Genomic DNA, 57,671 nt, shown 5'->3' with positions numbered 1-57,671 from the left:
ATCCGCGCCTGACTTCCAGGTCGGCGGGACCACATTCAGTGTCTCCGTGCTGATCGCGTACAGCGTGCCGGTGCGCGAGTTGACGTAGACCCTGCCTTCGTGGATGAGCGGTGCGCCGGCGGGGCTGGGGACGGCCACGCGGGTGAGGAGATCGGTGGTGGCCGCGTCGAGGACGCAAAGGACGTCGGCCGTGAAGTAGATGCGGCCGTCGGCGGCGGAGACGTGCAGGCCGTTGTACCAGCCGTTGCGCGCGCGATGTGCACGGCCTGGCACGCCGACAGCGGTGGCGCGTCCCTGTCGGCGACCAACTCCGCCGACCCCTTGGGGAGTTCGGCGGCCGTGGGCCGGTCGGCGAGGGGCGGCCTGCCCAACCGGGAGGGTCAGGACGAAACAATCAGGACGCCCGTGGGACTTGCGCGGATTATGGGGATGTTTTGTAAAGTACGCGACTACCCCGTGGCGTGTGTCCGGGTGTCCGTCATGGGGGGATCGTCGCGTGAGCCAGTACCAGCCCGGGCCGTGGGCCGTTCGTCCACCTGAGCCTGTCCGCATGCCTGACATCCGCCCGCTGCACAAGCGCAAGCGCGTGTGGGTCGGCGGTTTCACGCTGCTCGCGGTCGGTGCCGCGTTCGCTGGTGGTACATCCAGCGCGGCCAGTCCCGCGCCGCGCCCTACGGTCACCGTCACCGCGACCGCCACGAAGTCGGCAGCGCCGGCCCCGACGGTCACCATGACGAAGTCGGCGGCGCCGGCTCCCACGGTCACGGTGACCAAGACGGCCAAGCCGGCGTCGGTGGCCACGCACAAGTCGAGTTCCGGCTCCTCGGGTGGCGGCAGTGGTGGCTCGTCCTCGGGTGGCTCGTCATCGGGAGGCTCGTCGAGTTCCGGCGGCACGGGGGATGCGTCAGGAGCTACCGCCTTGTGCAACGACGGCACCTACAGCTACGCCGCTCATCACCAGGGAGCGTGTTCCCATCACGGCGGTGTCGCCGTCTTCTACAGGTAGCGGGCGCCTCGCGGCTGCGGCCGCTTTCGGGCGAACGGCACAGCCCCGGGGTAGACCCGTCGGCTCGCCAGGCCTCATGGGTGCTGCCGACCAGAGCGCGGCCGAGTCATGCGGGGCGGCCGCCGGGGTGCCATCCGGCAGTGGAGTGGTCACGGCGCGGGCAGTGTGCCTTGTGTGTGGAAGGCAGGAACGGAGAGGAACCATGGCTTTCGGCTTTCGTGTGGGCGTGCCGGGGATGAGTGTGCGGGTCTCGACCCGGGGTGTACGCACCTCCGTGGGGCCCCGCGCCGCGCGCATCAGCATGGGCAGCGGCGGAACGCGACTCTCTTCGGGAGTGGGCCCGCTCTATGCCTCCGGTTCCCTGGGCGGAGGGCGCCGCCGTACGGGTACGGCCCGCTCACGGGCCGTCGCCCCGTCCGCAGCGCAGCTGGAGCGTGCCCGTCGGCAGGCCGAGCGGGCCCAGCAGGAGGCGGAACGGGACGCGGCGATCGCCCAGTTGCAGGAACTGCGGCAGCAGACGACCAGTGTCCACCTGCAGTCCTTCACGCCGGCCCGGCCGCCGGTGGTGCCCGGACCTCAGCAGCTGAGCCTGGCCTGGGCCCTGGCAGAGGCCCAGGCCCATCACCTTGCGGGGCTGGGGGTCTTCGCCCGCGCCGAGCGGGCCGCGGCCAAGCGGAGGGCCGAGGAAGACGCCCCGGCCTACCTCGCGGCCGAGGAGGCGCGCCTGCACGCCGTCCACAGCGAGTTGACCGCCGAGGCCGGTCAGTGGTGGCAGGCCTTGGCCGGCAACGACGAGGAGACCGTGTGCGAGGCGGTCAACTACGCCTTCTCCGACAACGCCGCCGCGGGCTGCGCGGTGGGCGTCGACGGGGCTGTCCTGTCTGTGGTGATGCGGCAGCAGGACATCGACTCGCTGCCCGCTCAGATGCCGGGAGTCACCCCCGGCGGACGCCCCACTCTCAAGACCCTGAGCAAGCGGGACCGCACCATGTGGTGGCTCACCTCGATGGGGTCGAACGTCGTTGCCACGCTGAAGGAAGCGTTCGCTGTCGCGCCGGGGATCACCGCCGTCGACCTGGCCGTGCTCACGCGCCTGCCGGACAGCCAGCGTCTGGGGTTCGTGGCCTACGGCCGCTGGACGCGCCAGGCCATCGAAGCCGGCCCTTGGCGGGAGACGGCCGACTCGCTGCGGTTCCTCGACATCGGCCAGGACGTCGCCTGCTCGGTCACCACTACCGCTTCCGGGAATCTGTCCAGCGCCATCAAGCCCCTGGACACCAGCCGGCTGCCCGGCCTGCAGAACCTTCTCGACCACGCCCAGGACGACGCCGGATCCGGCGAGGGATCCCTGGCCGGCCTCGATGGGGACCTGCGCGCCAACGTCCCTGACGCCTACGCGGCTCCCCTGCCGGACCGCTACCGGATCCGCCCCTTCGCCGAGTGGAAAGCCCAGGCCGCCCCTCCGACGCCGCCGCCCACTCCCCCGGCGCCGACCCACGCTCCTGCCCTGCCGAGCCGCGCCCCCGCGACCGCGCTCACGCCGGGACAGAACCTGATGCTGCCAGAGGAGGCCTGGCAAGGGCTGCTCATCGCCTTCAGCTTCGCCGGCGCCGGCGCCGACCTCACCCTCTTCCTGACCGGGACCAACGGCCAGGTCACCTGTGACGAGGACTTCGTCTTCTACAACCAGCCCGCTGCCGCACAGGGCGCGGCCCGCCTGCTGGGCAAGCAGCCCGAAGGCCCGCACGTCGTCGAACGCGCGGCCCTTCACCTCGCCGCCCTGCCCGCGCACGTCGAGCGCGTCACGGTCGCCATCAACATGGACGTCGACACCGGTACCACCTGCGGCGCCCTCAGCCACTCAGCCCTCTACATGGACTGTGCCACCGGGGCCGCCTGGACCTTCCAACCGCCCCGCGACCCCGAGGTCCGCGCCATGGCCATCGCCGAGTTCTACCGGCACACCGCCAACGGCCGGCAGGTCTGGAAACTCCGCGCCATCGGTCAAGGCTGGGCCGACGGCCTCGACGGACTCGCCCGGGCCTACGGCGTCAACGTCACATAGCCAGTCAGCAGAGCAGGAAGCGACCCGTGCCACAACAGGTGGGAACGCCGCGCCGGATGGAGAGAGGGGATATCCCTGTTGAACCACCCTCGGCAACGACCGGTCTGGCCCTTCGTGCTGATCGGGTCGGTACTCGGCCTGGCGTTCCTCGCCGCTGCCGGCACATGGGTGTACGGCGTCTACAGCATGTCCGATCCGGCGACGACCATCCTGGCGGGCGTGCGGATCGACGGCTCGCGCATCTCGGTCAAGATGCCGACCTGCCCCACGGACACGGTGGGAACGGTCGAGGTCTACGACAGCGACTCCGAAAAGCTGCTGTGGCGGGCAAGCGGCCCGAAGACCCCGGAAGGAAAGCGGGGCGTGGTCACCTTGTGGAACGCGGACGATTTCCTGAAAGCGTCTTCAGGAACACAGCCGAAGGCCCTGCCGGCGAACCTCGACATCTCCGTCACGTTCGCCGGAACCGAGGACGGCACCGGGGATGTCTTCAACGTCCACAAGGTCCAGGCAGCGCACGTTGCCGACGGACAGTACTGGACCCGCAGTGGCGCCAGAACCGCCGCACAGATCGACGCCCAACTCGGCTGCCGCTGGGACGGAACCGCGCGTGTCTGGGATCTGTCGAGCGGTCTGCGGGGCGAGCTCACAGGTCACAGGCGCGGGCTTCGTACCGTGAGCACGGCGGTCATCGACGGGCGGCCGTCCGCGATCAGTTGCAGTGACGACGGCACAGCACGGGTGTGGAACCTGCTCGACGGATCAGCGCCGCAGGTTCTGCAGCAGGGGAACACACCCGTCACCTGCGCGGCGAGCTACCGGCGGCCCGAGGGGACCTTCGTGGTCTGCACTGTCGGCGGCCGGCCGCACTGCCTGAACCGGCAGCCACGATCACACGGCCAGGCTGTGGGATCTGGCGTGGGGCACCCAGGCCGGAGTCTTCCGCGGGCACACCTCCACGGTGTCGGCGGTCGCTCTCAGGGACGGGACGGTCGCCACCACCGGGTGAGACAGGACGCTCAGGCTCTGGAGTCTGACCTCCACTGAACAGCTAGACATGTACACGTTCACAGGCATCGTGGACGCCGTCACCTTCGGCGACGACGGTTCGCTGGTCGTCGGGGTGGGCTGGGAGGTCGCCATCGTCGAACACCAGTCACTGCCCCGCAGGTGAACATGCCGGCGGCCGGCTGCCCGCGTCCGAGCTGTCCGGCCTGCGCCGGGACGAGGTGCTGTAGGGCCCTGTCCTCGACGAGGCCGAGATGTGCGTCCGCGGCTCGTCCCCGGGCGGCCGGGCGTTCGCCGCCACAACGGAACAGGGGCGCGCCGAACCGCGGCACAGGGCCCCTCAACAGGGAACGCCTCTTCCCGGGCGCCGGGATAGGGTGCAGCCGTGGAACGGATCCTGGTGGTGGGCGTGACCGGCGCGGGCAAATCCACCCTCGCCCGAAACCTGAGCAGCCACTTGGGCCTGCCCTACCACGAAATGGACGCCCTGTACTTCAACGGCCCTGGCTGGGCCACCAACAGCAAGCTGGCCGAGGACGTCTCGGAGCTCACTGCCGGACCTCGCTGGATCATCGACTCCCTCGGATATCCCGAAGTCCGTGACCTGCTGTGGGACCGCGCCGACACCGTGATCTGGCTCGACTACCCCAAACACGTCGTCATGCCCCGCGTTCTGCGCCGGTCCCTGCGCCGTACCGTCACCCGCGAGGTCCTCTTCGGCGGCAACAGGGAGACCTGGACGGGCTGGCTGAGCCGCGAGCACCCGGCCTGGTGGGCCTGGACGCAGCACAGAGCCCGCCACCGTGAAATCGAGCGCCGTCTCCGTGACCCCCGCTTCGGCCCGCTCCACACGGTCCACCTGCGCCGCCCCCATCACACGACGGCCTGGCTGACGACCCTCTGACCCGGCAGACCGGACACCCGGCCGCCCATCACCGACGGATCGACCGTCCGGTCTCGAGAGGACAGGGGGCTGTGCCGGGGCGCCGTCGAGCGCTTCTCCCGTGCTGCCCGGCCCGTCGCGACGGCCTTGCCGGGCCACGCAGGACGCGCGGTTGAACCGAACACCAACTCACCATTTCCGCAAGGGAGTTGCGATACTCTCGCGCTGACCGACATCAGTCACACACGGCCCACATGTCACGCGAGAGACCGGGATTCCCATGTCCGACCCCTATCTCAGCCGGTCCATCGCGCTCGCCTACGCGGCGGCCGGTATGGAACCCCCGCCTCCGACCCCGCTCCGGAAGAACGACCCCGTACGGGTCGGGCCGTACGCGCTCGTGTCGGTGCTCGGCAGTGGCGGGATGGGGCGGGTCTATCTGGGCCGGGACACCGTCGGGGGAACCGGCCTGGCCGCCGTGAAGGTGGTGCGGCCCGAGTACGCGGAGGATCCCCGGTTCCGGAAGCGCTTCGAGCGCGAGGTCGGCGCGTTGGACCGGGTCCAGGGGGCGCACATCGTACGGCTGCTGGACAGCGGCTGCGACGAGGACCTGGTGTGGGTCGCCACCGAGTACGTCCCCGGGCCCACGCTCGCCGAGCTCGTCGAGGACCGCGGGCCGATCGGTGCGACGGCCGCGTGGCGGCTGCTGGCCGACCTGGGGCGCGCGGTCGAGGCCATCTGGCGCGCGGGCATAGTCCACCGTGACCTCAAGCCGTCCAACGTGATCCTGGCAGCCGACGGTGCCCGCGTCATCGACTTCGGCGTCGTCCAGGCCACCGACGGCACCTCGATCACCGCCACGGGCCAGAACGTGGGCACCCCCGCCTACATGTCCCCCGAGCAGGTCAGAGGGAAAGAGGTGACCGCCGCCTCCGACGTCTTCGCGCTGGCCTCGGCCCTCGCCTACGCCGTCACGGGACAGGCGCCGTTCGGCGAGGGCACGGGCGTCGACGTCCTGCACCGGGTGGCCTTCGAGCCGCCGCGGGAGGAGGTCCTCGACAAGGTGACGGCGGTCGATGCGGAACTGGGCGTGTTCATCCGCACCTGTCTGGACAAGGATCCCGAAGGGCGTCCATCGCCGGAGACGGTGTTCCGGACCGCCATCGGGCACCAGTTGCCCGCCCCGGTCGGGCGGCCACCCCGGCCCGCGCCGAAGAGAGCGAAGAGCGCGCCCTTGCGTGATCAGCGATCCGGCGCTGCCCCTGCCTCCCCGCCGCCCGCGGACCCGCCCGTCGGCTCTGTCGCGTCCGGTGCCTCCCCGCATGGGCGGCGAAACCTGGTGGTGGGCGCCGCGACAGCGGGTGTCGTGGTCGCCGCGGCCGTCTCCGTGGCGCTGTTACGGCAGGGCGACGACCGAGCCGCCGCGTCGGCGGGTTCCGGGCCCGCAACGTCGGTGACCGTGACGTACACCCCGGCCTCGACGCCCGGCAGTTCGCACAGCACGCCCGCGCCCCCCTCGTCGAAGACCGGCCAGGCGGCGAAGGAGTCGCCGAGTACCGTCGTCACGGAGGACTCCGTCACCCAAGGACAGGGCTCGGGGACACCGGATCTCCGCGCCGCCACCTGCCCCACCGAGATCGCCTTGGGGGCCTCCGGCGACTGCGTCAAGGCCCTGCAACTCCTTCTCTCCGGTCACGGCCTGCATGTGACGGCCGACGGCAGGTTCGGCAGTGGGACCCTCGCAGCGGTCAGGGCCTTCCAGACCGAGGCGGGGCTCACCGTCGACGGAAAGGCCGACGCGCAGACCAAGAAACTTCTGTACGACCTGCCCCGTGGGCCGGTCCGGAGCGGCTCGCTCACCGTGACCGAGAGCGTCAACGCCGTCTCGGTCGCCCGATGTCTCGACACCCGCGGCGTGCATGTCCAGGTGTGGGGGTGCAAGGGCACGGCGGGTCAGAAATGGGCGCTGTATCGGCTGGCCGGCCGGAACACCCAGTACCGCGTGGTCAATCAGGGCACCCATCTCTGCCTGGACGCCGACGGCGGCACGACCGGCCAGAACGGTCAGAAGGTCCGGGCGCGGAGCTGCGACGGACTCGGCGCCCAGACGTGGCGCCTCGGCGGCGGAACGCTGGTCAGCGTGCCGGACGGATTCTGCCTGGACGCGGAGGCCTCCACCTCCGGGCAGGACGGTCAGGAGGTCCAGGGCTTCGGTTGTGCGGGCAGCAGCAACCAGGTGTGGAACTGGTCCTGACCTACCGTCGCCCTTCTGTCGGGAAACGGTCATGGCACCGCACGAAGCCGTGCGGTCTCGTGGCGGAGCGCCTCCACGGTGGCCGTCACCTCGGGAGAGCGGTCGCGGGCCGTGACGGCGACCGTGGCCCGGCCGAGCCAGGCGGGGTCGTCGACGCGGACGGTGCGGACGCCGGTGGGGACCGCCGCGGCGGCGAGTTCGGGCAGTACGGCGATGCCGAGACCGGCGGCGACCAGACCCAGGCGAGTGGGCCATTCACGGGCGGCGTAGGCGATCCGTGGGTGGCCCATGACGGCCACACCAGCGGCTCACAGTCCGGTGCCCGTTGCCGCCCCGGGCCCGTCCACCGGAGTGGACGGGCCCGGGGTGGGGCGCTGTGTGCGTCACTTCACGCGGATCGTCACCGTGACGGTCTTGAGCACGGCCGGCAGCTTGGTGGTGTCGACCTTCAGGATCTCGCCGTTGTCCGTCTGACCCGTCGGCGGCAGCACCTTCTGGTGGACGGTCCACTTCCCGTCGGGGTCGACGGCGAGGGTGTCGATGCCGAAGTCGTCGTCGTTGGACAGGTACAGCGTCTTGCCGGCGTCCGTGGTGGCGACGCCCTCGACCTTGTCGTGCGCGAAGAACTTCCCGCTGGGGTCGAGCTGGCTCACCAGCGTCCCGACGTTGAGGTACGGCTGCTTCTGCGCGACCTGGACGCCGGCACCGGTGAGCGCCGTGAGCGCGGCGTTGGTGCCGACCTTGCCGACGAACGCCTCGGGCGACTTGCCGCCGATCGTCAGCCCGCTGACGTCGGTCGCGCCGTTGATGTCGACCTCGTAGAGGGACTTCTGGGCGAACGGCTCGAAGTTGCCGTCCCGTTCGTCGATGACGAACTTCGTGTCGGACAGCGCCGTGATCTCGCTGTTGGCGTCACCCGTGGTGGCCGGGTCGTCCAGCAGGTACAGGTACTGCTTGGTCTGGAACGTGCGCAGGTCGATCGTGACGATGCGGGTGGGCGAGAGGTTGGACGCCTTGGTGCTGCCCAGATCCGGCTGCTGCAGCGCGGCCTGCATGACGCCCACCAGCGTCGAGCCGTCCGGCGTGACCGTCAGGCCCTCCATGCCCTTGTTCTTCAGGCGGTTGGCCAGCTCGGCCGGCAGGTAGCCGACGATCTTGTGGTACTGGTTGTCCTGGCTGTCCTTGTACGGGGTCAGCCGGCCCAGCTCGTAGCCGTTCGCGTCGAAGTGTGTGACGTACGGACCGTACTCGTCCGAGACCCAGAACGTGCCGTCGGGCAGCGCCACCAGGCCCTCGGAGTCGTAGCCGTAGGGATCCCGGGCGACGGGCGTGGGAGTGCCGCCGTTGGCGTTCGTCGCGGCGACGTCGTCGATCACCTCGCTCGTGTCGTGCGGCGGGCGGCCGCTGTACTGCACGCCGCCAAGGCTCTTCGGCCCCTTCAGGGTGACCTTCCTGACCAGCTCGGCCTTGCCCTTGACGAGCTTGAACTCGCCGATCTGCGGCGTGAAGTCGGTGAGCATCTCGGACTTGTTGCCGTCCGGGGCGTCGGCGTTGGGGCCGCGGTCGGTGAGGCCGTAGAAGTAGCCCGACCTGCCCGGCACCGGGGCGAGCGAGGAGCCGTAGCCCTCGCCGGAGATCCGGGTGGTGGTGCCGCCCGGGCCGGCGACCGTCGCGAGCGAGGGCAGCGGGGCGCCGTTCGGCTGGGTGTCCTTGAACAGCTGTACGGCGTCGGTCGCCGTGTACGTGAAGGTGTCGGTGCCCTTGAAGCCGGAGCTCGGTGTGTACGTGAACGTGCCGTCCGCGTTGACCGTCGCCGTGCCGTGGGACGGGTCGGTGTGCCGCACGACGGCGGTCGCGCCGGAGTCGTTGCGCAGCACGTTGCCCGTCACCGTCTCGTGGCCGGAGAAGGAGTCGGCGGCCGCGTCGAAGTCGTGCGTCGGGGCGGACAGCCAGCCGTGGGCCTGGGCCACGACGGTGCCGGTGCCCGCCACGGCGACGGTGACAGCGATCGCTATGCCGATCCGGGTGCGCTTGCGCAAGCGAGGTCTTGAGGTCATGCCCATGAACTTGTAGGTCAGTGATGAACTCTGAGTCGTCTTTGGGTGAACCGTCAGTTCAAAACGGGCCTGTTTTCGTTCTTGGGTTTCAGTGCGTCAGAGGGTCGCCGTCGTCTGCTCCCCCGAGGCGCTGCCCGCGAGCCACTGGTCCCATCCCAGGTTGAAGTCGGCGTAGCCGTTGTCGGCCGGGGCCTTGGCGCGGGGCGAGCCGGTGATGGTCACGGGGTCGCCCTGCTTGACCTGGCCGTAGAACCACTTGGCGTCCGACATGGACAGGTGGACGCAGCCGTGCGAGCCGCGGGCGCTGCCGCTGCCCGGGTTCGGGTCGCCGGTCGAGTAGTGCACGTAGGTGCCCGACTGGGTCAGGTGGACGTCCCAGGGCAGTGTCAGGTCGTAGTAGTTGGGGCTGCCCTTGTCGCAGCTGATGCCGACGCTGCAGGAGGTCATGTGGACCTTCTCCTGCTTGTCGATGACGGCCATCGTGCCGTTCCACGTCGGATACTCGGCGCTGCCGGCGTTGATCGACAGGGTGCGTACGGTCTGGCCGTTCCGGGTCACCTTCATGGTGTGGTTGGTCACCGAGACGTCCGCGCGTACATCGTCGCCGATCTTGAAGGTGTGCGTGTAACCGTGCACGCCGTAGCGTCCGTTGCCGTTGCTGACGCCCTTCATGTCGGCGTCGATCTTCACCGTCGTACCCGAGGGCCAGTACGTCTTCGGGCGCCAGTCGGCGCGCCTGTCGCCCATCCAGTGCCAGGCGCCGGCCACCGGCTGTGAGGCGCTCACCTTCATGTGCTTCTCCACCGTGGCCCGGGCCTTGGCCGCCACCGGGTTCGTGAAGATCACCGAGATCGGCATGGCCACACCGACCGTGGTTCCCGTCTGCGGGGTGATCGTGTCCAGCAGCATCGGTGGGCCCGCGGGCTTCGTCGGCGTGGGCGAGGCACTCGCACTCGGCTTCACCGACGCCTTCGCGTCGTCACCGCTCGCCTTGTCACTGCCGCCCCCGCCACAGGCGCTCGCACCCACCACCATCACGCCCGTGACGAGTGCGATCCCTATGCCGCCCTTGCGCCGCCTCACGGTCTGCCCCACTCTCTCGTTCTTCGGCCCTTACGGGCCCGACCCCCGACTAATTGTCAGACAGTCAGGGCATGGCCCACGGTTGCCCCTCTCGCGTAAAGCATGCCCCAAGATTCGGTGCGCACCGCAGGAGGTGCGGGTCGGGCGGGAGGTCATCAGCGCCCACGCCCGGCACGACACCGCGGACGCGGCGGCTCCGGACGGCTCACCGGTTCATTTCGAATAACGTTATCGCGCATGCAATCCAGTGGCCCCGGCACCGCTCCGCATGCGCCAGGGGGCCCGGACGGCGCCGTCACCCTGGACGTCAGGCGCGTACCTCACCGGAGCCTCGGACCTTCAAGGTGACCGGGACGATCACGGACTGCACCGGGCGGCCGGGGTCGGCGATGCGGGCGCGGAGCAGTTCGACGGCTGTCCGGCCGATCTCGGAGGTCTGCTGGGCGATGACGGTGAGGGCGGGTTGCAGGAGGTCGGCGAGGGGGACTTCGTCGAAGCCGACGAGGGCCAGGCCGGAGGCTGCCTTGGGGCCGAGGTGCCGTAGGACCGTGAGCGTGGTGTCCATGTTGCCGGTGACCAGGGCGGTTGCCGGGTCCGGGCCGTGCAGTGCCGTGTCCAGGGCGGCGGCCACCCGTTCCGGGGTGATCTCGCCGGGGTGCACCAGGCCTTCGACCGCCTCGCCGTGGGCGCGCAGGGCCGCGCGGAAGGCAGCGGCACGCTCCCGGCCGGAGAAGACGCGTTCGCTGTCACCGATGTAGGCGATGCGGCGGTGGCCGTGCTGGTGGAGGTGGTGGAAGGCCATGCCGATGCCGGAGGCGTTGTCGGACATGACGCAGTCCACGGAGATCCCGCTCATCGGGCGGTCCATGGCCACCAGCGGCACGCCCGCGTCCAACTCGGGCTGGAGGTAGGCGTGGTTCTCGCCGAACGGTTCGACGATGATGCCGTCGAGGCGCTGCCGGCACATGGAGATCAGGACGTCGCGTTCCCTGGCCTCGTCGAAGTCCGTGGAGGCGGCGAAGAGTGTCAGGCCCGCGTCCCGGGCCGTTCGCTCGATCGCGGCCAGTTCGGGGTTGACCTCGGCGATCCGGCGGACGGCGGCGCCGATCGTTCCGGTGACGCCGGTGCGCAGTTGGCGGGCCCGGTCGTCCGGGCGGTAGTTCAGCGCGGCGATCGCGGCCTCGACCTTGACGACGTACTCGGGCCCCACCGTGGGGTCGTTGTTGACCACCCGTGAGACGGTGCGCAGGGCCACCCCGGCCTCGCGCGCGACGTCGACCATCGTCGGGCGCTTGGGCCGTCCCCCGCTGTCACGCCGTGCTCGCGTCATCCGGCAACTCCTCCTCGAAACATCGGACCGATATCAGACCGACCCTTGACACATTCCCGCAACGCGCTCCTATCCTCGGGATAACGTTATCTCGAAGGATGACGCGGCGTCGACCCTGTCCCGTCCGCCACCGTCCATCGGGCCGCATCGTCCCTTCAGGAGACTTCCATGAGGCGCAAACGTCCGACCGTTGTCTGCCTTGCCGCAGCGCTCGCCCTCACCGGATGCTCTGCCGCGTCGACCGGAAGCGGGAAGGGCGGCAGCACCCTGACCTACCTCACCTTCGAGACCCCCAGCCTGACCGCGACCTTCTGGGACACCTCGATCGCGGGCGCCGAGAAGAAGGTCCCGGGCGTCACGGTGAAGAAGATCGTCGCGCCGAGCACGGACCGGGACGCGTACGCCAAGCAGTTGCAGGCCTCCGGGCAGTTCCCGGATCTGCTCCAGTCGATCACCCCGTCGACGTTCGCGACGGCCGGGCTGCTCAAGCCGTACGACCAGAAGTGGGTGGACGCCAACTTCCTGCTGCCCCAGGGCAACGCCTACAAGGGCAAGGTCTACATCCCGCCGACCAACTCGCAGATCATCCCCGAGGTCTTCTACAACAAGAAGCTGTTCGCCAAGGCCCACATCGCCGCGCCTCCGAAGACGTGGTCCGAGTTCATGGGCGCCTGCGCCAAGCTCAAGGCCGCCGGTGTCACCCCGGTCGAGCTGGGCGGCGGCGATCCGTTCTCGGCGTCGATGCCACTGGTCGGCATCCTCTCCGCCGACGTGCTGGGCAAGAACCCGAACTGGCTGAAGGAACGCTACGCGGGCAAGGTCAAGTTCACGGACGCCAACGTCAAGGCGGCCGTGGGCAAGTACCGGACGATGGTCAAGAACGGTTACTTCGAGGACGGCGCCCTGGGCGTCAAGTACGCCGACTCCATCACGAACTTCACGTCCGGCAAGGCCGCGATGTACATGATGGGCAGCTGGTTCCTCGGTGCGGTGCCCAAGGACCACGCCGACGACTTCGGTGCCTTCCTCACCCCGACCGAGGACGGGTCGCTCGTGGTGCCGTTCTCGGTGGGCGGCTCCATGGCGATCAGCGCCAGGACACCGGCCCCGGCCAAGGCGACCGCGTTCGCCGAGGCCTGGTCGCTGGACCCCGCCAACTACAAGGCGCTGATCGAGGGTGACGGCGCGTTCCCGATGCTCAGGGGCAAGACCCTCGACGACTACGGCGTCGATGTCACCAAGGTCTTCAAGGACTCCTACTCCTACGTCACTCAACAGAACACGAAGGTCTCGGCGTTCGGCTGGGCCACCAACGACGACTCCATGCCCTCCGGGCTCAACAACGCCTTCTACGCGGCCAGTCAGGCGCTTTTCTCGTCCGACGACGTCGACGGGCAGCTGGCCAAGCTGGACACCGCCTGGGACTCGGCGACCAAGTAAGCCACGTCACCGGCCCCGGCCGTACCGGCTCCGGCGCCGCAGATCTCCTCCGAGGGAAGAGCCATGACCACCCGAGTCCCACCACGCCGAGGCGACCCCGCGCTGACCTCGATCGCGCTGGTCGCGCTGGGCCTGTACGCCCTGTTCATCGTCGTTCCCGTCGTCATGAGCGCCTGGAAGAGCCTCACCAACGAGAACCCGCTGCTGGCGCGGGCCGACTTCGTCGGCCTCTCCAACTACACGGAGATGGCGCACGACAGCGCCCTGGCCGGAAGTCTCGGCTTCACCCTCCTGCTGGCCGGCGCGGTGACGATCGCGGCCAACGCCGCCGGCATCGGATTCGCGATGCTGCTCAACAGGACGTCGCTGAGCTTCCGGATGATGCGCACCGTAGCGTTTCTGCCGCAGGTGCTGTCCGGCGTCATCGTCGGTTACGTCTGGCGCTACATCCTGGCCCGGGACGGCATCCTCGACAACGTCCTGGTCTCGCTGGGCATCATCGACAAGCCGATCACCTGGCTGGGCAGTCCACACCTGGCCGTGCTGTCCGTGGGCATCGTCGCGGCCTGGGTGCTGACGGGGTTCACCACCGTCGTCCACCTGGCCGCGCTCCAGTCGATCCCCGTCGAGCTGTACCAGGCCGCGATGGTCGACGGAGCCGGCCGCTGGCAGCGGTTCCGCCGGATCACGTTCCCGATGCTGGCCCCGGGGACCACCATCAGCGTCACCATCTCGCTGATCACGATGCTGAAGCTCTACGACATCATCGCGGTGCTCACCTCCGGAGGCCCGGCCAACTCCACGCAGTCCACCGCCCTCTACATCATCCAGCTCGCCTTCACGGACGACCGCTACGGCTACGCCTCGGCCGTCGCGATGCTCCTGCTAGTCGTCTCGATCGTGATCGCGCTGTCCGTGACGGCGCTGCTGCGCCGCCGGGAGGTGGACCTGTGAGCACCTCGACATCGCACCGGCCGACGGCCCAGGGGCGAACAGTGACACCGCGGGCAGTACCGGCGCCGCGCCCGAGCCGCCGTCCCTGGGCCACGCGGGGACACCTCGGGGCAGCCGGTCTGCTCACGCTGGCCTTCGTCAGTCCCGTCTATCTCACGATCGTCAACGCCTTCAAGACGCAGGACCAGATCGTCCGCGATCCGACGGCTCCCCCCGCTCCGCCGACCACGCACAACCTGACCGACGCCCTCGCCCGGCCCGACCGGATCGTCCAGATCGGGCTGACCAACTCCGCGGTCACCGTGGTCGTCTCGGTCCTGCTGATCATCCCGCTGGGCGCGGCCCTGAGCTTCTGGCTGTCCCGCCGCTCGGCCCGGCTGCGCAGAGTCGTCCTGGCGGGCTTCGCGGCCGGCCTGATGATCCCGCCCGCGGTGATCCTGCTGCCCACCATCCGCATCCTGACCTTCCTGCACCTGGACCACACCTATCCGGGGCTCGTCCTGGCCAACGTCGGCGGCGGCTACCTGTCGTTCGCGGTGTTCGTCTACTCCGGCTTCCTGCGGTCGGTCCCCGGCGAGATCATCGAGGCCGCGACCGTGGACGGCGCCGGGAGCCTGCGGGTCTGGTGGACGATCGTCATGCCGCTGCTGCGCCCGGCCACCGCGACCGTCACGATCTTCCTTTCCCTGTGGATCTGGAACGACTTCATGAACCCGCAGTTCATCCTCGGCCCGCTGCACGGCCAGACGATCACCACCGGGCTGTACCTGTCGGTCAGTCAGTTCTCCACCGACTACGCCCAGTTGTTCGGCGTGATGATCCTGGCAGCGGTCATTCCCGTCGCCGGCTACCTCGCGCTGCAGAAGCAGTTCATCGCCGGACTGACCTCGGGAGCCACCAAGTGACCACGAACACCGTCGCCCCGGCCGTGGGCATCGGCAGGACCGGCGTCCCGGACCTGGACGACGTCGCCGGGCACTGGGTCGGCGTGGACGAGATCGCGCACCTGCCCTCCCTGCGCAACCAGCAGGGCCAGGCGCACGTCAACCACGACCTGACCTCCCTGTCCTGGCTGGCCGCCGCACCGTTCACCTTCGGCTACCACACCGGTGAACTGCGCGTGGACGGCCGGGTCCCGGCCACGCAGCGGTTCCTGTGGAAACCATGGGGCGTGCTGCGCGAACACCGCCGCCCCGGCGGTCTGATGCTGACCACCGACACCCGGATGGCGCTGTCCCGGGACCTGCTCCTGTGGCGGATCACGGTCACCAACGAGAGCAACCGAACGCGAGCGGTCGAGCTGGCCCAGGACCTCTTCGCGATGGTCGCCCACTCCGAGGTCGGCTACGGCTGGCTGTACGACGGCCCGTGGAACCACGGCATGCACCACGACTTCATGGCGCTGGAACGCATCCGGGCCACCACGGGCGGAGGCGAGCCGCACTACCTGCTGTCCCCCGCACCGCGACGCCTGCGCCTCGGCAGGCCCCGCGTTCCGGGGATCCAACGCGACGAGGAGCACGGCCCCATGCTCCTGGACGACGCGCTGCCGGCTCACGTCAGCGACGACAAGGAGCCGGAGCCGCGGGTCGGCGTCGCCGGGGCAGTGCGCGGGCTCCGGGTGGCGGGGGTCGACGGCGAGGTGATCCCGCGGGTCGCCGACGAGCCGATCGCGCTGACACCCGACGGCGAGACGGCTCTGGAACCCTTCGCGCTCTCCCCCGGCCTGACGATCGACTTCGCGCTACGGCTCGATACGGCGGAACAGTCCGGGACGGTTCTCACACACGGCAACCACCCCGACTCGCTGCAGATCGGTGTCGAGGACGGCCGGCTGTGGCTCGGCATCACCGGGGAACGGGAGTCCACCGACACCGAACTCACCGTCGGGGACTGGCACGACGTCCACCTGGGTGTCGAAGCCGACCGCGTCGTGCTGCGTCTCGCGGGCTCGGAGATCGCCCGCACCCGGCACTGGACCGAGTCGCGCCGCTGGGTGTCCCGCATCGAGGACGGTACGGTCGCCTTCGCGGACTCCCGCTCGCCGGCACACGCCGTCTACGCCTTCGCCGAGCCGCCCGGCGAGCTGCGGGCCGAGGGGGCCGGCGGGCGGGCGAGCTGGACCTGCCGGATCGAGCCCGGCCGCAGCGTGGAGATCTCGATCGCCTGCGCGTACGGCACCGACGCCGACGCCGTCTCGGCCCGGGCCCGCACCGCCGCCGAGGACTTCGAGTCGACGACGCGTGCCGGGGAGGACGGCTGGCGGCGGCTGTGGGCGAGCATGTTCACCCCGGGCAACGCCGAGTTCTCCGGACACCTGCCGACCTTCACCACCGAGGACGCGGGACTCGCGCGCACCTACTACATGGGGGCCCTGCAGGCGTTGTACCTGCGCAACACTCGCATCCGGCCCGGCGAGCCGGTGTTCCTCACCGGCGGCCCCCGGCTCGGGCCGACCACCACTTATTTCTGGGACCACTGCGAGTGGAGCCGCCTGTACGCCCTGCTGGAGCCGGCCGGACTGCGCTCCTGGCTGCTGCGGGTTCTGGCCGGCCCCTACCGTGACTCCTTCGGTGTCGAGAACCTCGGCGGCGGGCCCCTGGGCAATGCCTACAGCTCCACCGACTACGCCCTGTTCCGGCTCGTCGAGCACTATGTCTGCGTCACCGGCGACCTCGCCCTCCTCGACGAGACGACCGGCGGGGCGACGGTCCTCGCTCACCTGGAGCGGCTCGGGCTCGGGTGGCTCGAGCGACGGAACCCGGCCACCGGGGGCGTGCTCGCCGACTTCGGTGACGATCCATGGCAGTTGCTGGAGTGTGTGCCCACCTACACCGGTGTCGTCGCCTCCTTCAACGGCGCCTACGTCGCCTCGACGCGCTCGTTGGCCGGACTGTACCGGCGGCTCGGCCGCGACGAGGATGCCGACCGTACGGAGGCCGACGCCGGTCAACTGGCCGACGCACTCATGGACTTGTACGCCGGATCGGGCCGCTGGCGAATACTGCGCCCGGACGGGACCGACACGATCGGGCACTGCCTGGACTTCGGCCTGGTCGCGGCGTCCCTCCACCGCGACCTCCCGGAGGGGACACGGCAGGAGATGGCCGACTTCGTCACCGGCCGTCTGCTGGCGGGCGGCTGGATGCGGGCGCTCAGCGCCGACGATCCGATCGCCGCCGCCTCCGACCGTCCCGACCACGGCGCGGCCGGCGCCTTCGCCGCGTGGCCCGGCGTCACCGCACACGGTCTGGCCCGCCTCGGTCACCGTGACCGGGCGATGGCTCTCCTGCGCGGCCTGTCCTCCGCCGCCTCGGGCGGTCTGTGGGGCCAGGCCATGGAGATCGTCACCGGTCCGGACGGGCGGCACCGGGCCCGGGTGGCCGAGCGCGGCACCGCCACCCGCGACAACATCGCGGGCGCGGCCGGAGCGGAGGCGGTGCTCTCGGCCCTGTTCGACGTCAATCCGACGTTCGCGACCGGCGGGCGGGCCCCAGCCCTGCTGCCCGCCACCTTGTCCGTCGAGGGCGTCGGGACGCTCACGCATCTCGGTCCGCTCGCTTGACGGACCCGAACCGCACTTACAGAGAGGCTGACATCGTCATGCCGTCAGTTCGTGGCTACGAAGCCGACCCCTGCCACCGCGTCACGGGCGAGGTCGGTGCCGGATACCGGGACGCGGTCGCCGGGCTCGCTCCCGGGCAGGTCCTCGCCGTCGACGGCCCGGTGGCCGTCGACTGGGAGACGGTCACGAGCGGTATCCGCGACGCGCTGGCCGTCCGCGACATCACCGCGAAGCAGATCGACACGCGCGAGCACTTCGCCCCCTGGCAGGACATCCTCGGCCTCACCGCGTCCGCGGAGCTGGCGGACGACCCGGACTTCGCCCCGCTGTCGCGGGCCGGGCTCGCCGAGTTCTTCACCGGGCTGCCGCGGCCCGAGGCCCCTGCCGACACCGTCACGCTCGTCTTCGGACCGGGGGCGGCCCTGGTGTCGTACGACCGGCTCTGGTACGCGGATCTGCCGAAGCGGTACGCCGAGGCCGGGATCACCGGCGGGACCGGGCGCAATCTAGGGCAGCCGGCCGGTACCGGAGCGGGCACCACGCGGCGGCTGTTCTACATCGACTGGCCCGTCCTTGACCGGCACCGCGACAGCCTCGTCGGCGGCGTCGACCTGTGGCTGGACACCCAGGACCCGCAGGCTCCGGCCTGGCTGGAGGGCCATGCCCTGCGCGAGGCTCTCGCCGACCTGGCCGGACGTCCCTTCCGTACTCGCCCCACCTTCAACACCACCTCCTGGGGCGGCCATTGGGCCCAGGAGCAGCTCGGCTTCAACCGCGAGGCGGCCAACACCGCGCTCGGCTACGACCTCATCGCGCCGGAGAGCGGAATCCTCGTCGGCACGCCGGACGGCCCCCGGGTCGAGGTCCCGCTGCAGGCGCTGGTCGCGGTGCATCCCGAGGAGATCCTCGGAGCGGGCGTGCACGCGGCGTTCGGCACCTCGTTCCCGATCCGCTTCGACTATCTGGACACCGTCGGCGGCGGCAACCTCTCCGTCCACTGCCATCCTCAGTCGGACTACATGCGGCGGGTCTTCGGGTGGCCGTACACCCAGCACGAGACCTACTACATGATGCTCGGCGGACCCCGCCGTCAGGTCTTCCTCGGCCTGCGCGAGGACGCCGACCTCGCCGCCTTCCGGCGCGAGGCGGACCGGGCGGTCCACGACGGCGTGCCGTTCGACATCGAACGCCACGTGCAGACCTTCCCCGCCGACCGGCACCAGCTCTTCCTCATCCCGGCCGGCACCCCGCACGGCAGCGGCGAGGGCAATGTCGTCCTGGAGATCAGCGCGACGCCGTATCTGTACAGCCTTCGCCTCTACGACTGGCTGCGCAGGGACGGCGAAGGGAAGCAGCGGCCGGTCCACGTGGGCCACGCCTTCGAGAACCTCGACCCCGCCCGGTCGGGGGTTGCCGTGGCGCGGGACCTGGTCCAGAAGCCACGGACCCTGCGTTCGGGCGATGGCTGGCGCGAGGAGGTCATCGGCCGGCTCCCGGAGATGTTCTTCGAGGTCCGGCGCCTCGAACTGGCCCCGGACGCCGTCGTGGACGACGACACGGACCACCGCTTCCACGTCGTCAACGTCGTGGCGGGCGACGGGATCCTGCTGGAGACGGGCAGCGGGCACGGCTTCGAACTCGCCTACGCCGAGACGCTGACCGTGCCCGCCTCGGTCGGCGCCTACCGCGTGCGGGCCCTCGGCACGGAACAGGTGCGCTACGTGAAGGCGCTGGTGCGATGAGCCCCGGCGGCGGGAGCGTCGTCTCGGTGCTGGAGGTCGGCGGTACGCACGTGACCGCGGCGCGTGTGGACATCGGGACGCGTAGTCTCCGGGCCGGCCGATCGTTCCGTGAGCCGTTGGACGGTCACGGCAGTGCCGAGGAGATACTGTCCGCCCTCGTCCGCTGTGCGGCCCGTCTCTCCGGCCGGAGCACGGTCCCGTGGGCGGTGGCGCTGCCCGGTCCCTTCGACTACGAGCGTGGGATCGGCCGGTACGAAGGGGTCGGGAAGTTCGACGCCCTGCGGGGGTTCGATCTCCGGGGCGCCCTGACCGCGTCGCTGCCCGGCGCCACCACCGTCAGCTTCTGGAACGACGCGGACGCGTTCGTGCTCGGTGAGTGGTGGGCCGGGGTCGCGCGCGGGCACCGCTCGGTCGCGGGGATCACTCTCGGCACCGGTGTGGGCTCCTGCTTCCTGCGCGACGGGCGCATCCTGCGGCACGGGCCCGGGGTCCCGCCCGGGGGCCGGGTCCACACCTTGCGGTACGCGGACAAGCCGGTCGAGGAGACGGTGTCCAGACGTGCCCTGCGGGGAGCCTATGCGCGGGCCACCGGCGCGTCGCCACCGGACGTCCAGGAGATCGCCCGGCGAGCACGGCAGGGGGATCGTACGGCGGCCGGCGTGTTCGACGCGGCCTTCACCGCCCTGGGACGCGTGCTGGGGCCGCTGCTCGTGGCCTTCGAGCCGACGGTTCTCGTGGTCGGGGGTGCCATCGCGGGGGCCTGGGATCTCGTGGCCGAACCGCTGCGTGCGGGGCTCACCGAGGCCGATCCGGCCCGTAACCGACGCATCGTCATCACCCCGGCGCACCAGCCGGATCGGGCCCCGCTGCTCGGCGCGGCCTATCTGGCCGCGGCCCGCGGTGACCAACGCGGCCGTACCGCGCCGCTCTGAAACGCCCGCTCGGAAACGCCCGCTCTGAGACGCCCGCTACGAGACGCCCGCTCAGGACGAGCGGGATCCCGGATCAAAGATGAGCAGAAAGGTCACACCGCAGTGGCATCCTCACTTCGTCACCGGCGACGCATCAGCACCCTGCTGGCCGCGGCCCTGGTGGCCGTCAGCCTGACAACCGTCCAAGGCGGCACGTCCGCCGCAGCCACCGTACGGACCATCGGCGATCCCACCGCGGCCCAGGCGCTGCGCACTGTGGCGCGGTTCCAGGGCGAGTGGGACTCCCCACCCACCACCCTGACGAACGGCGAGACCGTCGACGCCCCGCTGATGGGCAACGGCGACGTCGGCGTCGCGGTCGGCGGCTCCATCGACGACCAGACCTTCTACCTCGGCAAGAACGACTTCTTCTCCACCGCGACCAACGGCAGCGAGCCGCTGGGCCGGATCGTGCTCGCCGTCCCGGGGCTGGCCGGCGCCGACCACCACGTCGTACAGAACATCGCCCAGGCCCAGGTCGAGGGCACCTACACGCTCGGCGACCAGACACTCTCGTCCAGGAGCTGGGTCGCGGCCACCCAGAACCTCTTCGTCACCACGCTGCGGCTGTCCGGCTCGCGCGCGCAGGACGCGACCGTCACCGTGCAGGACGGCCTCGGAAGGACTCCGGCGACTTCCGGCAACGACGGTGTACTTGACGCCGATGTGCAGGCCGGCACCACCGACGCGCCGGGCAACCCCCACGCTCGTATCGCGACGAGCGTGCGCGGCACGGCCGTGAGACCGTCGGGCGACCGGATCAGCCTCACCCTCAGGCCCGGCGTGACCTACACCCTCGCGGCGGCGATACAGAGCAGCCACGACACGCCTCGCTACCGGTCCGTCGCCCACTCGGCGGCCGCCACGCTGACCGACGGCTCGCTGGCGAAGCTGTACGCGGCCCACGAGTCCTGGTGGCGTGCGTACTGGTCCCGGTCGTTCGTGCAGATCCCCGACCAGGCCGTGGAGAAGAGCTGGTACGGCTCGCTCTACCTGCTCGGCTCGGTCTCACGCGCCGGGAAGTACGCCCCGGGCCTGTGGGGCAACTGGACCACCGGGGCCATGAACTGGTACGGCGACTATCACGCCAACTACAACTACGAAGCGGCGTTCTACCCGACCCTGTCCACCAACCACGTGGCCCAGATGGGCAATTACGACGACCCGATCCTGGACTGGATACCGAGAGGCAAGGCGAAGGCGGCGGCGGCCGGTTACCAGGGCTTGCTCTACCCCGTCGGCATCTCACCCAACGGCACCAGCGCCGCCGACGACCTGTACAACCAGAAGTCCGACGCCGTGAACTTCGCCAGCGACATGGTCATGAAGTACGAGTACACCCGCAGCGCCGCCTACGCGCGCAAGGTCCTCCCCTACCTCCGGCAGGTCGGGCTGTTCTGGCAGGACTACCTGACCTGGGACGCGGCCACGGGCACATACGTCATCGAGAACGACGCTCCGCAGGAGGGCGGCGTCTACCCGCAGACCAACAGCATCCTCTCCCTCGGACTGGTGCACCTGCTGTTCCAGGGGCTGATCGACATGAGCAAGGACCTGCACACCAACGACTCGCTCGTCCGCACCTGGCGGCAGATCGACAGCCACCTCGCGCCGCTGCCCACGATGGAGCGCAACGGCCAGACCGTCTTCCGGCAGACCTCCGAAGGGTCCGGCTGGGTCAGCGACGGCAACGACGTGGCCGTGCAGGCCGTCTACCCCGGCCTGCAAGTGGGCTTGAACAGCTCCGCCGACCTGCTGCGGACCGCGCGCGACACCGTCACGCAGCTGAACAACTGGCACAGCGACAACTCCCCGGCCACCCTGTACGCGGCCGCGGCGATGGTCGGCTACAACCCCAGCACGCTGATGGAGGAGTTGCACGCCGAGGCCACCGCCTACTCGTACCCGAACATGGCCGTGCACCACTACGGCGGCGGCGTCGAGAACCTCAACGTCACCACCTCGGGGCTCGACGAGATGCTGCTGCAGTCCTTCCAGCACGACATCAAGGTCTTCCCGAACTGGCCCGCCGACTCGAACGCCAAGTTCGGCGGCCTGCTCGCCTATGGCAACGTCCTGGTCTCCAGCAGCATCCGCGACAACGCCGTCGAATACCTCCGGATGACCAGCCGGTCGGGCGGCAGTCTCACCTTCACCAACCCCTGGCCCGGCAAGGCCATGGAGTACTACGCGGACGGTGTCCACAAGGGAACTCTCTCGGGCACCACGATCAAGCTGCACACCGGCGTCGGCGAGACCATCGACCTGGCCCCGGCCGGAACCAGCCGGGCCACCATCCGGCACGAGCTGTCCCAGCCGGCCAAGGCCGCGACGACCGGTTCGCTCACCACGGGCTTCGAGACCGGACAGACCCGGCCGACCTGGACCGACACCGTCGACAACGTCGACACCAAGGGCGACGGCAACTACGGCATCACCGGCCTGTGCTGCGGTCTCACGGGGCCCCAGGCAGCGATACGCACCGGCGAACAGGCCCACACCGGCGACTCCTCACTGATGTACTCGGGCTACGCCAACGGCGGTTCCTACGACCACGCCTACATGCAGGTCTACGGCTTCAACGGCGCGCCGCTCACCGTCCGCGGCGACACGACCCTCAGTTACTGGATCTTCCCGCAGTCCGGCGCCACCGCCCCGTGGGTGTCCGCCGGATCCGACGACAGCACCTGCGTCGCCGTCGACCTGGTCTTCACCGACGGCAGTGATCTGCGGGACTCGGGCGCCACCGACCAGTCCGGCAACGGCGTCCATCCGGGCGACCAGTGCGGGCACCTCGCGCTCGACCGGTGGAACCACGTCACCGTGAACCTCGGCGCGGTCAGGGCGGGTCAGGCAATCAGCAAGATCCTCGTCGGTTACGACCGCCCGGGCGCGACGGGGGGCTATCGCGGATACATCGACGACCTGAGCATCGGCTGACACGGGAATCCGGCCGGTCAGCGGCCTCGGGGAAGGCGACGAGACAGTGGAGTGGGGCGCCCGGGCCGGCGGAACGGGCGTCCGGCTCGCGCGCCCGTTCGGTCTCGGCGCGCCCTATGTAACTAACTGGATGGGAACCCTCGTGCAGTTAATTGACATGCGTATATTATCGCGCCGCGAACGGACAGGCCGAAGGCTCTGCACCCTGCCGAGCCCGTTGCCCGCCGTCCGTGACGCGCCGACCGCTCCTGGGGCACCACCGCGCACCGGCCGCCGCCGACGGCACCAGATGAGGAGGCACGCGGGGTGTCCGAACCCAGTGACCCGGGCCGGTTCGGCATCAGCCGACGCCCCTAAGAGGTAGCGCCCGACGCCGAACTCGTCGACCTCATCCGGGGTCGGGCCGCAGGCGCGGCGCCGGCGGCGGAGGTCTTCGGCCGCCGCCACTTCCCCGCTCTCCTCGCCTACGCCCGGCTGTGCGGCCGGCAGCCGGCCGTGGCATCCGATTTGGCCGGCCACGCCCTGACGCTCGCGCTCTCGGAGATACGCCGCGGCGTCCAGCCCCCGGGACCCTGGCGTCACCGGTTGCTGATGCTGGTTCAGCAGTTGGCCGTGACCTGGGCCTCGGACAGCAGACGTGACCGGCTCGCCCCCGGATTCCTCGCCTGCCTCGCCGCCATGGGTGCGCCGGACTCCCGGCGGCGACTGCCCGTCGGCGCACGGCCCCAGGACGGCACCATGCTCGACGCCTTCCACAGCCTGCCGGAACGAACCCAGATCCTGCTGTGGCACGCCGTACTGGAGGCAGAACCCGATGCCGCGGCCGCCTCCCTGCTGAGCACCGAGACGGACGCGATCGGCGTCCTGAAGCTGTCGGCCCAACAGGCCATGCACGGGACGTACTTGCGCACGCACCTGCGACGCAACGGCGACCAGACCTGCGCTCGCTTCCAGCGCCTGATCGAGGCAACCGCCAATCCGGGCGGCCTTCGGCGCAGCCTCGATCTCGAACAGCACATGGACACCTGCGCCTGCTGCACCGTGGCCGTCTCCCAGCTCTTCCACCTCATACAGGATCCCCGGGGCGCGCTGGCGGAGGGTCTGCTGGGATGGGGCAGTTCCGGTTACCTCGCCGACGCGCCGCACACGGAGCGCATCCAGGTGCCGGTGCTGCGGTCCAGGCCCACCGACCGCGCCGACCACCTGTTCCCCGCACCCTCCGGACCCCGTGCCGGGCAGACCCCGACGCCCGGACGGCACCGCGGCCGGCACCCGCGTCGCACCACCGCCGTTGCCGCGATGACGGTCGTCGCCGTCGCCGTCGTGGCCGCCGTCACCGCCGCGGCACTGATGTCGGACGGCCGGGTAGCACACCATCCGGCTTCCCCGACCACACGGCCACCCCTCACCTTGCCCGCCAGTCCGTTCTCCCCTCCCGCGGCCACCCGTACATCCCCGCCCGCGCACGCCGGGGCGGCCGGCGACTCCTCCAGCACCAAGTCCGCAAGGCCGCGCCCGTCCTCCCCCTCACCGACGCCCGCCGCCCACGCGGACGACGACGTGAATCTCGCACTGCACCGCTCGGCGACAGCAGGCAGCTTCACCCAGACGTACGCCCCGTCCAACGCGGTCGACGCAGACACCACGAGCTACTGGGAGAGTGCCGACAACGCCCTCCCGCAGTGGTTCGAAGTGGATCTCGGCCACCCCGCCGACGTCCGCAGGCTCGTCATGCATCTCCCGCCGCTCGCCGACTGGAACACTCGCCGCCAGACGATCGCCGTCGAAGCCGGCACGGACGGCCACCACTGGTACACGGTGGTGTCGCCTGCCTCCTACACCTTCGCCGCCCCGACGGGGAACTCGGTGACGGCAGTACTGCCCGCACACACCCGAGCCCGATACCTGAAGCTGACCTTCACGAGCAACACCGGCTGGCCGGCGGCGCAGTTGTCCGAACTGGAGGTCTTCCGCTCCTGAGTACACCGGCGGCGGGGCCTCCGATCGAGGCTCCGTCCGTCTCCCTGGCAGGCCGTCGTTCGAGTTGTCCGGGGCCCGGTCAGCCGCCGGCGGGGGCGTCCCCGCGGAACGCTCCGGCCACTACGGGGACCAGCTGCCGTTCGATCTGTTCGGCGGGCATGGCGGCCAGTTCGGCACCGATGGGTGCCAGGGCGAGCCAGTTCAGCAGGCCGGCCGCGCAGCGCGTACGGAAGATCAGCTCCTCCTCGCCGACTCCGGGAAGGTTCGCCGTCAGCACCCGGAGGGCCTCCCGGCGGCTCTGGTCGAACTTGCCGTTCAGCCGCTCCCAGGCCTGGGGCGGATCGATGCCGACGCGCGCCACGGTCCGCATCACGGCCAGGTCCTGTCCACCGGCCGCCAGCGCACGCATCATCGGCCGGGCGAACGCTGTCGCCACCTCCTGGAGCGTGGCAGTGGAGGCGAGCGCACCGAGTTCCCGGAGCTGCGCGTCGAGATACTGCTCCAGCGCGTGCTCTATCGCCGATTCGCACAGTGCCTTCAGCGACCCGAAGTGATAACTCACCGCGGCGACGTTGGCTCCGGCTCGATCGGTGATCTCGCGGAGGGTCACGCCCTCCTGGCCTCGTTGCGAGAGCAACTCCAGGGCGGCCGTCTGCAGGCCGTCCCGCGTGCGCTGACCCGCCTCTCGGCGCAGATCCGCCTTTTCCGCCCTTGTCATGCCATGCATTCAAGCAGACGCTTGACTACATCGTCAACAGTTCCAGCTGACGCCCGGCTCGCCACACCGGACCACTGCCGCGGACCCTGCCCGACCGGCCACAACACGACAGCACGCACGTCCCCCTCGGCCGCGCGACCGGAGAATTCAAACAGTGGCTTGACAGCCTGCTTCCTCCAACCATAAAGTCAAGCGAGCGTTTGAATTACTAAAAGCGCGAGAGACCCCGTGGTGACGAAGCCCGGATCCTGAGAACTGGCCTGGAGGAACACGACATGAAGTTGCTCAGCCGCACATCGATCACCGCCGCGACCGCGGTAGCCGTCCTGGGTGGCCTTTCCATCGCCGCCGCGCCGACACAGGCCGCAAGCCCCGTCCACGGCAGTGCGGCCGTCCACAGCAGCGCGGCGGTGCCGGACCTGACACCTCGCCGGCTGGCGAAGCTGCCGCTCACGAACCGCCACCTGACCAAGCACGAGAGGCACAATCTCGCGGTCGTCCTGCGCGACTACCACGTGGCGGAGGGCAGCAGCATGGACGTCAAGACGTTCGTCGACAGCTTCGCCGAGGACGGCGTCTTCAACGACATGGTTCCCGGCGTGGCCTACCGGGGCCAGGCACTCGGCAACGTCCTGCCCTACATGGCCAACCTCTTCCCCGACGTTCACCGTGACCTCAAGCGCATCACCGTGAACGGAGACGTGATCAGCATCGAACTGTCCATCCAGGGCACGTTCGAGGGACCGCTGCAGTCACCGGCGGGCACCGTCAAGCCGAACGGCGCGAAGATCGACGCGCCGACCGCCGACTTCTGGTACCTGCACAACGGCAAGGTCGAGAAGTTCGACTGCTTCGTCGGGTACTCGACCATGTACCAGCAGATGGGCGTGAACTTCGACTGGGCCTCGGCGGTCAACAACCACTGAGCAGTCACAGATCGTCTCGGAGAACCCCGGCATCGCGTCCGTCGTGCTCGACGTCACCGACCCGGTCTCCGTCCACGACGCCACCGCGCAGCTGCTGCACCGCTTCCCCGACCTCAACGTCTTGGTGACGATGGCCGGCATCATGCTGCCGGAGGATCTTCACGGCGGTGACTTCCTCGACACGGCGGAGGCGACAGTGGCGACCAACCTCCTCGGCCCCATCCGTCTCGTGGCCGCTCTGACCGAACACCTCGCCACCCGGCCGCAGGCAACGATCATGAAAGTCTCCTCCGGGCTGGCGTTCGTCCCCCTGCCGATCACCCCGACCTACAACGCCACCAAGGCCGCCCTCCACTCCTTCACCGAGAGCCTGCGCGTCCAGCTGGCGGACACGCGCATCGACGTCCTGGAACTGGTGCCCCCGGCGGTGCGCACCGCCTTGATGGGACAGGAGGACTCGGAGACCGCCATGCCCCTCGACGCCTATCTCGATGAGGTCATGAGCGTCCTCGGCTCCAGCGGGCAACCGGACGAGATCCTCGTCAAGGCGGTAGAACCGGTGCGATTCGCCGAGGCCCGCGGTGAGTACACCGACATGCTGCGCATGCTGTCCGCCCGCTGAGGGATCCGCTCGGGCGAACCTCGGCCGGGTCTCGCCCCGACCTGGCCGAGACGACGTTAACTTGATTGCGCAACCAACCACAGAGGAGTACACCGGCATGACGACCCGGCTCGGAATCGGTCTCCCGCAGAATCGGCAGTACGACCTCGGCAAGGACGTGCCCGACGTGGCACGCGCCGCCGAGGACATCGGATACGACAGCCTCTGGGTGTACGAACGGGCCCTGTTCCCGGAACCCCAGACCCAGCCCCTGTACGGCGTTCCGGGCCTGCCCTGGCCCGACGCCTACCGGGGCGTGGCCGAACCGCTGGTCACCCTGACGCTCGCGGCGGCGGCCACCGAGCGGGTCGAGCTGGGCACCGCCGTGCTGGTGGCGCCGCTGCACATCCCCTTCCAGCTGGCCAAGTCCCTGGCGACGCTGGACGCGGCGAGCGGTGGCCGGGTGGTCGCGGGCCTCGGCAGTGGCTGGTCCCTCGACGAGTACGCGGCCGCCGGAGTGCGCCCGTTCGAGGAGCGCGGCAAGGTCATGGACGAGGTGTTCGAGGTGTGCCGGGCGGTGTGGGGCCCGGACCCGGTGGTCTACGAGGACGGCCGGATCACGAGGATCGCTTCGGCCGTGGTCGGGCCGAAGCCGGCCCGGCCGATCCCGATCCTGGTGCCGGCCAACACCCCGCGGGCGATGCGCCGGCTCGTCGACCACGCCGACGGCTGGCTGCCGTACGCCGACGGTCCCGAGCAGGTGGCCGCCCAGTGGCGCCAGTTGCAGGATCTCGCCGCCGAGCGGGGCCGCACCCGGCCGCTGCGGACGGTGGTGCGCGTGAACCCGGACTACACCGCCAAACGCCACGAGGGGCCGGACCGCCGGCCCTTCCAGGGTGACGTCGAGCAGATCGTCACCGATCTGATGGCGTACGCCGAGATCGGTCTCGACGAGTTCCTGGTCGACGTCTCGTGGGCCGCACGGGACGCGCAGGAACTCAAGGACGTGGCCGCCGAGGTGTACTCGACGGCGCGTGCGGCAGGTTTCTGACCGGCTCGCCGGGCCAGCGCGCGGGCGACGGCGTGGCGCAGGGGGCCGAGGCCGCTGGTGCTGATGACGAACTCCTCGGCGGGACAGCGCAGGCCGCAGGGTTCCGTCGGCCTTGGCGGATGGGTCATCGGTCGGGTCTCAGGTTGGTTGCCGGTCGGCCCGGCACCGCGGCTCCGGGAGCGTCGGTTCGGGGTGAACCGGGTGTCGACGCCGGTGTCGTGACCGGGGTGCGCCGTCGGGTTCGCGCTGAGACCAGGGCGGACAGGGCGAGCGCGGAGGACGCCGACACGACGCCGGCGAGGACGAGGCTGGATCGGGCACCGAGGGCGTCCGACACCAGGCCGACCAGCGGGGCGCCGACGGGAGTGCCGCCGAGGAGGACGACGTAGTAGACGGCAAGGACACGGCCCCGCAGGCGTGGGTCGGCATGAAGCTGGGTCAGCGTGTTGGCCGTGGTGGTCACGGTCACCGCGGCGAAACCGGTGGGGACCAGCAGGGCCATGAACGTGCCGTAGCCCGGCATCAGGCCCAGTCCGGCTTCCAGCGCACCGAAGACGACCGTGGTGGTGATCAGTCGTCGCAGGGTGGGCGGCTTGCCGCGGCTCGCCCCGTGGATCCCGCCGATGAGGCTGCCCAGGGCGTAGGCGGCGGAGAGACAGCCGAAGGCGGCGGCACCGGAGTGGAAGACCGTGACGGCCACGAGCGAGATGGTGACCTGGAAGTTCAGGCCGAAGGTGCCGACGAAGGCGATGACGCACATCGGCAGCAGCAGCTCCGGGGTGGCGGCGATGTCCCGGAAGGCGTCGGCCAGCTGAGTACGGGCAGGTGGGGACGGGCTGTTGCCGCCCGGGCCGTCCGTACGGATGGTGATCAGGCCGTAGAGGACGGCCAGGTAGGAGACGGCGTTCACGAGGAAGACGAGGCCCGTGCCGAAAGCGGCGACGGTCAGGCCCGCGAGGGCGGGGCCGAGGATGCGGGCGGCGTTGAACTGGGCGGAGTTCAGGCTGACCGCGGTGGCCACGCGCGCGCGGTCGACGAGTTCGCAGATGTACGCGTTGCGGGCGGGGCTGTCCAAGGCGGTGGCGGTACCGAGGGCGAAGGCCAGCGCGTACACGGACAGCAGGTTGACCGCTCCGGTGACCGTCAGCAGCCCGAGCAGGAGCGACTGCGCTCCCATGGCGGCCTGCGTCAGGAGCAGGAGCCGCCGCTTGGGGAACCGGTCGGCGAGGACGCCTCCGGTCAGTCCGAACAGGGTCTGGGGCAGGAACTGCAGTGCGGTGACGATGCCCACCGCGCTGCCGCTGTTGCCGGAGAGGTGGAGGACGAGCAGGTCCTGGGCGGCGCGCTGCATCCAGGTGCCGATGTTGGAGGTCAGCTGCCCGAGCAGGAAGCGGCGGAAGTTCCGGACGGCGAGTGGGGCGAGCACCGCGCTCATGGCATCTGACGGGCAGGGCCGGCCGGGGCGGGTGCCCCCACATCGTCGATGTGATGGAAGGTCGGGTGGGGGTGCATCAGGAAGGCGTGGTGGGAGATGTTCCAGGCGTAGGCGCCGGCCATGGCGAAGGCGACTCGGTCGCCGACCCGCAGTCGGTCCACCATGACTCCGCGTGCCAGGACGTCCTTGGGCGTGCACAGCTGTCCGACCAGTGTCACCGGCTCGTCGTGGGCTTCCGGGCGGTTCCAGGACGGGAGCCACTCGTCCTCAGGGATCACCTCGAAGGGCTGGTCGTGCTGTTTCGCGGCCGGGGTGCGCAGATGGTGGGTGCCCCCGCGCAGCACGGCGAACGCCTGCCCACGGCTGAACTTGATGTCCAGGACCCGGGTGACGTACCAGCCGCAGTACGCGGTGATCGAGCGGCCGGGCTCGATGCGCAGTGTGAGGTGAGGGTGGCGGGCCAGCAGGGGGCGTAGGCCCGCACCGAACGCGGGCCAGTCGAACACCTGGTGCGGAGCCGCGTAGTCGACGCCCATTCCCCCGCCGACGTTGACCTCGGCCAGGTCGACTCCGCGTTCGCGCGACCACCCTTCGGCCCAGTTCAGGACCTGGCCGACAAGAGCCAGTTGGGCCCGGGCCCGGAGTCCGCTGGCGAGGTGGAAGTGGAGGCCGTGCAGCCGGACGCGCGGGTCGGACGCGATCACCTCCAGACAGCGGTCCAGCTGCGCGGGGTCCATGCCGAAGGGGCCGGGGAGCCCGCCCATGGCGAGGGCGACCCGGCCGACGCCGACGGGCAGGTTGACGCGGAGCAGGACCTCGGCGAGTCCGTCGCCCAGCACGGTGGTGACCAGCCGAAGTTCGTGTTCGCTCTCGATGTGCAGGCGCTCCACTCCGGAGTTCAGCGCACAGGTCAGCTCCGTCTCCGTTTTGCCGGGGCCTCCGAAGGCGATCGGCGCGTCGGGGACGAGTGAGCGGACGTGGCTCAGCTCACCGCCGGAGGCCACCTCGAACCCGTCGACGTTTCCGGCCAGCGTCCGCAGGATCCGGGGGTCGGAGTTGGCCTTGGCCGCGTACAGCAGCTCTACGCGTTCCGGAAGGGCGGCCCGGATGGCCTGTACGTGCTCGCGCAGGCCCGGCAGGTCGTAGACGTAGGCGGGCAGGTCGTCGTCGGTCATGGTGCCGACGAGGTCGAGGAGGGCGGGCCTCACCGGATCGCCTCGCGGGGGAAGTCCGCGCCGAGCGGGCTGGGCAGCGGGACGTAGGTGGCGTGCCGGTCGGCCTTGCGGGCCCAGCGCAGGAGGAGGTTGGCCTTCGCGGGCAGCGGCACGCCGGACAGCAGGGCACGCAGGCGTGGCGGTTCGCCGGCGGTGCGGGCGTAGGCGCCGAGGTGGTCGCGGACCAGGCCCCAGAGGGCGGGTTCCAGCGTCGGATCGAGGTCGGCCAGGGCTCCCAGTACTTCGGCGGTGTGGTTGACCAGGAGGCAGTAGGCGACCCGGTTCCAGCCGCGTTCGGCATCGTAGGCGAGGGGTTCCCGGACCTCGTCCGGCAGTTCGGCGAGGGCGTGCCGGTGGTGCCCGGGCAGAAGCTTGGTGCCCTCCAGGTCACGGAAGAACATCTGCGCCGGTGTGCCGTCCGCACGCACACCGACGACGACGTTCTGCAGGTGGGGTTCCAGTACGACGCCGTGCTCGAAGTAGGCGGCCAGCACCGGTGGCAGCAGGAGCCGTAGATACGTGTCCCACCAGGCGAGGATGGATCCGTCGCCGCGTGCGAGCAGGTGGGAGACGTGGGCCGGACCGGTGGGGTACTCGTCCGCCACGGCGGCGGCGAGCAGGGGTGTCACCCCGGGGAGAAGGTGCTGGCGCAGGCCGGAGCGGACGATGACGCCGAGACCTTCGAGGAGGTCGAGATCGCCGTCGAGGGTGCGGTAGCCGGGCTCGGCCAGGAGCGCGCAGCCCGGGTGGCGCTCGGACAGGTCGGCGAAGACGGGCTGGAGCAGCCGGTTGAGGGCGACAGCGCCGGCCAGTTCGTACCGTGCGTGCCTGCGGACGCAGTTGGTGAGGCGGACGTTCAGACTGAACTTCAGAAAGACGTCGCCGTCCGGGTGGTAGAGGGTACGCACCGATGCGGTCGGCACCAACTCCGGCCCGCTCACGCCGGTGTCGACGACATCGCCGGCGGCCACTGCCGCGCGCAGTCGGGCGTTGCCCTGGAGCAGCCGGTACTGCCAGGGGTGCACCGGCAGGGTCGCGAACTCCGGGTCGGTCGTCGGGTGCAGCGCGTCCATCTCACCCAACTCGCCCTCCTCACAGATGCGATGGCGGCGCACCGCCAGGTAGCGCAGGCAAAAACGCGCACCGGTCTCCGGGCCGTACGCCAGCCAGTCCGCCGGGTCGCCGGTGCGGGCCTTCGGAGTGGGGTGGAAGCGATGGCCGAACACCAGGGACTGCTCCGACGCCACGTACGGGTCGGCCTGCGGCGCGCCGGCGGCCCGCCGCTCCAGCGCGGTCCGGATCGTCTCCCGGCTGTCCGCCACCTGGCTCAGGAACTCCTCGTTGGCGACCCCTGTGCGCAGTTCCAGTTCTTCCTCGATGAAGCCGGCCAGCTCCCTCCAGTCCACCGTCACCCAGGTGCCGTCGGCGAGCCGCTGCACCGGACCCTGGAAGCGGTGGGCTCCGATCAGAGAGGTCCGTCGTAGTCGGGCACGCAACAGGAGGTTCCGGCGTGGCAGACGGAGCAGCAGGTGGCCGTCGGCGACGGTCACCTGGTGTTCGGGGGCGGAGACCTCGCGCATCAGGCAGTTGAGCAGTGTGTGGGCGGTGGCTGCGTCGGCCGTCCGGATCGGTTCGCCGGCCGAGGCGGTGACGGTCGGGGTGGCGAACCTGGTGTGGGGGGCAGTACCGGTGGTCATGGGGTCGCTCCAGGGGACAACGGTCGGTGGGGAGAAATCAGCGGCACAGGGCCAGCGGGTTGGGCAGGTAGGTCCACTGCGCCCTGCCCGGGTTGCCGGAGAGGCGCATGGCGACGGTCGCCTTCAGCGGCATCGTGTCGCCGAAGAAGGCCGCGGCGTCCTCGTGGTCCGGCAGGTCGGCGTACACCCGGCGGCCCGCCTCGGCCACCGCACCCCACAACGCCCGGGGATCGGCCCCCCGCGTCCGGGTGAGGACGTCGACGAGCTCGCTGAAGACACCGCTGACCAGGCCGCCGAACAGTTTGGTGTGCAGCGCGTCCGTGTCGTCGCCCGCGCGGGTGCCGAGCAGTGGTGGCAGCGTGAAGCCGCACCGGGCCAGGCGCCGGGGGCTCACACGTACGCCGTCGAGATCCCGGTAGAGCACCCGTACCGGCCGCCCGTTCCGGAGCACGACCAGGGTGTTCTGGCCGTGGGCTTCCAACGCCACGCCCAGGGACAGCAGGGTCAGCGCGGGCGGCAGGACGAGTCCGGCGAGGTCCGCGAGCCAGCGCACCGGATCTCCCGAGATCAGCGTGGCTCCTGTCGCGTGGACGGCGGTGAGCGGCACCGCGATCTCGCCGGGGTCCAGGCAGCACTCGGTGGACTCCCGGATCATCGCCGACAGGCTCGCCGAGGGCTGCCCGTCCACCCGTACCGCGCCGCCGCCCAGCTCATGCAGGATGCGCAGGCTGCCGCCGTACCCGGACTTGTCCAGGAGGGCGGAGACCAGATCGGACAGCGCCGGTCCGTCGGCGACCTCGGCCGGGGAAATGGTGCGCCGGTAGTTGGTGACCTGCACGTCGAGAGCGGTCTTGATGTGGCAACCCGGCAGGACGTCCAGCGGTGCCAGCGTGCGCAGCGACAGCAACGGCCGGGCCGGGATCGTCTCCTCGGCGACGGCCAGGCCGGGATGGCGGGTGAGCACGTGGTCGCGCTGCCAGGGATGCAGCGGGAGCAGGATCGTGTCGCCGTCCCGCAGCTGCCGTGGCCAGATGCCGGCCCCCTGCCAGTGCTCGGCCGGGACCCGGAGCAGCGCCAGTCGGACGACCGGGTGGTGCTCGGGAGCGTAGGCGAGCACGTCGGCGATGGACATGCCGGTCCGTGTCCGGCAGCAGGGATGCTGTGGGTGTCCCTCGACAACCGCCTGCTCGGCGTCCGCCGAGTCGTTCGGTGGGGCGGTCGGGTATGCGTTCGCGGCCCTGGCCAGGGCCAGGTTGACCACACTGTTGTCGAGTTCGGTCGCCAGTCGTTCCGCCGCGCGGGTACGCAGGCCGAGCTGTGCCAGGAGTTTCGCCGGCTCGCTGATCGTCCCCTCGGGTCCGGACACGGTGAAGTCCGCGGGTACCTCGGCGAACGGCCGCGCACAGGACCGGGCCGCCGCCAGTGAGCCGCCCCGCCGCAGATCGAGCACGAGACTGTCGGACTTCCGGCGATGCCCGGTCAGACCGGGCACGGGTTCTCGTGAGAGCGCGCCCCACAGGCGGCCGAGCACGGTGGCCCGGGCTCCCGGGAGCGCGGCCGTGAACGAGTCCACCAGGTCCGGCCGGATACGGCGCAGTTCATCAAGGGGCATGAGGTGTCCCGGGTGCTCAAGGGGGGGGTGCTGGTCACGCGGTGCTCGAGTGGCACCCGACGTGCAACCGACGCTACGGGACGACGATCAAGCACATTGCCAGAGCAAATACAGCGGTGATCCCGGAATCGTTCGAGGAGCCGCTGTGATGTGCTCTGCTCCGGCCGACGACGTGACGGACCGGCCGACCGGCGCGGACTGACGCTGGATCAGTTTTCGACTGCGGTCCGCTCGGCCGCGTCCGGCCATGGCCGTCAACTCGGCTGCCTCGGGGAAGGCTTGCCCGCCGCGGGACCTGAGCCGAAATCTGGCGGTGTTCGAAGGTCCTGGGTCTTTGCTTGATCGGGCTGTCCACGTCCTGGCTGTCGCCTGCGCGACGTCCTTCGGCGGCTGCGCCGTCCGTGGTGGACCCGGTCGCCCGCGAAGAGAGGGATCACCGGCTCGGGGGAGGTTCCGGCGTTTGCGCCACGTGCTGCGGCGGAAGTCTGTGAGCCTTCCGGCATGCGTGTATTGCTGATCGAGGACGACGACCGGGTGGCCGGACCACTGATGGAGGGGCTGCACCGCTTCGGGTTCACGGTGGAACACGCCGGAAACGGCACCGACGGCCTCGCCGCACCCGAGGCCGCGATGGTGCTGCTGGACCTGGGGCTGCCCGACATGGACGGCCTCGACGTCTGCCGTGCGCTCCGGGCCCGCTCGGCGGTGCCGATCATCATGATCACTGCCAGGGACGACGAAGTGGACCGGGTACTCGGCCTGGAGCTGGGCGCGGACGACTACGTCTCGAAACCGTTCGGCGTACGGGAACTCGTCGCCCGGATCCGTGCCGTCACCCGCCGGACCGGACTCGCGGGGCTGGAGAGGGGCCACGACGAACGGAGGCCGTCGGCGGATCCGGCCCGGCCCGGGGTGCCCCACGTCCAGCGGATCGGCCCGCTGACCATCGACCGCCGCACCCGGCAGGTGCATCTGAACGGGTCGCCGGTCGCCCTGGCCCCCAAGGAGTTCGACCTGCTCACCTGCCTCGCGGAAGACCCCGGGGCCGTCTGCTCCCGCCGGCAGATCCTCGACACGGCGTGGGAGCCGAACTACTTCGGCCCCACCAAGACCCTGGACGTCCATATCGCCGCGCTGCGCCGCAAACTCGCTGACTCCGGCTGGATCGAGAACATCCGCGGAATCGGATTCCGTCTGGTGCCGCCGTCTGCGGCCGACGCCGCGTCCGCCGCGTCCGCCGCGTCCGCAACAGCGGCGGTGCGTGGTGGAGGGCCCCGGTGACGCGTCGTATCCTGCTCAGCCATCTGAGCCTCATACTGCTCGTCCTGCTCGCGCTCGAAGTGCCGTTCGGTGTCTTCTACGCCCGCAGCGAGCTGTCCCGCTTCTCCCGTACGGCGCAGCAGGGGGCGATGACGCTGGCCGCGGTCTGTGAAGAGCGGATGGAGCACGGCCTGGCGGCCGATCTCCCCGGCCTGGCCCGCGCCTACGGGCGGCGAACCGGCAGCCGCGTCCTCGTCGCCGACCGGAAGGGGGTCGTCCTCACCGACACCGCCGAGGCCCTGGTCGGCAGCGACCTGTCCGCGGAGCCGGACATCTCCGGCGCACTGCGCGACAGCCCCGTCGTCGGTACCCGGGACGACCCGTCCGCACAGGGCGACGTCCTCTTCGTCACCGTGCCGGGCGGCTCCGGCGCCGCCGTCCCCTGCGTGGTGCGGACCGAGTACCGGCTGGGCCCGCTCCAGGCGAAGGTCCATGCCACCTGGCTGGCGCTGGCCGTCGTCGGGCTGGGCGTGCTGGCCGCCGTCACCCTGATCGGCTTCGTCCTCGCCCGCTCGATCACGCGCCCGGTCAGGGCCCTGGAACACGCCACCGCTCAACTCGCCGAGGGCCGGCTCACCGATCCACCCGCCACCGACCACGGTCCGCCGGAGCTACGACGGCTGGCCGCGTCGTTCACGACGACCGCGACCCGGCTGCAGCACGTGCTCCGGGCTCAGCAGGCGTTCGCCTCCGAGGTGTCCCACCAACTGCGTACCCCTCTCACCGCACTGCGGCTGCGCCTGGAGAACTTCGAGCCGCACCTCGCCCCCTGCGCCCAGGACAGCCTGGACACGGCGCTGGCGGAGATGGAGCGGCTCAGCCGTATGGTGCAGGGGCTGCTGGCCCTCGCCAGGCTGGAGAACTCCGCGACCCGGCCGGAGGCGGTCGTTCTCGACGCCGTGGTCGCCGAGCGCGCGGCGGTCTGGACGGCCTTCGCCGACGAACAGCACGTCGGCATCGTCGTCTCCGGAGCCACGGCCGTCCGGGTGTGGGCGGTGCCGGGAGCCCTGGAGCAGATCATCGACAACCTGCTGTCCAACGCGCTGCGCGCGTCCCCACCGGGAACCGCGATCACGCTGGACGTCGTCACCGCCCCCGGGGAAGGCGGCCGTACCTCGCCCATCGCCGAGCTGCATGTGATCGACGAAGGGCCCGGTATGACCGAGACCGAACGGCACAGAGCCTTCGACCGGTTCTGGAGAGCCCCCGATGCCGACCACGACGGCACCGGTCTCGGTCTGCCGATGGTGCGCCAGCTCACCCGCGCCGGCGGTGGTGAAGTCACCCTGGAGCCGGCCGGCGGCGGTGGGCTCGACGCCGTGGTCCGTCTCCGGCTCGCCGAGCAGCCCACGCACCAGGACCGCCTGGGCACCCACGCGGACGTCGACTCCGCGGGGGGACGCCCGCGGCACCACGGCACCCACGGCGTGGTGTCAGCGGCCTTGGCCGGCCGGGCCCGACCGGTGGACCCGGCTGGGCATCGCACGTTCCCCGATGCCGGCGGGAGGCGGGAAAGCGGCCGGAGTGAGTGAATACCTCCTACTAGTCGTAGGAGGTATGCTCCGGGCTTGCAACCGCGAACTCCTACAACTTGCAGTTTCGCCTCCCCTCCCATCCGCGGGAAGAAGATTCACCCTGTCGAGGGCAATGCGCCCGGTGGCCTGACGGCCGTCAGGCCATCGGGAACGTTCCGGGACCCTCCATCGTCTAGAGTTCAAAAATCGTCTACATGCCTGTAGTCACCTCCAGGAAGGCCCAGGCCCCATGACCACATCGCTGCACCTCGCCTCGCAGCTGGCCGTCAATGTGCTGGACGCCCGATCGCTGCTGGCCGCCTTCGGCGTGCTGGGCGTGGGCGTGGTGATGTTCGCCGAGACGGGGCTGCTGGTCGGCTTCTTCCTCCCCGGGGACTCGCTGCTGTTCACGGCGGGGTTGCTGTGCACGGGCACGGCCGACCAGGGCATCCACCTCTCGCTGGGGCCCTTGCTGATCGCGGCGGCCCTCGGAGCGCTGGCCGGAGCCCAGTGCGGGTATCTGCTCGGCAGGCGGGCGGGCGGGGCACTGCTCGCGCGCAGCCGCTCGAAGCGCCTGCACGAGGGAGCGCAGCGGGCCGAGGAGCTGCTGGAGCGGTACGGACACGCGAAGGCGGTCGTACTGGCCCGCTTCGTGCCGGTGGTACGGACGGTCCTCAATCCGATGGCGGGCGCGCTGGGTGTGCCGGTCCGGACGTTCACGGTGTGGCAGGTGATCGGCGGCCTGGTGTGGAGCCTCGGCCTCACGCTCGCCGGCTACGCACTGGGGTCCTCGATCCCGAACGTCGACCGCTACCTGCTGCCGTTGGTCGCGCTGATCGTGGTCTTGTCCCTGCTGCCCCTGCTGGCCGAGGTCCTCCGCTCCCGCCGGACCGCCAGGGCACGCGAGGAGCGCGGATGAGCCAGGCCTGCGAGGGGTCCGCGGCATAGCCGCCGGCGCGCTCAGGGGGCTGGGTCCACCGCTCGTCGCGCCGTGAACCAATCGCCCGTCACCGGCAGGAACCGCCGTGTGGCCGAGGAACCGCTGGAAGATCATGCACCACAAGATTCTGATCATCGAGGACGATCACGCTCTGCGCGATGTGCTGCGGCGTGGCCTGTCCGAGGAGGGCTACGACCCCGTCCTCGCCGTCGACGGCTCGACCGCTCTGCGGCTGGCCACCGACGATGTCGCGGCGGCCGTCCTGGACATCGGACTCCCCGACGCGGACGGCCGGGACGTGTGCCAGGCGATGCGCGCCAACGGCTTCCTCGCTCCCGTGATCTTCCTGACCGCCCGGCACCAGCTCGCCGACCGGCTGTCCGGGTTCTCCGCCGGCGGAGACGACTACCTCCCCAAGCCCTTTCACCTCGCCGAGCTCACCGCACGGCTCGGAGCCGCCCTCAGGCGAGCCGCGCCGACCTCGACGGCCACGGCAGGGGACCTCGTCCTGGACGCGGTGGGGCACAGCGTCACCGTGCACGGCGTCCGCGTCGCCCTCACCCCGACGGAGTTCCGGCTGCTCGCCGGGCTCGTCGCTGCGGCCGGCGCCACCGTGTCCCGTCGGGAGCTGACCAGAGCGGCCTGGCCCCAGGGCGCGCACGTGAGCGACAACACCCTGGACCAGTACCTGACCCGGCTGCGGCGCAAGCTCCGCGAGGCCGGCAGCACGCTGACGATCGGCACGGCACGCGGGATCGGACACCACCTGTCATGAGACCCTGCCGCGTCCTGCGCCGACTCGCGCCAAGCACTCTGCGCGGACGCCTGTCCCTTGTCGCACTGACCACCGCCGCCCTTTTGATGACCGTCCTGACCGTGGCGTTCAACGTCGTGATGAGCCGACATCTCCAGCATCAGGCGGACGACGAACTGCGCAACCGGGCCGCCGCCGTGGCCACGACCGTCGACACCAGCGGCCACCGGGTACGCGTCCTGGAGACCGTGAACGACGGTCTCCTCGACGCCAACGTGTGGATCTACACCGGCACGCGACTGCTCGAAAAGCCCCCGTCGACGCCGGCCGGCAGCCCGCTGGCCCGGACCGCCGGCCGGTTGGCCGCACGGCGCGGGCCGGCGTGTACGACCGCGCACCCCTACGACGACCAGCCCGTCCGCCTGTGCTCCCGGCCGCTGGCCGGCCGCCACGTCAGCGCCACGGTCGTCACCGCCCTGGGCCTCGGCCCCTATCGCAGTTCGGCCGACACCCTGTTGCTGGCGTCACTGGTCCTGGACGCCGTGATGCTCGCGTGCACCTACCTGCTCACGCGGCTGGCCGTCGGCCGGGCACTGCGCCCGGTGCGGACGATGACCGACCAGGCCACCCAGTGGAGCGCCGTGGCCTCCGACGACCGCTTCGGCGCCGACGCGCACCCGGCGGAACTGGCCCGCCTGGGTACGTCGCTGGACGCGCTCCTGGACCGCATCCGCACCGTGCTGCGCCACGAACGGCAGCTCACCGGTGAGTTGTCCCACGAACTGCGCACGCCGCTCACCCGGATCGTCGTCGAACTCGACTGGTGGCGGGCCCGTCCGCGCTCGGAGGCCGAGACTCGTGCCACCCACGAGGTGATCGCCGAGGCCGCCCAGTCCATGCGCGCCATCTGCGACACGCTCCTGACCGAAGCCCGCGAGAACGCGCTGAACCCGTCCGCGGCCCCCGAAACGACCGACGTCCTCGCCGTCCTGGACCGCGTGGTCCAGCTCCTCGACACACCGGACGCCGTCACGGCCACCGTCGCGCCCGGGGGTCCGGATCTGGCGGCCGGGGTTGCCCCCGCCCTCCTCGAACGCATCGTCAGCCCCCTGCTCGCCAACGCCGCCCGCTACGCGCACTCCGATGTGACCGTCGCCGCACGGCGCGTGCCCGGCGCCGTCCGGATCGACGTGGTCGACGACGGCCCCGGCGTACCGGACGCGTTCGTGGGCGACCTGTTCCAGCCCGGCCGGCGCGCCGACCACGGCGACGGCCACGACGGCGCGGGCCTCGGCCTGCCGCTGGCGCGACGCCTGGCCCGCACCATCGGCGGCGACGTGTCCTACGACCCCGCCCACACCTCCGGCGCCAGGTTCACGGTCAGCCTGCCGACCGCCTGACCGGTTCCTCGGCCACGCCGCCGCGGGTCAGGCCGCCCGTTCCTCCGGCCGCCCGGCGATGGCCAACGCGAACAGGACCGCCAGGCACTCATCAGCACCGAACGCGTCCTGACCGCCCCGGCGCCCGCTCAGCCGGCGCCGGGGCGGGCCAGTCCGAGGTCATAGGCGAAGATCACGGCCTGGATGCGGTCGCGGGCACCTATCTTGGCCAGGACACGGCCTACATGGGTCTTCACGGTCGACTCGGACACGACGAAGCGGGCGGCGATCTCGCCGTTGGTCCAGCCCTTGCCGATGGCGACGAGGATCTCCCGCTCGCGCTCGGTGAGGGCACTCAGTCGCGCGTCCGCACCGGCGTCGGCGTGGCGGGCGGGCACGTGCTCGGCGTACTCGTCCAGGAGGCGACGGGTGAGCGCGGGTGCGATGACGGCGTCGCCGACGGCGACGGCGCGGATGCCGGCGAGGAGTTCCTCGGGGCGTGCGTCCTTGAGGAGAAAGCCGCTGGCACCGGCCCTCAGCGCGGCATGAACGTATTCGTCGAGGCCGAACGTGGTCAGCACGAGGACGCGCGAGCGGCCACCGGCGGCGGTGATCCGGCGGGTCGCCTCGATGCCGTCCATTCCGGGCATCCGTACGTCCATCAGAACGACGTCGGGGCTCAGTTCGGCGGTCTTGCGGACGGCCTCGGCACCATGCGCGGCCTCGCCGACCACGTCCGTCTCGGGGATGGAGTCGAGCAGGACCCGGAAGCCGTAGCGCTGCAGCGGCTGGTCGTCCACGATCAGGACCGTGGTCATCGGCCGCCTGCCCGGGGTGCCAGGTCGAGGGTGGCCTCCACCGTCCATCCGCCGCCGCTCGCGGGTCCGGCGCTGACGGTCCCTCCGTAGAGCGCCGCTCTCTCTCGCATGCCCACCAGGCCGTGTCCTTCCTCGTTCCGGGGCCGGGAGTCTACGGCCGGGCCGTCGTCCCGGACGCGGACCACCAGCCGGGTGTCCTCGGCCACGACCGACAGTTTCACCCGGGTGCCGGCTCCGGCGTGCTTCAGGGTGTTCGTGAGGGCTTCCTGGACTATGCGGTACACGGTCAGCTGCATCCCGCCGTCCAGGGCGTCCATGTCACCGACGGTCCGGTAGACGACGTCCAGGCCGGCGCCGCGCACACCGTCGCACAGCGCCTCGATGTCCGTGAGGCCGGGCTGCGGGCTGAGTTCGGGCGCCTCGGCGGGGCCGTCCGGTGCCTCCCGCAGCACGCCGAGCACGCGTCTCAGCTCGCCGAGGGCGGTCCGGCCGGTTTCGCCGATGAGGTGCAGGGCCTCCTTGCCGCGTTCGGGAGCCGTGTCCGTGGCGTACGCCCCGGCATCGGCGAGGGTGATGATGACGGCCAGGTTGTGGCCGACGATGTCGTGCATCTCGCGGGCCACCCGGGCGCGCTCGGTGGCGGCCGCGAGTCTGCTGCGCTGGTCGCGTTCCCGCTCCAGACGCGCCGCGCGCTCCCGCAGTCCCGCGAGCTGGGCCCGGCGCATCCTGATCATCAGGCCGAGCGCGAGGGCCCCGGTCGCCGTGCTGAGCAGGAAGAACAGCGCGTCCCACACCGACACCGCCGCCGACACGCGCACCGCGACCAGCACCATCCCCGCCACCATGATCGCGCAGGCCCACGGCAGCTGCCGTAGCCGCCCGTGCAGGGCCAGGCTGTACAGGGCGACGAACAGGGCGACGTCCGCGCGCAGGGCGGCACCCAGCGACCACTGGAGGACGAACACGGCGGCCACGGCGGCGAAGGCCGTCATGGGCCGGCGCCGCCGCCACAGGAGCGGCAGGACCAGGCCCGCCTGCACCAGCAGCATGGCCGCCGGCGGCAGCCGGGTGAACGCGACACGGAACCGGTGGGGACCGTCGCCGTCCCCGGCACCCCCGTGCAGCAGGTCCGGCAGGCAGAACATGAGGAAGACCAGGACCACCACCGTGGTGTCCAGCACCCAGGGATGGTCGCGGTCGGCGTGGCGCAGCCGCTGGCCGGCCCGGGCAAGCCGGGCGGCCAGCGGTCCCATACCGCCGATGTCGCCGGCGGACGTGGCTGTCGTCAACGTGGTCACCTGCCCATGGTGCGGGCCGTCAGACGTCGCTGCGCACCAGCCGGTACGCCGCTCCCGCCAGGGCGAGCGCCGTCCAGCCGAGGAAGACCAGCAGTCCAGCGGTGGGAGACAGGGTGGTGCTGTCGTGGGTCAGGGCGAACATCGACTCGCCCGCGTTGCTCGGCAGGTAGGGGCTGATGTTGTCCTGCCAGGAGCTGGGCAGCAGGGAGATCAGCCCCGGGATCAGCATCAGTGTGGCGACCAGTACCGAGATGCCGCCGGCCACCGACCGCAGCAGTGCGCCCAGGGCGGTGCCGATCACCCCGACCAGGCCGAGGTAGAGTCCGGCGCCCAGCAGGCTGCGTACGACGCCCGCGTGCGTCAGGCTCATCGCGGCGGGCGTGCCGGAGACGATGGAGCTGCCGAACCCGAAGGCGACGAACGCGCCGAGGGTGCCGACGATCAGCGCGACGAGCCCGAACACGGCCGCCTTGGACCACAGCACGGGCAGCCGGCGCGGTACGGCCGCCATGGTGGAGCGGATCATGCCGGTGGAGTACTCCCCCGCCGTGACCAGCACGCCGAGCACGCCGAGGGCGAGCTGGGCGAAGTTGGTGCCGAACAGGGACAGACGCACCGCCGTGGACTGCGCGAAGTCCCGGTCCAGGTGGCCGGAGCCGTAGCCGGACTTGTAGCGGCTCGCGGCGATCAGCCCGAAGGCGACGAGGAACACCAGGCCGAGGCCGAGGGTGATCCACGTCGAGCGCAGCGACCACAGTTTGGCCCACTCCGAGGCCAGCACGCGCCGTCCGGTCACCCGGTAGGCGGGGCGGGAAGGAGTGGCCGGGGGCGTCTCGACGGGCGCGGTGAGGGTGCTCATGCCGCCCTCCCGTCGGCCGCGGGGGTCTCGATGCCGGCCGTGGAACCCTGGTACTCCACGGCATCCCTGGTCAGGTTCATGAACGCCTCTTCCAATGACACCGTCCGCGCGGACAGTTCGAACAGCGCGATCCCGTGCTCGGCCGCCTTGAGGCCGACCTCGCGGGCGCTCAGCCCGGACACCTGGAGCTCCTCGGAGCCGGCCCGGCCCGTGATGTCGACTCCGGGACCGGCCAGCACCTCCCGCAGCCGTGCCGGGTCCTGTGTGGCCACCTTCACCGTGTCGCCGCCCGCGTCGCGAACGAGGTCCCGCACGGTGGTGTCGGCCAGCAGCCGGCCGCGGCCCACGATGATGAGATGGTCCGCCACCAGGGCCATCTCGCTCATCAGGTGGGAGGACACGAACACCGTGCGGCCCTCCTCGGCGAGTGCCTTGAGCAGGTTGCGGATCCAGAGCACGCCCTCCGGGTCCAGCCCGTTGACCGGCTCGTCCAGCATGACCGTCTGCGGATCGCCCAGCAGGGCCGCGGCGATGCCGAGCCGCTGGCCCATGCCGAGCGAGAAGGCACCGGCCCGGTTCTTCGCCACGCTGCCCAGTCCCGCGAGGTCGATGACCTCGTCGACCCGGCGGGCGGGAATCCCGTGCGTCAGCGCGAGCGCCCGCAGGTGGTTGTGGGCGGAGCGGCCCGGGTGGATCGACTTGGCTTCCAGGAGGGCGCCGACCTCCTGGAGGGGTGCGTGGTGCCGGGCGTACTGCCGGCCGTTGACCCGCACGGTCCCGCTCGTCGGTGCGTCGAGCCCGACGATCATGCGCATGGTCGTGGACTTTCCCGCACCGTTGGGCCCCAGGAAGCCGGTCACCGTGCCCGGCTCGACGGTGAAGTCCAGCCGGTCCACGGCCGTCTTCTCGCCGTACCTCTTGGTCAGCTGCTGTGCCTCGATCATGCGCGTCTCTTCCTGTCGGACACCGGCGCCCGTCCGTTGCCCCTGACGCCTCACCCACCACGCTAGGGTCCGAAACACGCCGATTCGGTGGTACCGGGGACTGATCCGGGTGCGTCGGGTCGTACCGCGGTACTACGTGCCGCCGCTTGCGAGTGCGCTGTTCAGGATGCGTTCAGGCGGGGAGTGCCATCGTGCGGATCATGACCGCAGAGCACCTCGTCGACGACCGTCCCCTCACCCCCGTTCGCCGGATGGCGAACAAGGTGCCGGAGGTGACCGTCTACTTCTGGATCATCAAGGTGCTGACCACCGGCATGGGCGAGACGGCGTCGGACCTCCTGGCCCACCTGTTCGGCCCGGTACCGGCGGTCGCGCTCGGCGGTCTGGCCCTGGTGGCCTCCCTGGCCGTCCAGTTCACTCTGCGCAGATATGTCGCCTGGGCCTACTGGACCGCCGTCGTCATGGTCAGCGTGTTCGGCACCATGGCCGCCGATGTCCTGCACGTCGGCCTGGGCGTGCCGTACGCCGTGTCGACCCCGGCCTTCCTCGTCGTACTGACCGCGGTCTTCGTGCTCTGGTACGCGAGCGAAGGGACGCTGTCCATCCATGGCATCCGCACCCGCCGGCGCGAGGTGTTCTACTGGGCCGCCGTTCTCGCCACCTTCGCCCTCGGCACAGCGGCAGGCGACCTCACCGCCACCACCGGCTTCGGCTACCTGGGGTCGGCCGTCCTCTTCGCGGCCGCCATCTGCGTCCCCGCCCTGGCCCACCGCTTCGGCACCCTGAACGCGGTGACCGCCTTCTGGACGGCGTACGTCATCACCCGGCCCCTCGGTGCCTCCCTCGCCGACTGGATGGCGGTCGGCCACACCCGCGGCGGCCTCGGCCTGGGACTGGCACCGGTCACCCTGGCATGGACGGTCGCCATCGTCGTGTTCGTGGGCTACCTCGCCCTGTCACAGCGCGACACCCGCACCCGCACCACGGCCTGAACAGCGGGACGCGGGGACCGGCCCGGCGGACGATGCCCGCCGGGCACGGGGACACGACGTCAGCGCCGGTGGCGTCGACGGCTCATCCGGAGCGCCGGGTCGTACGGCCGGCTCCGTCACCGCGGCCGCGGCCGGTGACCTGGCCCGCGATCATCACGGCGAGGCCGGCCAGGAAGATCACGCTTCCGATCAGCGTGCCCGACTGACTGACACCAGGAGTGTCGATCACCAGTCCGAAAACCAGCTGCCAGCACAGCGCGAAGGCCAGGACGAGCTGGCCCCAGCCGTAGATGCGCGGAGCGCGGACACGGCGTCGGTTCATGGGGAGCACCCAGCCGCGGGTGACCGCCGCGATACCGGAGGCGGCGATGAGCGCCGCCACCAGCAGGAGCGGAACGGCTATGTACAGCTTCATGGTCTCTCCCCCGGTGCGTCCGCGAGATTGTGGCACTTGCCGCGACGCGCGTCCATGACTCAGCGGTGCCGGGCGGGTGGGGTCGGACCTGGGCGGGACGGTGGTCCCCGGGAGCCGTTGGGGCTTCGGGGCCGCGGGTGCGGCAGTAGCGGTAGCCGAGTGCACGCGTGGCGGCCACGCATGTCCTCGCGGCCGGAAAAGCGGCCGCGAAGGAGCCGAGGTCAGTCCGGTGTCTCTTCGCGGGGCTCCTCCTCGCTCGGCAGGCCCTCCGGACGGCGGCCGCGCGGCTGCTGGGGCTCGGGGCGGACGGAGCCGGGCGGGACCTGCCGGTCCACCGGCTCATCGACGGTCACGGTCAGCGGCTCCCCGAAATGGAGCACGGTCAGCGGTTCTCCCTCCACCAGCTGGTAGCGCGCACGGGTCCGCCCGATGTCGACCTTCAGCCGCTGCCCGCGTGTCCGCACCGTGAAGGCCACCCTGGACAGCGCTTCGGGCAGACGCGGTGCGAACCCGAGCAAGTCCGGCTTCCCGTCGTCGTCAAGGTGTCGCCGCAGGCCGCCGAAGCCGCCGACCAGGGCGAGCCAGGTCCCGGCGAGGGAGGCGATGTGGAGACCGTCACGGGTGTTGTGCTCCAGGTCCTCGAGGTCCATCAGCGCGGCCTCGGCGAGGTAGGCGTAGGCCAGTCGCAGATGCCCGGTCTCGGCTGCGAGCACCGCCTGGCAGCACGCCGACAGAGAGGAGTCACGGACGGTCAGCGCCTCGTAGTAGGCGAAGTTGCGTACCTTCTCCTCGTCGGTGAAGGCGTACGTGCACTCCAGCATCGCCAGTACCAGGTCGGCCTGCTTCACCACTTGCTTGCGGTACAGGTCGAAGTAGGGGTAGTGCAGGAGGAGCGGGTAGTTCTCGGGTGGGGTGGCGTCGAAGTCCCAGTGCTGGAAGTTGGTGAATCCGGCCGACTGCTCGTGCACGCCGAGGGTGTCGTTGTAGGGCACCGCCATACGGGCCGCGGCCTCGCGCCAACTGGCGGTCTCCTCTTCGTCGACACCGAGTTCCTCGGCCCGGTCCGGATAGCGCGTGGCCACGTCCGCGGCGGCCCGCAGGTTCTGGCGGGCCATCAGGTTGGTGTACAGGTTGTCCCGCGCGATCGCGCTGTACTCGTCGGGTCCGGTGACGCCGTCGATGTGGAAGACACCGTCGGCGTCGTGGTGACCGAGGCGACGCCACAGCCGGGCGGTCTCGACGAGGATGTCGAGGCCCTCGTTCCGCTCGAACTCCTCGTCTCCGGTGACCATGACGTATCGGGCGGCGGCCATGGCGATGTCCGCGTTGATGTGGAAGGCAGCCGTCCCGGCCGGCCAGTAGGCGGACGACTCCGAACCGTCGATCGTCCGCCAGGGGAACATGGCCCCCGCCAGGTTCAGCTCTCGGGCGCGTTCCCGCGCCGCCGGCAGCATGCGGTGCCGCCATCGCAGCGCCGACGCGGCGGCCTCCGGGGCGGTGAAGGTCAGTACCGGCAACACGTAGGACTCGGTGTCCCAGAAGGAGTGCCCGTCATACCCGGTGCCGGTCAGCCCCTTCGCGGGAATCGCCCGGTTCTCGCCCCGGGCGGCCGCCTGGAGCACGTGGAAGAGCCCGAACCGTACCGCCTGCTGGATCTGCGCGTCGCCCTCCACCTCCACATCGGCTCCGGCCCAGAACCGGTCCAGGTAGGCCCGCTGCCCGGCCACCAGCCCGTCCCAACCGGTGTTGACCGCGGCCGCCACCGCTCCGTCCACCTGGTCGTGCACGGCCGGCAGCGAACGCTCCGCGGACCAGCCGTAGGCCACGAACTTGAACAGCCGCAGCGGCTGCCCGGGCGCCAGGTCCGCCGTCACCGTCAGTCGACTGACGTCAGGCTCGCTCTGTGCCGTCCAGCGGGTGCCCTCGGGACCCTCGACCAGATGGTCCGCCGCCGCTCCCACCCGTAGCGCACTGCGGTCGGTGCAGTGCAGCAGCCGCAGCCGGGTGTCCTGGGCGAAGCTCTCTTCCGACGTCAACGGGGACTCGATCGCCGCGGCGACCCGCGGATCGCCCTGCAGGCGGGGCAGTTGTTCGTTCGCGACGAGTTCGGACTGTACGGCCACCGTGACCGGTCCGTCGATCGGCTCGACCTCGTACACGACCGCGGCCACCGCCCGTTGGGTGAAGGACACCAGCCGCCGTGAGGTGATGCGGACCGTACGGCCGCCGGGAGACATCCACCGTGCGGTGCGGCTGAGCACACCGGTACGGAAGTCCAGAACCCGCTCGTGCTCCAGCAGCCGGCCGTAGCGCAGATCGCACGGGTGATCGTCCACCAGCAGCCGGATGATCTTGCCGTCGGTGATGTTGATCATCGTCTGGCCGGACTCGGGATACCCGTAGCCGGCCTCCGCGTAGGGCAGCGGATGCCGCTCGAACACTCCGTTGAGATAAGCACCGGGCAGCCCGTGGGGCTCCCCCTCGTCGAGGTTTCCCCGCCAGCCGATGTGCCCGTTGGACAGAGCGAACACCGACTCGCTCTGGGCGAGCAGGTCCAGGTTCAGCTCGTTCTCACGCAGGCACCAGGGCTCCACCGTGAAACTGGGATGAGTGATCACCGCGACTCCAGGATCTCGAACAGCGTGTCCCGGCCAGCCGCACGTACCTTCACGGTCCGGGAGAGCACGGCGTCGAGGCTAGGTGGTGCCCACGGCCGGCGCTCCGCACGCACCGCCCGGCACGCCGGAAGGCACCCGCTCGGTGGAGGCACGCACGGCGGCCACGGCGCCGGCCGCCGCGTCGGTGCACGTGGCGAGCTACGAGACGGACTGCGGCACGCGCACGGCCAGTTGGTGCGGGCACTGGCGGCAGGCCACGGGGATGTCCGACGCTGCGCACGGCCGCCGGCCGCGACCAGAGCGACGAGGCAAGGCGGCTCGTCGAGCGCTGACACCGACTGCCTGTCCCGGCCTTCGTACCGCTCAAATGCCTCTTCGGTCGCAGCACATGGTCGGGCGGAGGCCGCCCGCACGGCCGAGGAACAGCGCGGCCGGGGACCGAGTCTCGCGCGGACCGCAGGCTCAGTCCCCGGCGATCCGGATGACCGTCCTGCCGGGGACGCGTCGCTCGGGGGCGAAGGCCGCGGCCGCCTCGGTCAGCGGGCGGATCGCGCCGACCCGCACCTGGAGGCGTCCGTCCCGGAGCCGCTGCGCCAGGTCCGCGAGGCGTACCCGGTCGGGTTCCACGACGAAGAACAACGCCCGGCCGTCCTCGGGCCGGACCGTTGGCGGCTGGGCGATGGAGACGAGCGTGCCACCCGCCCGTACCAGCGCGGCGGAACGATCGAGGACGTCACCGCCGATCACGTCGAACACCACGTCGACCTCACCGGCGTCCGCCGGCCGGCCGGCGTCGAGGTCCAGGAACGCGTGCGCGCCGAGCGCGAGGACGGTGTCCCGGTCGGCGGACCGGCCGGTGCCGATCACGCGGGTTCCGGCCTCCCGCGCGAGCTGCACCGCGAGCGAGCCGACGCTCCCCGCGGCGCCGTGGATCAGGACGGTCTGGCCGGTCACGATCCGCGCGTGGTCGAACAGGCCCTGCCAGGCCGTCAGACCGGAGATCGGCAGCGCGGCCGCCACCGTGTGGTCGACATCCGCGGGCAGCGGGGCCAGGTTACGGGCCTCCACGGCGACGTACTCGGACAGCGAGCCATCGCGGGCCCAGTCGGTCAGCCCGAAGACGCGCTGGCCGACCGTGAGACCGGTGGTTCCGTATCCGAGTTCCGCCACGACACCCGAGACCTCGTGCCCGGGTACGCTCGGCGTGCGGTCGCGGCCGACGCGATCGGTCCATGTTCCGGGCCAGGCGAGCTCTCCCCGGGTGAATCCCGCGGCATGCACCCGCACGATGACGTCGTTCTCTGCGGCGTGGGGATACGGCAGGTCGGTGAGGGTCAGCCCGCTGACTCCGGCGTCGCGGTCGGTGACGGTGACGGCTTGCATGGGCGTTCCTCCTGTCTGCTCCGTGGGCGGGCCTGAGCATCAGATGGTGGACGCCTGGTCGCTGTCCCGGTGGGCGCCCCACCCGTGCCAGCGCTCGACCTCGATCCAGGCGCTGACACGCGTGCGGACACGGTCGCGATACGGCTTGCCCGTGTAGTGGGTGGCGATGCGGTCGATGTCGGCCAGCCCCTCGTCCTCGGCCATCCCGACGACCCGGCCGACGAGGCTGACGTGGGTGTACCAGTCGTCGCCGTCGAGGACGGTGAGCGTCACGCGCGGGTCGCGGCGCAGGTGCTTCAGGCGCACACGGCCCTCGTCCAGACTGATCAGGACACGGCCGTCCTCCCACATGTACCAGGTGGGCGTGGACACCGGGGTGCCGTCCGAGCGCAGGGTGGCCATGACGGCCGGGTTGGGGCGACGCAGGAGTTCCTGGGCCTCGGGCGGCAGCGGCGGCTTGGACATCAGGGTGCCTCCTCAGGCGGTCCGCTCGCGGTGAGCTTGTCGGTCAAGACGTCAACTTCCCGGGTTCTGCTGCGCGGTGCGAACGCCGAAGCCCGGGGGCACCCGGGACACGGACTACCTGGAGGCCGGTCGTACGAGGCCGTCCAGCCATGCCTGGTGCCCGTTGAGCATCGGGTTCGGCCACTGCCGGGCCGACTCCGCGGCCGGCTGCCCGATCTGGGTCTCCTGGGTCAGGATGCGCACCCGGTCGCCCGGCAGGTCCTCGACCAGCCGGGCGTGTATCACGAAAAGAATCCTCGCCATGTGCTGTCTCCGTGCTCCTGGCTGCATCTTCGCCACTCGGGTGGCTTGCCGCCACTCGGTGACCCCCACGACGTTGGGCGGCGGCACCATCCGGTCACCCGACTGCCGCGGGAGGGGGAGCTCACGCCGTACGCGCATGAACTCGCGGAGCAGATCGCGGCACCGCTCGACGCGCCGGCCGGTCTGGAGGACACCCTCCTCCCGGAAACCGGAGGGGGAGGCGCGGGTCCCGGCGACGACCGCGTCCCCGGATATGGCGACGAGGTGGGCGCCACCCGGTCCGCCCGCCCCGGCATCCGCAGGACGAGCTTCACCGGCTCTCCCACGACCTGGAGGACTGGCCCCGGGTGAAGGCGGTGCTCAGCCACGCCGGCTGAGCCCGCGGCGGCCGAGGACGGGACCGGGCGGCGGATGCCGCCCGCCCGGCTCAGCGCCGTGTGCCGAGCACGTGGCGGACGGCTCCTGCCGGTTCAGAATCCGATGGCTTCGCGGAGCAGCAGGACGGTGCCGCGTCCGGCCTGGTGTTCCGCGTTGAGGATGAGGAGCCGGTTGACGGCGCTCGGCCATCCGTAGGCTTCCCGGGTGCGGGCGCTCTCCAGCGGGAGGCAGTGGTCCTCGACGCGCCGCAGCGCCGTGTCCAGGTCGGGTACCACCTTCTGTGCCCCGACGATCCAGATCGCGCGGCCCGCGCCGCCGGCGTAGCCGGGCAGCTGGCTCCCGCTGCCCGAGGCGACCACGAGGGAGCCGGTTTCGGTGAGCGCGGCGACGCTGCCCACGATGACGTCGGGACCGGCGAGCAGCCGCCGGATGTCGTCGGCGCCGGTGACGCGGTCCATGGCCAGGACGCGTGGCTTGATGGCCCGGTACCGTCCGCCCGCGTTGATGTCCTCGTCGATGCCGGACAGCCGGAGGGTCTCGCTGGCCGCGGTGAACACGCCGGCGCCCTCCGGAATCAGATCCTTGACGCGGGTGCGCGCGGCGGCGGCGTCGTCGAGGATCTCCACGGTGAAGCCGCGCGCGGTCAGCGCCGCGGCCGCCCGTTCCAGGCGCTGCTCGGGCGCCGGGTCGGCGAACTGTGTTGCCGGTATGGGGGTGGTCATGGTGTCTCCGGGCTTCCTGTTCGCTGGATGATGTGTTCGTCTCATCGGTTCGACACCACAACCCGGCGGAATGTGAGGCGGCGGACGGGCCTGACATTCCGGTGCGCTGTCCTGTCGGACCGATGAGGGCAGCTGCGACCGAGGGAGCCGTCGGCACCATGACCACCCGATCCGGGCAAGGACACGGACAGGCCGACCCGGGCCTGGACGCGATCATGAGCGAGCGGCGACAGCTGATGAACATCGCCTACCGGCTCCTGGGCTCCCTGGCCGAGGCCGAGGACGCCGTCCAGGAGACCTACACCCGCTGGTACGCGCTGTCCCCGGAGCAGCGGGACGCCATCGAGTCCCCCGGCGCCTGGCTGACGACGGTCGCCGGCCGCATCTGCCTCAACGTGCTCGGCTCCGCCCGGGTCCGGCGAGAGACCTACGTGGGCGAGTGGATCCCCGAGCCGCTGCCCGAACGTGCGGAGTGGACCACCGGGCGGCCCGGCGGCACCACCGCCGACCCGGCCGAACGGGTCACCCTGGACGAGTCGGTCAGCCTGGCCTTCCTGGTCGTGCTCGAATCGATGACCCCGGCCGAACGGGTCGCGTTCGTCCTCCACGACGTCTTCTGCCACTCCTTCGCCGAGGTGGCCGAGATCGTGGGACGTACCCCGGCGGCATGCCGCCAGCTGGCCTCCTCGGCCCGCCGCCGGGTCCGGGCCGCGCGGCCTTCCGCGACTCCGGCGGCCGAACGCGCCGGAGTCGTCCGGGACTTCAGGCGGGCATGGGAGGCCCAGGACATCGACGCGCTCATCGGCCTGCTCGACCCCGCCGCCACGGCGACCGCCGACGGCGGCGGACTCGCCGCGACCTTCCTGCACCCCATCGAGGGCGGCGAGCAGATCGCCCACGCCTGGCTGGAGATCGCCCGTCGCAGGCCCGGCACCATGGCGTTCCTGGAGCGTACGGTCAGCGGTCAGCCCGGCCTGGTGGCCGTGCAGGAAGGCGTCGTCATGACGGTGTTCGCGTTCGACGTCGTGGGCGACCGGATCACGCACATCTGGGTCGTGCGCAACCCCGAGAAACTCCGCCACTGGACGACGACAGGCTGACTCCGCGCCTCCTCGCCGCCGGTCCGTTCACCGCCGCCCGGCGGCGGAACCGGCGCCGGACGCGAGATCTCCAGATGGCTTCCGGGCGGCACGCGCGTCCCGGCCGGTGGGAGCTGCTCACCGGCCGCGCAGGGCCGCGCTGATGGTCCTTCCCGTCTGCTGCACCACGCCCACGAGCCGGTCCAGGGTGTGCGCGGGATCGGTCACCACGCTCAGGGACGCCGTCGGCGCGCCGTGCGGGCCGCGCACCGGCACGGCCACACAGCACAACACGCCGGCCGCCACGTCCTCCCGGTCGGAGGCGACACCCCGGCCCCGGATCACCTCGGCCTCCCGGCGCACGGTGCGGTGCGGTGGGCCTGCGGCTCGTACGAGTGGTCCGCCCGACTACGCCGGCGCAGCGCGCCCGGCCCGGGCCACGCCCCAGCACAGTCCCTGACCTCGCTCGTCCGGGCTACGGATGCGCCTGCCACCAGCGGTCCGCCTCGGCACGAGCCAATTCGGCGTCGTACCGATTCGCATCGAAGTGGAGCTCCGGCGGAGGGTGGGGCACGGGGCTGTTCGCCACCCGTGGCACCTCCCAGTCCGACCACTGCACGATGTCCCCGAACCGCTGGACGACCACGGTCAGGAAGCCGCAGCAGTCACCGGTGCAGTCCGGCTCCCCCAGCTCCAGGCGGCGTGCCTCCGCGGACGCCCGGAACGGGCTGGGGCGGCCGGCCGGCAGCGCGTCGACCGCGTACGGTCCGCGTCCGCCCGCGCCGACCGCCCCCTCGACCACGTCCGCGCCGTTGACCCGGAACCGCACCTGCGCGGCAAACCGGGGCCCGGGCGGCAACACCGCGATCTCCAGACGATCGAACATCCGACCACCCTATCCACACCTGCGGCGACGGCATCCCCGCATCGAGGGGGCATGGGCAGGCCCGGGTCTCTTCTCAGGGAGGGCGGCAGGACGCGCCGTACGGGCCGCGTCCCGGTCGCGGCGCGTCGAAGAGGCGACGGTCACTTCTTGTTTCAGGATGCTCTCCGTCCTGGCCCGCATGTCGGCGAAGACGCTGTCGTCCTGCTGCCCGCCGAAGTAGGCCTCGAACTGCGGCTCGATCGCGCCCTGCAGCTCCGCGCCGTTGTCGAAGTCCGGAGAGGTAGAACTCCTTGTTCTTGAGCATGTCGGTGAAGACCGTGAGGTCGACGCACTGCTCGGTCGGCCGGCCGAAGCCGTAGGTCTCGGTGTGCGCCGTGGTACGACCGTCCCGCCGCACGCTGGTTCGAAGCCCTGCCCCTCGGCGACGGCCGCCTCGACGAACGCTTCCCGGGCCGGGGCCTCGCCTTCGACGCGTTGAGGGAACGAAGCCGAGTCAACACCGTCAACACCCGCATCCGGCGGATCTACGCCAAGCTCGGCGCCGGGGACCGGTCCGGGGCGGTGCATCGCGGCCGAGAGCTGCGGCTGCTGTCGAACGGCCCTGGCTGACCGCCGAACCTGACCGCCGAACCTGACGGCTGGGCCGGACGGTCGGGCCTGACGGTCGGGCGATCACCGGATTCCGGTGAGGCGGGTTCACCTGACCGCCCACGACCATGAGCGCATGGGTGATGACCCCGTCCTGTACGAGATCCGGCTCGCCGGTCACCTCGGTCCCACCCTGCTGACCGCGTTCCCGGCATTCATGCCGGAGCAGCAGGGCGCCGAAACAGTCCTCACCGGACTGCTGCCGGACACCGCGGCACTCTTCGGTGTCCTGTCCCAGATCGAATCCCTCGGCCTCGAACTCCTCGAAGTCCGCAAGGTCCGGACCCCGCTCGTCCACAGCCTTCCGGACCGGCCGGGGACGGGCCACCCGGGTGCGCGGCCGAACCGCCCCCTACCGAAGGGAGATGCTCCGTGAGCGCCGAACAACGAGCGAACCTCGACGCGGTCCTGCGGCAGTCGGCCTTCCCCGCCGACGCGGATGTCAACGAGCAGCGGCGCCTGCTTCGCGCGTTGACGTCGGCACAGCCGCTGCCCGCCGAGGTGACCGTGACCCCGGTCGAACTGGGGGGTGTCCCCGCGGCCGAGATCACGATCGACGGAGTCGAGCCCCGGCACGTCGTCGTGTACTTCCATGGCGGCGTCTACGTCCTGGGGGATGCCTTCAGCGCGGCCGGCCTGGCCTCGCAGGTCGGCCGGAGGACCGGCGCGAGGGTCTTCTCCGTCGACTACCGGCTCGCCCCCGAGCATCCGTATCCGGCGGCGGTGGACGACTCCCTGGCCGTCTACCAGGCTCTGCTGCGCGACGGCACCGCCCCGTCGCACATCGTCTTCGCGGGCGAGTCAGCCGGCGCCGGGCTGGCCGTCGCGACCCTGGTCAACGCCCGCGATCACGGGCTGCCCCTGCCGGCCGCGGCCTACCTCATGTCGCCGTATGCCGACCTCACCCTGGCCGGGACGACCATGGAGACCAAGCGTGCGCTCGACCCGCTGCTCAGCCGGGAGCTCCTGGAGCCCCGGGTCGCCGACTACACGGTGGGGCACGACGCCGCCGCCGGCCTGATCAGCCCCGTCTTCGCGGACCTGTCCGGCCTGCCGCCCCTGATCATCCAGGCCGGAACCCACGAGGTCCTCCTCGACGACGCCGTGCGCCTCGCCGGGCAGGCCGCCACCGCGGATGTCGAGGTCACCCTGGACATCACCCCGGGAGTGCCGCACGTCTTCCAGTCCTTCGGTCCGCTGCTCGACGAAGCGGAGGCCGCGCTGGACCGGGCCGGCCTGTTCCTGTCCGCACGGCTCACACCCACTGACCACGTCACCGGGTAGCGGGAGCCGAACCCCTCACCGCCGTTCACATAGTTGAACATCATGCACATGGGTGTACATGGTCCGAGCCTGCATGCCACACTCCTTCAACTTCTGTGCACCACAGTCCAGTTGGAGAGGCAGGCAGTCATGTCCATCTCCCGGCGGGCCGTGCTGGCCACGGCCGGCGGCGCCGCGGCCGCCTACGCCAGCGCACCTCTGCCCGCGCATGCCGAGGCCGGGCACGTGCCGGCGGCCACCACGCAGGTCCTCAGGGCCGCCGCCGACTACGCGGTCGAGAAGGTCCGCGCCGTCGCACCCGGTGTCAGCGGCTTCCCCGTCGTGACCAAGTTCGAGAAGTGGACCTACTCCCAGAACGGCGACTGGGTCGGCGGGTTCTGGCCCGGCACCCTGTGGATGTGCTGGCTCCACACCGACGACGACCGGTTCCGCACCCTCGCCCTCGACTCCGCCCGCAAGCTCGCCCCCCGCCGCACCGACACCACCACCCACGACCTCGGCTTCCTCTTCACCCCCTCCTGGGTCACCGCCTGGCGGCTGACCGGAGACGACCAGTGGCGCACCGGCGCCATCCAGGCGGCCGACTCGCTCAGCCGGCGCTACAACCCGCGCGGCCGGTTCCTGCGTGCCTGGGGCGCGCTGGACGACCCCGCCAACGCCGGGCGCATCATCATGGACACGATGATGAACCTCGACCTGCTCGTCTTCGCCACGCAGCAGACAGGCGACACCGCCTATCTCGACATAGCCGTCGCCCACGCCGAGACCGCCCAGCGCCTCTTCCCGCGGGCCGACGGTTCCACCCCGCACGTCTGGGACCTCGACCCGGCCACCGGCGCCCCCATCGGCCCGAACACCGTCCAGGGCTACAGCCCCACCTCCTGCTGGTCCCGCGGACAGGCCTGGGGGATCTACGGATTCACCACCCTCTACCGCCGTACCGCCGACCGCCGGTTCCTCACCACGGCGACGCGTCTCGCCGACTACGCCATCGGCGTGCTCACCCCCGACCACGTGCCCGTCTGGGACTACCGGGCACCCCAGCACCCCCACGACATCAAGGACGCGTCCGCCGGAGCCATCATGGCCTGCGGGCTCCTCGACCTCGCCGCCGCGACCGGTCACGAGAAGTACCGCGGCGTCGCCCTGCGGCTGCTGACCGCGCTCGCACAGACCTGCCTGACCAGGGCCTCCACCCGGGCGGACGCCGTCGTCGCCCGCTGCACCCGCAACCGGCCCGCCGAGGACGGCATCGAGGTCTCCCTCCCCTACGCCGACTACTACCTCCTCGAAGGCATCCACCGGGTCCTCCACCCCCAGGCCCTCGACCGCGCCATCGACCTCACCATGCCCTGACCGCGACGGCGCGCGGCCGCGGCGACAGCGGGCGCCGCGTTCGGCCGCCGAGCCGGCACCGGTCGGCCTCCCGCAGTTCAGTGGCAGTTACATGGACCGCCGTCCCTCGCGCCGACCGGTGGTGAGATGATCACACCATGGGGACGGAAGAACTCGTTCGGCGCCGGACGCGCCGAGCCGTCACGCCGGCAGCCGGCGTCCCAGACCACCGAGTGGACCTTCCGCGCCCCGAAAGGGGAAGTACCGTGTCCGTGTTCCAGCGCATCCTCGTCGCCGTCGATCCCAGCCCCGCCCGCCGCTCCGCCGTACGGCTGGCCGGCGAGCTGGCGCAGCTCGCGAACGCCGAGGTCCGCGTCGTACACGTCATCGCCTCCGCCGCCTCCGTCGCGGCGATCGTCCCGCTGGAGGAGGACACCGAGGCCCAGGCCGTTCTCGACGACGCGCTCGCCGCCCTCCGGGACCAGGGCGTCAAGGCCGAGGGAACGCTTCTGAGGGGGCTCACCACCCAGGTCGCCGCCGCCATCTCGGAGACCGCCGAGGAGTTCGGCGCCGACCTCATCGTGCTGAGCCCGCACCACCGCAGCGCCGCGCAGGCGCTGTTCGACCCGCGGGTCAGCGATGCCGTCGCGCACCACACTCACACCGCGATCCTGCTCGCCCCGGAGAGCCAGGACCAGGGCTGACCTGATGCGGGCCCCGGGGGGGGGGCCCCCGCGGGGGGCCCCCCCCGCGCCGCGGGCGGCGGGCGCGCGCGGGGGACGGCCCCCCCCCGCCCCACACAACG

General features: G+C 71.1%; 50 protein-coding genes (1 of these 50 cut by a window edge). 28 read left to right on the top strand and 22 right to left on the bottom strand.

The annotated features are described in order from the left end of the window. Positions 1-273: the 5' portion of an outer membrane protein assembly factor BamB family protein gene (locus tag ACWGJB_RS37495; protein WP_453384518.1), read on the bottom strand. 30 nt of this gene lie to the left of the window's left edge; only the first 273 of its 303 coding nucleotides appear in the window; the start codon lies at positions 271-273; the stop codon falls past the left edge of the window. A 277-nt stretch (positions 274-550) separates the two neighbouring features. Between ACWGJB_RS37495 and ACWGJB_RS37490 the strand changes: the two genes are divergently transcribed. From ACWGJB_RS37490 to ACWGJB_RS37470, 5 genes are all read left to right on the top strand, one after another. After that, positions 551-1,006, top strand: coding sequence for a DUF3761 domain-containing protein (locus ACWGJB_RS37490; RefSeq protein WP_453384517.1), 456 nt, complete (start codon positions 551-553; stop codon positions 1,004-1,006). Between the two features lie 334 nt (positions 1,007-1,340). After that, complete coding sequence (locus ACWGJB_RS37485) at positions 1,341-3,071, top strand: TerD family protein (RefSeq protein ID WP_453384516.1); 1,731 nt, start codon at positions 1,341-1,343, stop codon at positions 3,069-3,071. Positions 3,072-3,290: 219 nt separating this feature from the next. Further along, positions 3,291-4,118 (top strand): WD40 repeat domain-containing protein, encoded by an 828-nt coding sequence (locus ACWGJB_RS37480; RefSeq protein WP_453384515.1) that lies wholly within the window; start codon positions 3,291-3,293, stop codon positions 4,116-4,118. 346 nt (positions 4,119-4,464) lie between these two features. Beyond that, a complete protein-coding gene (locus tag ACWGJB_RS37475) occupies positions 4,465-4,983 on the top strand; it encodes an adenylate kinase (RefSeq protein WP_453384514.1) in 519 nt (172 codons plus the stop codon). Positions 4,984-5,242: 259 nt separating this feature from the next. Then, the gene (locus tag ACWGJB_RS37470; RefSeq protein ID WP_453384513.1) at positions 5,243-7,216 is read left to right on the top strand and encodes a protein kinase domain-containing protein; all 1,974 of its coding nucleotides are present in this window, start codon (positions 5,243-5,245) and stop codon (positions 7,214-7,216) included. Between the two features lie 29 nt (positions 7,217-7,245). Here the strand turns inward: ACWGJB_RS37470 and ACWGJB_RS37465 are convergent, their stop codons facing one another. The 4 genes from ACWGJB_RS37465 to ACWGJB_RS37450 form a co-directional block, all read right to left on the bottom strand. Beyond that, the gene (locus tag ACWGJB_RS37465) at positions 7,246-7,506 is read right to left on the bottom strand and encodes a LysR substrate-binding domain-containing protein (RefSeq protein WP_453384512.1); all 261 of its coding nucleotides are present in this window, start codon (positions 7,504-7,506) and stop codon (positions 7,246-7,248) included. Between the two features lie 93 nt (positions 7,507-7,599). Continuing rightward, entirely contained in the window at positions 7,600-9,273 is a 1,674-nt protein-coding gene (locus ACWGJB_RS37460) for an esterase-like activity of phytase family protein (RefSeq protein ID WP_453384511.1), read from the bottom strand. A 96-nt stretch (positions 9,274-9,369) separates the two neighbouring features. Then, a complete protein-coding gene (locus tag ACWGJB_RS37455; protein ID WP_453384559.1) occupies positions 9,370-10,308 on the bottom strand; it encodes a L,D-transpeptidase in 939 nt (312 codons plus the stop codon). 355 nt (positions 10,309-10,663) lie between these two features. After that, positions 10,664-11,686 carry a LacI family DNA-binding transcriptional regulator gene (locus tag ACWGJB_RS37450; protein WP_453384510.1) on the bottom strand — a complete coding sequence of 341 codons (1,023 nt, stop codon included), beginning with the start codon at positions 11,684-11,686 and terminating at the stop codon, positions 10,664-10,666. Between the two features lie 168 nt (positions 11,687-11,854). On the opposite strand from ACWGJB_RS37450, the gene ACWGJB_RS37445 reads away from it, so the two are divergent. From ACWGJB_RS37445 to ACWGJB_RS37410, 8 genes are all read left to right on the top strand, one after another. Beyond that, positions 11,855-13,126 (top strand): ABC transporter substrate-binding protein, encoded by a 1,272-nt coding sequence (locus ACWGJB_RS37445; protein WP_453384509.1) that lies wholly within the window; start codon positions 11,855-11,857, stop codon positions 13,124-13,126. 63 nt (positions 13,127-13,189) lie between these two features. After that, a complete protein-coding gene (locus ACWGJB_RS37440; RefSeq protein WP_453384508.1) occupies positions 13,190-14,080 on the top strand; it encodes a carbohydrate ABC transporter permease in 891 nt (296 codons plus the stop codon). Continuing rightward, positions 14,077-14,985 (top strand): carbohydrate ABC transporter permease, encoded by a 909-nt coding sequence (locus ACWGJB_RS37435; protein WP_453384507.1) that lies wholly within the window; start codon positions 14,077-14,079, stop codon positions 14,983-14,985. The genes ACWGJB_RS37440 and ACWGJB_RS37435 overlap by 4 nt, the downstream gene beginning before the upstream one ends. Next, positions 14,982-17,645, top strand: a complete 2,664-nt coding sequence (locus ACWGJB_RS37430; protein ID WP_453384506.1) for a hypothetical protein — start codon at positions 14,982-14,984, stop codon at positions 17,643-17,645. The genes ACWGJB_RS37435 and ACWGJB_RS37430 overlap by 4 nt, the downstream gene beginning before the upstream one ends. Positions 17,646-17,683: 38 nt before the next feature. Beyond that, on the top strand, positions 17,684-19,387 hold the full coding sequence (locus ACWGJB_RS37425; protein WP_453384505.1) for a class I mannose-6-phosphate isomerase: 1,704 nt from the start codon (positions 17,684-17,686) through the stop codon (positions 19,385-19,387). After that, positions 19,384-20,319, top strand: coding sequence for an ROK family protein (locus ACWGJB_RS37420; RefSeq protein WP_453384504.1), 936 nt, complete (start codon positions 19,384-19,386; stop codon positions 20,317-20,319). The genes ACWGJB_RS37425 and ACWGJB_RS37420 overlap by 4 nt, the downstream gene beginning before the upstream one ends. Before the next feature lie 102 nt (positions 20,320-20,421). Continuing rightward, a complete protein-coding gene (locus ACWGJB_RS37415; RefSeq protein ID WP_453384503.1) occupies positions 20,422-23,298 on the top strand; it encodes a glycosyl hydrolase family 95 catalytic domain-containing protein in 2,877 nt (958 codons plus the stop codon). 495 nt (positions 23,299-23,793) lie between these two features. Next, positions 23,794-25,278: a discoidin domain-containing protein gene (locus tag ACWGJB_RS37410; RefSeq protein ID WP_453384502.1), complete on the top strand. Its 1,485-nt coding sequence runs from the start codon at positions 23,794-23,796 to the stop codon at positions 25,276-25,278. Between the two features lie 79 nt (positions 25,279-25,357). Here ACWGJB_RS37410 and ACWGJB_RS37405 read toward each other — a convergent pair whose 3' ends face one another. After that, positions 25,358-25,996 carry a TetR/AcrR family transcriptional regulator gene (locus ACWGJB_RS37405; protein WP_453384501.1) on the bottom strand — a complete coding sequence of 213 codons (639 nt, stop codon included), beginning with the start codon at positions 25,994-25,996 and terminating at the stop codon, positions 25,358-25,360. A 275-nt stretch (positions 25,997-26,271) separates the two neighbouring features. Between ACWGJB_RS37405 and ACWGJB_RS37400 the strand changes: the two genes are divergently transcribed. From ACWGJB_RS37400 to ACWGJB_RS37390, 3 genes are all read left to right on the top strand, one after another. Beyond that, positions 26,272-26,922: a nuclear transport factor 2 family protein gene (locus ACWGJB_RS37400; protein ID WP_453384500.1), complete on the top strand. Its 651-nt coding sequence runs from the start codon at positions 26,272-26,274 to the stop codon at positions 26,920-26,922. A gap of 10 nt (positions 26,923-26,932) precedes the next feature. Continuing rightward, positions 26,933-27,544 (top strand): SDR family oxidoreductase, encoded by a 612-nt coding sequence (locus tag ACWGJB_RS37395; RefSeq protein WP_453384558.1) that lies wholly within the window; start codon positions 26,933-26,935, stop codon positions 27,542-27,544. Between the two features lie 97 nt (positions 27,545-27,641). Further along, positions 27,642-28,574, top strand: coding sequence for an LLM class F420-dependent oxidoreductase (locus ACWGJB_RS37390; RefSeq protein WP_453384499.1), 933 nt, complete (start codon positions 27,642-27,644; stop codon positions 28,572-28,574). 124 nt (positions 28,575-28,698) lie between these two features. Here the strand turns inward: ACWGJB_RS37390 and ACWGJB_RS37385 are convergent, their stop codons facing one another. The 4 genes from ACWGJB_RS37385 to ACWGJB_RS37370 are packed head-to-tail and all read right to left on the bottom strand — an operon-like array spanning position 28,699 to position 34,532. Further along, positions 28,699-30,009, bottom strand: a complete 1,311-nt coding sequence (locus ACWGJB_RS37385; RefSeq protein WP_453384498.1) for an MFS transporter — start codon at positions 30,007-30,009, stop codon at positions 28,699-28,701. Continuing rightward, positions 30,006-31,217 (bottom strand): type III PLP-dependent enzyme, encoded by a 1,212-nt coding sequence (locus tag ACWGJB_RS37380; protein ID WP_453384497.1) that lies wholly within the window; start codon positions 31,215-31,217, stop codon positions 30,006-30,008. Before ACWGJB_RS37380 ends, ACWGJB_RS37385 begins: the two co-directional genes overlap by 4 nt. Then, positions 31,214-32,920, bottom strand: a complete 1,707-nt coding sequence (locus ACWGJB_RS37375; protein ID WP_453384496.1) for an IucA/IucC family protein — start codon at positions 32,918-32,920, stop codon at positions 31,214-31,216. Before ACWGJB_RS37375 ends, ACWGJB_RS37380 begins: the two co-directional genes overlap by 4 nt. Before the next feature lie 37 nt (positions 32,921-32,957). Beyond that, positions 32,958-34,532, bottom strand: coding sequence for an IucA/IucC family protein (locus ACWGJB_RS37370; protein ID WP_453384495.1), 1,575 nt, complete (start codon positions 34,530-34,532; stop codon positions 32,958-32,960). 501 nt (positions 34,533-35,033) lie between these two features. On the opposite strand from ACWGJB_RS37370, the gene ACWGJB_RS37365 reads away from it, so the two are divergent. The 5 genes from ACWGJB_RS37365 (at position 35,034) to ACWGJB_RS37345 (ending at position 40,460) form a co-directional block, all read left to right on the top strand. Further along, a complete protein-coding gene (locus tag ACWGJB_RS37365; protein WP_453384494.1) occupies positions 35,034-35,813 on the top strand; it encodes a response regulator transcription factor in 780 nt (259 codons plus the stop codon). After that, complete coding sequence (locus ACWGJB_RS37360) at positions 35,810-37,384, top strand: sensor histidine kinase (protein ID WP_453384493.1); 1,575 nt, start codon at positions 35,810-35,812, stop codon at positions 37,382-37,384. The genes ACWGJB_RS37365 and ACWGJB_RS37360 overlap by 4 nt, the downstream gene beginning before the upstream one ends. A gap of 232 nt (positions 37,385-37,616) precedes the next feature. Further along, on the top strand, positions 37,617-38,285 hold the full coding sequence (locus ACWGJB_RS37355) for a DedA family protein (RefSeq protein ID WP_453384492.1): 669 nt from the start codon (positions 37,617-37,619) through the stop codon (positions 38,283-38,285). A gap of 133 nt (positions 38,286-38,418) precedes the next feature. Next, on the top strand, positions 38,419-39,081 hold the full coding sequence (locus ACWGJB_RS37350) for a response regulator transcription factor (RefSeq protein ID WP_453384491.1): 663 nt from the start codon (positions 38,419-38,421) through the stop codon (positions 39,079-39,081). Beyond that, positions 39,078-40,460, top strand: coding sequence for a sensor histidine kinase (locus ACWGJB_RS37345; RefSeq protein WP_453384490.1), 1,383 nt, complete (start codon positions 39,078-39,080; stop codon positions 40,458-40,460). The genes ACWGJB_RS37350 and ACWGJB_RS37345 overlap by 4 nt, the downstream gene beginning before the upstream one ends. A 128-nt stretch (positions 40,461-40,588) precedes the next feature. On the opposite strand, the gene ACWGJB_RS37340 is transcribed toward ACWGJB_RS37345, so the two are convergent. The 4 genes from ACWGJB_RS37340 to ACWGJB_RS37325 all read right to left on the bottom strand — a co-directional run bounded on the left by ACWGJB_RS37340 (position 40,589) and on the right by ACWGJB_RS37325 (position 44,358). Beyond that, on the bottom strand, positions 40,589-41,257 hold the full coding sequence (locus tag ACWGJB_RS37340; RefSeq protein ID WP_453384489.1) for a response regulator: 669 nt from the start codon (positions 41,255-41,257) through the stop codon (positions 40,589-40,591). Continuing rightward, complete coding sequence (locus ACWGJB_RS37335) at positions 41,254-42,510, bottom strand: sensor histidine kinase (RefSeq protein WP_453384557.1); 1,257 nt, start codon at positions 42,508-42,510, stop codon at positions 41,254-41,256. Before ACWGJB_RS37335 ends, ACWGJB_RS37340 begins: the two co-directional genes overlap by 4 nt. A 64-nt stretch (positions 42,511-42,574) precedes the next feature. Then, positions 42,575-43,414 (bottom strand): ABC transporter permease, encoded by an 840-nt coding sequence (locus tag ACWGJB_RS37330; RefSeq protein WP_453384488.1) that lies wholly within the window; start codon positions 43,412-43,414, stop codon positions 42,575-42,577. Then, the gene (locus ACWGJB_RS37325; RefSeq protein ID WP_453384487.1) at positions 43,411-44,358 is read right to left on the bottom strand and encodes an ABC transporter ATP-binding protein; all 948 of its coding nucleotides are present in this window, start codon (positions 44,356-44,358) and stop codon (positions 43,411-43,413) included. Before ACWGJB_RS37325 ends, ACWGJB_RS37330 begins: the two co-directional genes overlap by 4 nt. A 200-nt stretch (positions 44,359-44,558) precedes the next feature. On the opposite strand from ACWGJB_RS37325, the gene ACWGJB_RS37320 reads away from it, so the two are divergent. Continuing rightward, complete coding sequence (locus ACWGJB_RS37320) at positions 44,559-45,350, top strand: COG4705 family protein (protein WP_453384486.1); 792 nt, start codon at positions 44,559-44,561, stop codon at positions 45,348-45,350. Between the two features lie 82 nt (positions 45,351-45,432). Here the strand turns inward: ACWGJB_RS37320 and ACWGJB_RS37315 are convergent, their stop codons facing one another. From ACWGJB_RS37315 to ACWGJB_RS37290, 6 genes are all read right to left on the bottom strand, one after another. Then, a complete protein-coding gene (locus ACWGJB_RS37315; protein ID WP_453384485.1) occupies positions 45,433-45,765 on the bottom strand; it encodes a hypothetical protein in 333 nt (110 codons plus the stop codon). Between the two features lie 221 nt (positions 45,766-45,986). Beyond that, positions 45,987-48,383 (bottom strand): glycoside hydrolase family 65 protein, encoded by a 2,397-nt coding sequence (locus ACWGJB_RS37310; protein WP_453384484.1) that lies wholly within the window; start codon positions 48,381-48,383, stop codon positions 45,987-45,989. Between the two features lie 462 nt (positions 48,384-48,845). Then, entirely contained in the window at positions 48,846-49,766 is a 921-nt protein-coding gene (locus ACWGJB_RS37305; protein WP_453384483.1) for an NADP-dependent oxidoreductase, read from the bottom strand. A gap of 39 nt (positions 49,767-49,805) precedes the next feature. Further along, entirely contained in the window at positions 49,806-50,231 is a 426-nt protein-coding gene (locus tag ACWGJB_RS37300; protein ID WP_453384482.1) for a PPOX class F420-dependent oxidoreductase, read from the bottom strand. A gap of 114 nt (positions 50,232-50,345) precedes the next feature. After that, entirely contained in the window at positions 50,346-50,534 is a 189-nt protein-coding gene (locus ACWGJB_RS37295; protein ID WP_453384481.1) for a hypothetical protein, read from the bottom strand. A gap of 470 nt (positions 50,535-51,004) precedes the next feature. Continuing rightward, positions 51,005-51,634 (bottom strand): LUD domain-containing protein, encoded by a 630-nt coding sequence (locus ACWGJB_RS37290; RefSeq protein WP_453384480.1) that lies wholly within the window; start codon positions 51,632-51,634, stop codon positions 51,005-51,007. Positions 51,635-51,792: 158 nt separating this feature from the next. Between ACWGJB_RS37290 and sigJ the strand changes: the two genes are divergently transcribed. Further along, the gene (sigJ, locus tag ACWGJB_RS37285) at positions 51,793-52,734 is read left to right on the top strand and encodes an RNA polymerase sigma factor SigJ (protein WP_453384479.1); all 942 of its coding nucleotides are present in this window, start codon (positions 51,793-51,795) and stop codon (positions 52,732-52,734) included. A gap of 117 nt (positions 52,735-52,851) precedes the next feature. Here sigJ and ACWGJB_RS37280 read toward each other — a convergent pair whose 3' ends face one another. Both ACWGJB_RS37280 and ACWGJB_RS37275 read right to left on the bottom strand, forming a co-directional pair. Beyond that, the gene (locus tag ACWGJB_RS37280) at positions 52,852-53,076 is read right to left on the bottom strand and encodes an IclR family transcriptional regulator domain-containing protein (protein ID WP_453384478.1); all 225 of its coding nucleotides are present in this window, start codon (positions 53,074-53,076) and stop codon (positions 52,852-52,854) included. 112 nt (positions 53,077-53,188) lie between these two features. After that, on the bottom strand, positions 53,189-53,599 hold the full coding sequence (locus ACWGJB_RS37275) for a hypothetical protein (RefSeq protein WP_453384477.1): 411 nt from the start codon (positions 53,597-53,599) through the stop codon (positions 53,189-53,191). 474 nt (positions 53,600-54,073) lie between these two features. Here ACWGJB_RS37275 and ACWGJB_RS37270 point away from each other — a divergent pair, with 474 nt between their 5' ends. The 5 genes from ACWGJB_RS37270 to ACWGJB_RS37250 all read left to right on the top strand — a co-directional run bounded on the left by ACWGJB_RS37270 (position 54,074) and on the right by ACWGJB_RS37250 (position 57,570). Beyond that, entirely contained in the window at positions 54,074-54,208 is a 135-nt protein-coding gene (locus tag ACWGJB_RS37270) for a hypothetical protein (RefSeq protein WP_453384476.1), read from the top strand. Positions 54,209-54,323: 115 nt separating this feature from the next. Beyond that, complete coding sequence (locus ACWGJB_RS37265) at positions 54,324-54,623, top strand: hypothetical protein (RefSeq protein WP_453384475.1); 300 nt, start codon at positions 54,324-54,326, stop codon at positions 54,621-54,623. Continuing rightward, entirely contained in the window at positions 54,620-55,531 is a 912-nt protein-coding gene (locus tag ACWGJB_RS37260; protein WP_453384474.1) for an alpha/beta hydrolase, read from the top strand. Before ACWGJB_RS37265 ends, ACWGJB_RS37260 begins: the two co-directional genes overlap by 4 nt. 129 nt (positions 55,532-55,660) lie before the next feature. Further along, positions 55,661-56,887, top strand: a complete 1,227-nt coding sequence (locus tag ACWGJB_RS37255) for a glycoside hydrolase family 88 protein (RefSeq protein ID WP_453384473.1) — start codon at positions 55,661-55,663, stop codon at positions 56,885-56,887. Positions 56,888-57,132: 245 nt separating this feature from the next. Further along, positions 57,133-57,570, top strand: coding sequence for a universal stress protein (locus ACWGJB_RS37250; protein WP_453384472.1), 438 nt, complete (start codon positions 57,133-57,135; stop codon positions 57,568-57,570). Positions 57,571-57,671: the final 101 nt, after the last annotated feature.

The sequence above is a fragment of the Streptomyces sp. NPDC054813 genome, assembly GCF_053611365.1.
The sequence above is the reverse complement of the archived record's forward strand: the minus strand, read 5'-3'. Positions and strand labels throughout refer to the sequence as shown.

Coding starts and splice junctions, on each gene's coding strand:
- ACWGJB_RS37470 (WP_453384513.1), top strand. CDS start 5,243: ATGTCCGACCCCTATCTCAGCCGGTCCATCGCGCTCGCCTACGCGGCG.
- ACWGJB_RS37290 (WP_453384480.1), bottom strand. CDS start 51,634: ATGACCACCCCCATACCGGCAACACAGTTCGCCGACCCGGCGCCCGAG.
- ACWGJB_RS37295 (WP_453384481.1), bottom strand. CDS start 50,534: ATGGCGAGGATTCTTTTCGTGATACACGCCCGGCTGGTCGAGGACCTG.
- ACWGJB_RS37265 (WP_453384475.1), top strand. CDS start 54,324: ATGGGTGATGACCCCGTCCTGTACGAGATCCGGCTCGCCGGTCACCTC.
- ACWGJB_RS37385 (WP_453384498.1), bottom strand. CDS start 30,009: ATGAGCGCGGTGCTCGCCCCACTCGCCGTCCGGAACTTCCGCCGCTTC.
- ACWGJB_RS37390 (WP_453384499.1), top strand. CDS start 27,642: ATGACGACCCGGCTCGGAATCGGTCTCCCGCAGAATCGGCAGTACGAC.
- ACWGJB_RS37255 (WP_453384473.1), top strand. CDS start 55,661: ATGTCCATCTCCCGGCGGGCCGTGCTGGCCACGGCCGGCGGCGCCGCG.
- ACWGJB_RS37450 (WP_453384510.1), bottom strand. CDS start 11,686: ATGACGCGAGCACGGCGTGACAGCGGGGGACGGCCCAAGCGCCCGACG.
- ACWGJB_RS37370 (WP_453384495.1), bottom strand. CDS start 34,532: ATGCCCCTTGATGAACTGCGCCGTATCCGGCCGGACCTGGTGGACTCG.
- ACWGJB_RS37320 (WP_453384486.1), top strand. CDS start 44,559: ATGACCGCAGAGCACCTCGTCGACGACCGTCCCCTCACCCCCGTTCGC.
- ACWGJB_RS37460 (WP_453384511.1), bottom strand. CDS start 9,273: ATGACCTCAAGACCTCGCTTGCGCAAGCGCACCCGGATCGGCATAGCG.
- ACWGJB_RS37300 (WP_453384482.1), bottom strand. CDS start 50,231: ATGTCCAAGCCGCCGCTGCCGCCCGAGGCCCAGGAACTCCTGCGTCGC.
- ACWGJB_RS37345 (WP_453384490.1), top strand. CDS start 39,078: ATGAGACCCTGCCGCGTCCTGCGCCGACTCGCGCCAAGCACTCTGCGC.
- ACWGJB_RS37325 (WP_453384487.1), bottom strand. CDS start 44,358: ATGATCGAGGCACAGCAGCTGACCAAGAGGTACGGCGAGAAGACGGCC.
- ACWGJB_RS37440 (WP_453384508.1), top strand. CDS start 13,190: ATGACCACCCGAGTCCCACCACGCCGAGGCGACCCCGCGCTGACCTCG.
- ACWGJB_RS37315 (WP_453384485.1), bottom strand. CDS start 45,765: ATGAAGCTGTACATAGCCGTTCCGCTCCTGCTGGTGGCGGCGCTCATC.
- ACWGJB_RS37305 (WP_453384483.1), bottom strand. CDS start 49,766: ATGCAAGCCGTCACCGTCACCGACCGCGACGCCGGAGTCAGCGGGCTG.
- ACWGJB_RS37490 (WP_453384517.1), top strand. CDS start 551: ATGCCTGACATCCGCCCGCTGCACAAGCGCAAGCGCGTGTGGGTCGGC.
- ACWGJB_RS37365 (WP_453384494.1), top strand. CDS start 35,034: ATGCGTGTATTGCTGATCGAGGACGACGACCGGGTGGCCGGACCACTG.
- ACWGJB_RS37425 (WP_453384505.1), top strand. CDS start 17,684: ATGCCGTCAGTTCGTGGCTACGAAGCCGACCCCTGCCACCGCGTCACG.
- ACWGJB_RS37420 (WP_453384504.1), top strand. CDS start 19,384: ATGAGCCCCGGCGGCGGGAGCGTCGTCTCGGTGCTGGAGGTCGGCGGT.
- ACWGJB_RS37400 (WP_453384500.1), top strand. CDS start 26,272: ATGAAGTTGCTCAGCCGCACATCGATCACCGCCGCGACCGCGGTAGCC.
- ACWGJB_RS37350 (WP_453384491.1), top strand. CDS start 38,419: ATGCACCACAAGATTCTGATCATCGAGGACGATCACGCTCTGCGCGAT.
- ACWGJB_RS37340 (WP_453384489.1), bottom strand. CDS start 41,257: ATGACCACGGTCCTGATCGTGGACGACCAGCCGCTGCAGCGCTACGGC.
- ACWGJB_RS37455 (WP_453384559.1), bottom strand. CDS start 10,308: ATGGTGGTGGGTGCGAGCGCCTGTGGCGGGGGCGGCAGTGACAAGGCG.
- ACWGJB_RS37405 (WP_453384501.1), bottom strand. CDS start 25,996: ATGACAAGGGCGGAAAAGGCGGATCTGCGCCGAGAGGCGGGTCAGCGC.
- ACWGJB_RS37335 (WP_453384557.1), bottom strand. CDS start 42,510: ATGGGACCGCTGGCCGCCCGGCTTGCCCGGGCCGGCCAGCGGCTGCGC.
- ACWGJB_RS37465 (WP_453384512.1), bottom strand. CDS start 7,506: ATGGGCCACCCACGGATCGCCTACGCCGCCCGTGAATGGCCCACTCGC.
- ACWGJB_RS37330 (WP_453384488.1), bottom strand. CDS start 43,414: ATGAGCACCCTCACCGCGCCCGTCGAGACGCCCCCGGCCACTCCTTCC.
- ACWGJB_RS37375 (WP_453384496.1), bottom strand. CDS start 32,920: ATGACCACCGGTACTGCCCCCCACACCAGGTTCGCCACCCCGACCGTC.
- ACWGJB_RS37275 (WP_453384477.1), bottom strand. CDS start 53,599: ATGTTCGATCGTCTGGAGATCGCGGTGTTGCCGCCCGGGCCCCGGTTT.
- ACWGJB_RS37445 (WP_453384509.1), top strand. CDS start 11,855: ATGAGGCGCAAACGTCCGACCGTTGTCTGCCTTGCCGCAGCGCTCGCC.
- ACWGJB_RS37355 (WP_453384492.1), top strand. CDS start 37,617: ATGACCACATCGCTGCACCTCGCCTCGCAGCTGGCCGTCAATGTGCTG.
- sigJ (WP_453384479.1), top strand. CDS start 51,793: ATGACCACCCGATCCGGGCAAGGACACGGACAGGCCGACCCGGGCCTG.